This is a genomic window from Archangium violaceum, from assembly GCF_016859125.1.
Taxonomy (GTDB): Bacteria; Myxococcota; Myxococcia; order Myxococcales; family Myxococcaceae; genus Archangium; species Archangium violaceum_A.
This window is the reverse complement of sequence record NZ_CP069338.1, coordinates 3657722-3714469: the sequence shown is the minus strand read 5'-3', so window position 1 is coordinate 3714469 and position 56748 is coordinate 3657722. Positions and strand designations below refer to the sequence as shown.

General features: G+C 68.4%; 50 protein-coding genes and 1 pseudogene (2 of these 51 only partly in view). 26 read left to right on the top strand and 25 right to left on the bottom strand.

Going from position 1 to position 56748, the window contains the following annotated elements; genetic code table 11:
• A protein-coding gene (locus JQX13_RS15950; protein WP_239014776.1) for an ATP-binding protein crosses the window boundary here: on the top strand, positions 1-903 show its 3' end. Its footprint begins 1299 nt before the window's first position; the window shows 903 of its 2202 coding nt (coding positions 1300-2202); the start codon falls outside the window, past its left edge; the stop codon is at positions 901-903.
• Here JQX13_RS15950 and JQX13_RS15945 read toward each other — a convergent pair.
• The 3 genes from JQX13_RS15945 to JQX13_RS15935 form a co-directional block, all read right to left on the bottom strand.
• Positions 860-2806, bottom strand: coding sequence for a transglutaminaseTgpA domain-containing protein (locus JQX13_RS15945; RefSeq protein WP_203409866.1), 1947 nt, complete (start codon positions 2804-2806; stop codon positions 860-862). The genes JQX13_RS15950 and JQX13_RS15945 overlap by 44 nt on opposite strands.
• Complete coding sequence (locus tag JQX13_RS15940; protein WP_203409865.1) at positions 2803-4014, bottom strand: DUF58 domain-containing protein; 1212 nt, start codon at positions 4012-4014, stop codon at positions 2803-2805. Before JQX13_RS15940 ends, JQX13_RS15945 begins: the two co-directional genes overlap by 4 nt.
• A gap of 186 nt (positions 4015-4200) precedes the next feature.
• Entirely contained in the window at positions 4201-6300 is a 2100-nt protein-coding gene (locus JQX13_RS15935) for a PKD domain-containing protein (protein WP_203409864.1), read from the bottom strand.
• 141 nt (positions 6301-6441) lie between these two features.
• On the opposite strand from JQX13_RS15935, the pseudogene JQX13_RS56305 reads away from it, so the two are divergent.
• Positions 6442-6571 (top strand): annotated as a pseudogene (locus JQX13_RS56305) (glutathione S-transferase family protein); the annotation flags it as partial.
• Between the two features lie 110 nt (positions 6572-6681).
• Here JQX13_RS56305 and JQX13_RS15930 read toward each other — a convergent pair.
• Positions 6682-7656, bottom strand: coding sequence for an AAA family ATPase (locus tag JQX13_RS15930; protein ID WP_203412044.1), 975 nt, complete (start codon positions 7654-7656; stop codon positions 6682-6684).
• 76 nt (positions 7657-7732) lie between these two features.
• On the opposite strand from JQX13_RS15930, the gene JQX13_RS15925 reads away from it, so the two are divergent.
• Positions 7733-7867 (top strand): MFS transporter, encoded by a 135-nt coding sequence (locus JQX13_RS15925; RefSeq protein WP_203409863.1) that lies wholly within the window; start codon positions 7733-7735, stop codon positions 7865-7867.
• A gap of 258 nt (positions 7868-8125) precedes the next feature.
• On the opposite strand, the gene JQX13_RS15920 is transcribed toward JQX13_RS15925, so the two are convergent.
• The 4 genes from JQX13_RS15920 to JQX13_RS15905 all read right to left on the bottom strand — a co-directional run bounded on the left by JQX13_RS15920 (position 8126) and on the right by JQX13_RS15905 (position 11176).
• Positions 8126-9121, bottom strand: coding sequence for an inositol monophosphatase family protein (locus JQX13_RS15920; protein WP_203409862.1), 996 nt, complete (start codon positions 9119-9121; stop codon positions 8126-8128).
• A gap of 77 nt (positions 9122-9198) precedes the next feature.
• A complete protein-coding gene (locus tag JQX13_RS15915) occupies positions 9199-10215 on the bottom strand; it encodes an alpha/beta hydrolase (RefSeq protein ID WP_203409861.1) in 1017 nt (338 codons plus the stop codon).
• A gap of 48 nt (positions 10216-10263) precedes the next feature.
• Positions 10264-10725 carry a hypothetical protein gene (locus JQX13_RS15910; RefSeq protein WP_203409860.1) on the bottom strand — a complete coding sequence of 154 codons (462 nt, stop codon included), beginning with the start codon at positions 10723-10725 and terminating at the stop codon, positions 10264-10266.
• A 109-nt stretch (positions 10726-10834) separates the two neighbouring features.
• Positions 10835-11176 carry a helix-turn-helix transcriptional regulator gene (locus JQX13_RS15905; protein WP_239014775.1) on the bottom strand — a complete coding sequence of 114 codons (342 nt, stop codon included), beginning with the start codon at positions 11174-11176 and terminating at the stop codon, positions 10835-10837.
• A 372-nt stretch (positions 11177-11548) separates the two neighbouring features.
• On the opposite strand from JQX13_RS15905, the gene JQX13_RS15900 reads away from it, so the two are divergent.
• Positions 11549-12046 carry a hypothetical protein gene (locus JQX13_RS15900; protein ID WP_203409858.1) on the top strand — a complete coding sequence of 166 codons (498 nt, stop codon included), beginning with the start codon at positions 11549-11551 and terminating at the stop codon, positions 12044-12046.
• Between the two features lie 12 nt (positions 12047-12058).
• Here the strand turns inward: JQX13_RS15900 and JQX13_RS15895 are convergent, their stop codons facing one another.
• Both JQX13_RS15895 and JQX13_RS15890 read right to left on the bottom strand, forming a co-directional pair.
• On the bottom strand, positions 12059-12574 hold the full coding sequence (locus tag JQX13_RS15895) for a hypothetical protein (protein ID WP_203409857.1): 516 nt from the start codon (positions 12572-12574) through the stop codon (positions 12059-12061).
• A 17-nt stretch (positions 12575-12591) separates the two neighbouring features.
• On the bottom strand, positions 12592-13080 hold the full coding sequence (locus tag JQX13_RS15890) for a 3D domain-containing protein (RefSeq protein ID WP_203409856.1): 489 nt from the start codon (positions 13078-13080) through the stop codon (positions 12592-12594).
• Between the two features lie 334 nt (positions 13081-13414).
• Between JQX13_RS15890 and JQX13_RS15885 the strand changes: the two genes are divergently transcribed.
• The 9 genes from JQX13_RS15885 to JQX13_RS15845 all read left to right on the top strand — a co-directional run bounded on the left by JQX13_RS15885 (position 13415) and on the right by JQX13_RS15845 (position 23389).
• Positions 13415-15568, top strand: coding sequence for a type VI secretion system Vgr family protein (locus JQX13_RS15885; RefSeq protein WP_203409855.1), 2154 nt, complete (start codon positions 13415-13417; stop codon positions 15566-15568).
• A 12-nt stretch (positions 15569-15580) separates the two neighbouring features.
• On the top strand, positions 15581-15982 hold the full coding sequence (locus JQX13_RS15880) for a PAAR domain-containing protein (protein ID WP_203409854.1): 402 nt from the start codon (positions 15581-15583) through the stop codon (positions 15980-15982).
• Complete coding sequence (locus tag JQX13_RS15875; protein WP_203409853.1) at positions 15979-16839, top strand: DUF4123 domain-containing protein; 861 nt, start codon at positions 15979-15981, stop codon at positions 16837-16839. Before JQX13_RS15880 ends, JQX13_RS15875 begins: the two co-directional genes overlap by 4 nt.
• Before the next feature lie 4 nt (positions 16840-16843).
• Complete coding sequence (locus tag JQX13_RS15870) at positions 16844-20017, top strand: type VI secretion system Vgr family protein (RefSeq protein WP_203409852.1); 3174 nt, start codon at positions 16844-16846, stop codon at positions 20015-20017.
• Positions 20018-20109: 92 nt separating this feature from the next.
• Positions 20110-20859: an ankyrin repeat domain-containing protein gene (locus JQX13_RS15865; protein ID WP_203409851.1), complete on the top strand. Its 750-nt coding sequence runs from the start codon at positions 20110-20112 to the stop codon at positions 20857-20859.
• A 36-nt stretch (positions 20860-20895) separates the two neighbouring features.
• On the top strand, positions 20896-21279 hold the full coding sequence (locus tag JQX13_RS15860; RefSeq protein ID WP_203409850.1) for a hypothetical protein: 384 nt from the start codon (positions 20896-20898) through the stop codon (positions 21277-21279).
• Positions 21280-21296: 17 nt separating this feature from the next.
• Positions 21297-22208: a hypothetical protein gene (locus JQX13_RS15855; protein ID WP_203409849.1), complete on the top strand. Its 912-nt coding sequence runs from the start codon at positions 21297-21299 to the stop codon at positions 22206-22208.
• Positions 22209-22220: 12 nt separating this feature from the next.
• Positions 22221-22739: an SMI1/KNR4 family protein gene (locus JQX13_RS15850; RefSeq protein WP_203409848.1), complete on the top strand. Its 519-nt coding sequence runs from the start codon at positions 22221-22223 to the stop codon at positions 22737-22739.
• 35 nt (positions 22740-22774) lie between these two features.
• The gene (locus JQX13_RS15845) at positions 22775-23389 is read left to right on the top strand and encodes a hypothetical protein (protein WP_203409847.1); all 615 of its coding nucleotides are present in this window, start codon (positions 22775-22777) and stop codon (positions 23387-23389) included.
• Between the two features lie 63 nt (positions 23390-23452).
• Here JQX13_RS15845 and JQX13_RS15840 read toward each other — a convergent pair whose 3' ends face one another.
• The 4 genes from JQX13_RS15840 to JQX13_RS15825 form a co-directional block, all read right to left on the bottom strand.
• A complete protein-coding gene (locus JQX13_RS15840) occupies positions 23453-24934 on the bottom strand; it encodes a methyl-accepting chemotaxis protein (RefSeq protein ID WP_203409846.1) in 1482 nt (493 codons plus the stop codon).
• 125 nt (positions 24935-25059) lie between these two features.
• On the bottom strand, positions 25060-25905 hold the full coding sequence (locus tag JQX13_RS15835; RefSeq protein WP_203409845.1) for an aldo/keto reductase: 846 nt from the start codon (positions 25903-25905) through the stop codon (positions 25060-25062).
• Between the two features lie 123 nt (positions 25906-26028).
• A complete protein-coding gene (locus JQX13_RS15830; RefSeq protein ID WP_203409844.1) occupies positions 26029-26751 on the bottom strand; it encodes a L,D-transpeptidase family protein in 723 nt (240 codons plus the stop codon).
• A gap of 38 nt (positions 26752-26789) precedes the next feature.
• Positions 26790-27086, bottom strand: a complete 297-nt coding sequence (locus tag JQX13_RS15825) for a hypothetical protein (RefSeq protein ID WP_203409843.1) — start codon at positions 27084-27086, stop codon at positions 26790-26792.
• 128 nt (positions 27087-27214) lie between these two features.
• Here JQX13_RS15825 and JQX13_RS15820 point away from each other — a divergent pair, with 128 nt between their 5' ends.
• Positions 27215-28318, top strand: a complete 1104-nt coding sequence (locus JQX13_RS15820) for a spore photoproduct lyase family protein (protein ID WP_203409842.1) — start codon at positions 27215-27217, stop codon at positions 28316-28318.
• A 78-nt stretch (positions 28319-28396) separates the two neighbouring features.
• Positions 28397-29431, top strand: a complete 1035-nt coding sequence (locus JQX13_RS15815) for an alpha-hydroxy acid oxidase (protein WP_203409841.1) — start codon at positions 28397-28399, stop codon at positions 29429-29431.
• Between the two features lie 7 nt (positions 29432-29438).
• Here JQX13_RS15815 and JQX13_RS15810 read toward each other — a convergent pair whose 3' ends face one another.
• The 5 genes from JQX13_RS15810 to JQX13_RS15790 all read right to left on the bottom strand — a co-directional run bounded on the left by JQX13_RS15810 (position 29439) and on the right by JQX13_RS15790 (position 33396).
• Positions 29439-30068, bottom strand: a complete 630-nt coding sequence (locus tag JQX13_RS15810; protein ID WP_203409840.1) for a TIGR02265 family protein — start codon at positions 30066-30068, stop codon at positions 29439-29441.
• Between the two features lie 279 nt (positions 30069-30347).
• On the bottom strand, positions 30348-31304 hold the full coding sequence (locus JQX13_RS15805; protein WP_203409839.1) for a DMT family transporter: 957 nt from the start codon (positions 31302-31304) through the stop codon (positions 30348-30350).
• Between the two features lie 63 nt (positions 31305-31367).
• The gene (locus JQX13_RS15800; protein ID WP_203409838.1) at positions 31368-32612 is read right to left on the bottom strand and encodes a hypothetical protein; all 1245 of its coding nucleotides are present in this window, start codon (positions 32610-32612) and stop codon (positions 31368-31370) included.
• A gap of 173 nt (positions 32613-32785) precedes the next feature.
• The gene (locus tag JQX13_RS15795) at positions 32786-33172 is read right to left on the bottom strand and encodes a phage holin family protein (protein WP_203409837.1); all 387 of its coding nucleotides are present in this window, start codon (positions 33170-33172) and stop codon (positions 32786-32788) included.
• Positions 33173-33222: 50 nt separating this feature from the next.
• The gene (locus JQX13_RS15790) at positions 33223-33396 is read right to left on the bottom strand and encodes a hypothetical protein (protein ID WP_203409836.1); all 174 of its coding nucleotides are present in this window, start codon (positions 33394-33396) and stop codon (positions 33223-33225) included.
• 290 nt (positions 33397-33686) lie between these two features.
• Here JQX13_RS15790 and JQX13_RS15785 point away from each other — a divergent pair, with 290 nt between their 5' ends.
• The 3 genes from JQX13_RS15785 (at position 33687) to JQX13_RS15775 (ending at position 37544) form a co-directional block, all read left to right on the top strand.
• Positions 33687-35033 (top strand): chitosanase, encoded by a 1347-nt coding sequence (locus JQX13_RS15785; protein WP_203409835.1) that lies wholly within the window; start codon positions 33687-33689, stop codon positions 35031-35033.
• A 481-nt stretch (positions 35034-35514) separates the two neighbouring features.
• Positions 35515-36108 (top strand): MarR family winged helix-turn-helix transcriptional regulator, encoded by a 594-nt coding sequence (locus tag JQX13_RS15780; RefSeq protein WP_239014774.1) that lies wholly within the window; start codon positions 35515-35517, stop codon positions 36106-36108.
• A gap of 20 nt (positions 36109-36128) precedes the next feature.
• The gene (locus JQX13_RS15775) at positions 36129-37544 is read left to right on the top strand and encodes a cytochrome P450 family protein (protein WP_203409834.1); all 1416 of its coding nucleotides are present in this window, start codon (positions 36129-36131) and stop codon (positions 37542-37544) included.
• On the opposite strand, the gene JQX13_RS15770 is transcribed toward JQX13_RS15775, so the two are convergent.
• Entirely contained in the window at positions 37541-38476 is a 936-nt protein-coding gene (locus JQX13_RS15770; RefSeq protein ID WP_203409833.1) for a LysR family transcriptional regulator, read from the bottom strand. The genes JQX13_RS15775 and JQX13_RS15770 overlap by 4 nt on opposite strands.
• 37 nt (positions 38477-38513) lie before the next feature.
• On the opposite strand from JQX13_RS15770, the gene JQX13_RS15765 reads away from it, so the two are divergent.
• Positions 38514-39413: a protocatechuate 3,4-dioxygenase gene (locus tag JQX13_RS15765; protein ID WP_239014773.1), complete on the top strand. Its 900-nt coding sequence runs from the start codon at positions 38514-38516 to the stop codon at positions 39411-39413.
• A 79-nt stretch (positions 39414-39492) separates the two neighbouring features.
• Here JQX13_RS15765 and JQX13_RS15760 read toward each other — a convergent pair whose 3' ends face one another.
• Positions 39493-40809 carry a DUF418 domain-containing protein gene (locus JQX13_RS15760; RefSeq protein WP_203409832.1) on the bottom strand — a complete coding sequence of 439 codons (1317 nt, stop codon included), beginning with the start codon at positions 40807-40809 and terminating at the stop codon, positions 39493-39495.
• A gap of 153 nt (positions 40810-40962) precedes the next feature.
• Between JQX13_RS15760 and JQX13_RS15755 the strand changes: the two genes are divergently transcribed.
• A complete protein-coding gene (locus JQX13_RS15755) occupies positions 40963-41469 on the top strand; it encodes a DUF1993 domain-containing protein (RefSeq protein WP_203409831.1) in 507 nt (168 codons plus the stop codon).
• Between the two features lie 9 nt (positions 41470-41478).
• Here the strand turns inward: JQX13_RS15755 and JQX13_RS15750 are convergent, their stop codons facing one another.
• A complete protein-coding gene (locus JQX13_RS15750) occupies positions 41479-42534 on the bottom strand; it encodes a hypothetical protein (protein ID WP_203409830.1) in 1056 nt (351 codons plus the stop codon).
• A gap of 222 nt (positions 42535-42756) precedes the next feature.
• Here JQX13_RS15750 and JQX13_RS15745 point away from each other — a divergent pair, with 222 nt between their 5' ends.
• Positions 42757-43722 carry an aldo/keto reductase gene (locus JQX13_RS15745; RefSeq protein ID WP_203409829.1) on the top strand — a complete coding sequence of 322 codons (966 nt, stop codon included), beginning with the start codon at positions 42757-42759 and terminating at the stop codon, positions 43720-43722.
• Between the two features lie 65 nt (positions 43723-43787).
• Here JQX13_RS15745 and JQX13_RS15740 read toward each other — a convergent pair whose 3' ends face one another.
• Positions 43788-44525: a BON domain-containing protein gene (locus JQX13_RS15740; RefSeq protein ID WP_203409828.1), complete on the bottom strand. Its 738-nt coding sequence runs from the start codon at positions 44523-44525 to the stop codon at positions 43788-43790.
• A 474-nt stretch (positions 44526-44999) separates the two neighbouring features.
• On the opposite strand from JQX13_RS15740, the gene JQX13_RS15735 reads away from it, so the two are divergent.
• From JQX13_RS15735 to JQX13_RS15720, 4 genes are all read left to right on the top strand, one after another.
• On the top strand, positions 45000-45962 hold the full coding sequence (locus JQX13_RS15735) for a hypothetical protein (protein WP_203409827.1): 963 nt from the start codon (positions 45000-45002) through the stop codon (positions 45960-45962).
• Between the two features lie 43 nt (positions 45963-46005).
• A complete protein-coding gene (locus JQX13_RS15730; RefSeq protein ID WP_239014772.1) occupies positions 46006-46854 on the top strand; it encodes a hypothetical protein in 849 nt (282 codons plus the stop codon).
• Between the two features lie 86 nt (positions 46855-46940).
• Entirely contained in the window at positions 46941-48962 is a 2022-nt protein-coding gene (locus JQX13_RS54085; protein ID WP_239014771.1) for a PEP/pyruvate-binding domain-containing protein, read from the top strand.
• 275 nt (positions 48963-49237) lie between these two features.
• On the top strand, positions 49238-52477 hold the full coding sequence (locus JQX13_RS15720) for a glycoside hydrolase family 3 protein (protein WP_203409826.1): 3240 nt from the start codon (positions 49238-49240) through the stop codon (positions 52475-52477).
• Between the two features lie 74 nt (positions 52478-52551).
• On the opposite strand, the gene JQX13_RS15715 is transcribed toward JQX13_RS15720, so the two are convergent.
• Positions 52552-52803, bottom strand: coding sequence for a hypothetical protein (locus JQX13_RS15715; RefSeq protein WP_203409825.1), 252 nt, complete (start codon positions 52801-52803; stop codon positions 52552-52554).
• Positions 52804-53254: 451 nt separating this feature from the next.
• On the opposite strand from JQX13_RS15715, the gene JQX13_RS15710 reads away from it, so the two are divergent.
• On the top strand, positions 53255-56212 hold the full coding sequence (locus JQX13_RS15710; protein WP_203409824.1) for an ATP-binding protein: 2958 nt from the start codon (positions 53255-53257) through the stop codon (positions 56210-56212).
• Positions 56213-56219: 7 nt separating this feature from the next.
• Here JQX13_RS15710 and JQX13_RS15705 read toward each other — a convergent pair whose 3' ends face one another.
• Positions 56220-56748 carry the 3' portion of a carboxypeptidase-like regulatory domain-containing protein gene (locus tag JQX13_RS15705; protein ID WP_239014770.1) on the bottom strand. The gene runs 92 nt beyond the window's last position, so the window shows 529 of its 621 coding nt (coding positions 93-621); its start codon lies off the right edge, out of view — the gene reads right to left on this strand; its stop codon occupies positions 56220-56222.

Genomic DNA, 56748 nt, shown 5'->3' with positions numbered 1-56748 from the left:
GAAGGGCTGGAGCTTCGCGTCGAGGAGCGCACCCGCGAGCTCAAGGACGTGCATGCGCAGCTGGTGAAGACGGCGCGGCAGGCGGGCATGGCGGAGATCGCCACCAATGTGCTGCACAACGTGGGCAACGTCCTCAACAGCGTCTACACCTCGGCCCAGGTCGCCAAGGAGCGGATGACGGGCATGAAGCTCGAGCACGTGGGGCGCGTGGCCCACATGCTCCAGGAGCGACAGAGCGACCTCTCCACGTTCCTCACCCAGGACGAGCGCGGGCGCCACCTGATGCCCTTCCTGGACAAGCTGGGGCAGAACCTGGTCGACGAGCGCCAGGAGGTCGTCACCCTGCTCAATGACGTGGGCCGCTACACCGAGCACATCGGCGACATCGTCAAGGTGCAGCAGAACTACGCCCGGACGCCCCGGCTGCACGAGCCCGTGCAACTGGCGGAGCTGGTCGAGGACGCCGTCCGCATCAACTCGGCCGGGCTCACCCGTCACCAGGTGAAGGTGGTGCGGCAGCTCGCGGCCCTTCCCCCCGTGCTGACCGACAAGCACAAGATGCTGATGATCCTCGTCAACCTGGTCAGCAACGCCAAGTACGCCATGGATGATGTGCCACCGGCCGAGCGGCTCCTGACGGTGAAGCTGGAGCACGTTCCGCCCGCCAACAACATCCGCATCGAAATCCATGACAACGGCATGGGCATCGCACCGGAGATGCTCACCCGCATCTTCCAGTATGGCTTCACCACGCGAGAGGAGGGCCACGGCTTCGGCCTGCACTCCAGCGCCCTGGCGGCCCAGGAGCTGGGCGGCGTGCTGACCGTCCACAGCGCCGGAAAGGGGCAGGGAGCCACCTTCATCCTGGAGATTCCCTACCAGCCCGCCCCGGAGAGGAAGTGACCGCCGCGGTGTCGCGAAGCCTCGCGTCGAGCCGCTCCACCAACGCGCCCCAGATGGCCGTGTCACCGGGCTCGCCCCGGTATCGCGCCTCGCGGTAGTGCGCGAGGAACTCCGCCGCCAGGTCCGCCACCGCGTCGCCCCTCGCGGCGCGAAGGCGTGACAGCAGCTCGTCGTCCGTCTCCGAGGGCCGGGGAACCAGCCCCGCCCTCCGCTTCAGCGTCTTCAGGTAGCGCGCGTACAGCGCCGCGAGCCTCACGTCCTTCGTCCCCAATGCCACCGTGCGCCGGGCCTTCGTCCGTCCCTGCCACCGGCTCCGGCGCAGACGCCACAGCACCCCTCCGGCCACCAGCACGGCGAACACCGGCGAGCCCACCACCGTCCGAGCCAGCGCCAGCGGCTGGTAGCGCAGCCCCGCCCCCATCTTCCGCAGCCACGTGCCCACCGCGCCGGTGAGGTTGTCGAGGAACCCCCGCTGCTCCCGTGACAGCCCGAGCGTCTCGTCCCGGCTCCGCCAGGGCGTCGGGTCGAAGGCCACGAAGCGGCCCTCGTCCGCCAGGTACACCTCCACCCAGGCGTGGGCGTCACGCTCGCGGACCAGGGTCGCTCCCGTGAGCGGGTTGCGCTCCTCGGGCGCGAAGCCGCCCACCACGCGCGCCGGGACGTCCAGCGTGCGCAGCAGCGCCGCCATCGCGCTCGCGAAATACGTGCAGTACGCCGCGCGCTTCTCCCGCACCAGCACCGTCAGCGGCTGGCCCTCGCCCCGCAGGTCCACGTTCAGCGAGTACTCGAAATGCTCGTGGAAGTACGCCTCCAGGGCCCGGGCCATCTCGCGCGGCGTGCCCGCCCCGCGCGTGAGCGCCTCCGCGAGTGGGCGCAGCTCCGCCTCCAGGGCCTCCGGCAACGCGGTGAGCGAGTCTCCCCGTGCGGCCTCTGGCGGCAGGAGCTCTTCCGCCCCCATGCGCAGGGCCAGCGTGTTGCCCTCCAGCTCCCGGGCCTTCAGCACCCAACCGCCCTGCACCTCCGGACGGAGGCCCACCACCGCTCGCGTGCCAGCTGGCGCCGGCAACCAGGGGCCCACGGGGGCCAACACCGTCATCGCCAGCAGCCGCTCCGCCTCCGTTCCTCCCGAGGGCAGCTCCAGCCGTGTCTCCGCCAGCGCCTTCGACGTCGTCCACCGCGAGCCATCGAACTCGTCGAACACCCGCGCCCGCAGCCGCGCGGGCGCCTTGCCGGAGAGCACCAGCAATGGGCGCTCAGAGCCACGCGGCAAGCGGACCACCGCGCGGATGTCCACCTCCGACTGGAACTCCGAGCCACCTCCGGTGCCGGTGCCGCTGGTCATCCGGTACACCGCGTCCATCAGCGCGCCCTCGCTCGCCCAGATGGTCCGCACCAGCAGCAGCGACAGGCCCGACATCAGCACCACGAAGACGCCGAAGCCCGCCGCGGCCCGGAGACCGGTACGAGGCAGGCCGCCCTCGAGGAAGGCCACCCCCAGCACGCTCAGCACCAGCGCCCCCAGCACCCACCCCACGCCCTGCATCTCCCGCACGCGCATGCTGAGCGCCACCAGGAGGCACGCGTACGTCCAGGCGAAGTACCGGTTGCCGCCGAGCCCACAGAGCACCGCCAGCCCCACCAGCGCTCCGCACAGCGGACCGAAGATGGAGGGTGGGAAGGGCGCCGTCGGCGGCTCGCTCACCCAGAGCATCGCGGCGCCCACCCCGAGCCCCACGGCGCCCGCCAGGAGCAACCGCGCCGGGGTGTAGTCGATCCGCACGTCCTTCAGCACCGCCCACGCGAGCCCCACCATGACGGGCGCGCACAGCAGCCACCGGCCGTGCGCCACCGCATGCAGCATGAGCGCCGCGAAGACGGGCATCAGCTCGACGAGCCGTCTCATGACAACTCCACCACCTCTTCGGGAGCGAGCCCCGCGGGCTTGCGGTCCGGCCTCACCGAGAGCACCCGCACCGCCACCCCGTGCGCCTTGAGCCGCTCGACCAGCGCCGCGCGCGAGGGCTCCCAGTCCATCACCACGAAGATGACCGCGGACAGGTGGCTCGCCTCGGGCAGCAGCGCCGCCTCCAGCGCGTCCAGGTCCAGCCGCTCGCCCGACTCGATGGCCGCGAGGATTTCGAGGATGTGCTCGAAGTGCGCGAGCGCCCGGCCCGCCTGGAAGTGGAACACCTGGGGGCCCGCGGCGAACAGATCGATGATGTACTCCTGGCGCGCCAGCACGTCCGCCATGCCCGCCGCCAGGGAGAGCGCCTTCTCCAGCAGCGCGTCCTCCTTCGCCGAGCGCGATTGCACGTCCAGCACCAGGGCCAGCCGGACGAAGAACTCCTCCTGGAATTCCTTCACCACCAGCCGACCGGTGCGCGCGAACGAGGGCCAGTGGATGTCCCGGGTGCGATCTCCCTCGTGCCATTCGCGGGTGCCGAAGAACTCGGTGGACTCGCCCACCCGCGAGGCCACCGCGATGCCTCCGGGCTGGTAGTTGCGCCCGTGCGGCACGTCCAGGGACTCGAGCGGCGTGAAGCGCGGATACACGAGCAGACGATCCTTCCCCGGCGAGCGCCTCGGCCACTTCACCAGCGCCGAGGGGAAGAGGCTCGCGGCCTGGAGCGCGCCCAGCTCGTAGACGCCGCGGGTGGAGCACGTGAGGCGCAGCGTCACCTCGGAGTGCTCGCCGGGCGCGAGCGCGTCGATGATGGGCGGCTCGCCCACCCTGCGCAGCTCGGGAGGCAGGCCGCGCTCCTCCACGGCGATGTGGCGCACGGTGCGCCGGCCGGTGTTCTCCACGCGCACGCGGTAGGTGAGCGTGTCGCCCGCGGAGACGGGAGGAGGGAGCAGGCGCGTGAGCGAGACGCGAGGCCGGAAGGGAAGGCCCACCACGGCGGCGGCGGCGAGCGCGGAGACGGAGAAGGAGAAGAAGAGGATGAGCGGCGCGACGAGTCCGCCCAGCAGCAGGAAGCCCGCGGCGAGGGCCGACCACAGCACCACGCGCCCCACGGGGGTGAGCAGCCCGTGGTAGCGGTCCTGGAGGAAGCGGATGAACCCGTGCTCCTCGGGCGGCATCAGGAAGGACCAGCGACGACGGCGGGCCATGCGCGGCGTTTTCCTTGGAGCGAGGAGGTGGACGGAACGGGAGCCGGCTCGCATTGGAGCAGACCGTCACGTTCCGTTCCAGGCGCGCCCGTGGAAGGACCGGTGGATTCTTGACTGGCCGGAGCGGCTCCCGCGCCCCGCGCCAGTCGTCGAAGCCGCTGACGGCCTCGCCCAGCGGGTGGAGGGCTACGGAGCGGCTCGGACGAGCACCGTCTGGTCCGCGAAATCGGTGACGCCGTGGTTGTCCGTCACGAGGAGGCGGAACTTGTAGGTCCCGGCGGTCGTCAGGCCGCTCGCGGTCATCTTGGAGCTGGAGGCATTCGTCAGGGTGGGAGCGGCGGCGCCGGAGGGACGGCTCAGCGCAATCCAGTTCCACTTGGAGATGGAGCCATCCGGGTCCGTGCCACCGCCCGTCACCGTCGCCGACGAGGTCGGCAGGGTGATGGTCACCGTCGGGCCCGTCGTCGCGGTCGGCTCCAGGAACGTCGCGGGCTCGCTCGCGTTGCCGCGGCGCTGGGCGAACAACCAGGTGTAGAGCCGGTTGTCATTGTACGTCATATCCCAGACATTGTGCCCGGCGCCCGCGTACAGGGTCATGAGGGCCTTCTTCGGCCCGGCCCCGCACTTCACGTCCATGAGGTTCTTGAACGTCAACGTGCCGTTGTAGCTGACCGTGGTGTCGCCGGTGCCATGCCGCAGCCAGCTGGGCAGGCCTTGCAGGTCGCAGATGTGGCGGCCATCGGCGTCTGGAATGGGATTGCCCGCGGTATCGAACGCCTTCTGCGCCGCCGGCACGGAGTTGGTGTCCGCGCAGAGGGGAACGACGGCCGCCAGCTCCGTGGAGTGGTTCACCGCGAACTGGATGCTACGCATGCCACCGCCGCTCAACCCGGTCACGTAGATGCGGTCCGGGTCGATGCGGTAGCTGGCCAGCACGTCCTTCCACAGCCGGTCGAGGCGGTCCTGGGAGAACCAGCAGTTGCCGGAGGTCACGCCAATCTCCCGGCAGTGTGGAGACACCACGATGGCCGGGAAGGTGGAGGCGAACGCCGTGTCATTCTTCAGCCGGCGCGACAGGCCCTCCGGCGAGGCCGACATGCCCGTGTGGTCCGCGGTGAGCTGCGTCCCACCAATTCCATGCAGGGAGATGATGAGGGGGAACTTCGCCAGGGGGGCCTGGTTGTACTGGGTGGGCAGGAACTGCAGGAAGTCGTAGGACGGAGAGCGCCTCACGGACTGCGTGCCCGCGGTGCAGGACGGAGCCGGGGCCCGCGCCTCGGTGGAGGGCTCGCCCAGGACGGAGAACGTCCGTAGCCGGCAATGCGTCTTGTTCGTGCAGACGAAGCGCACCCTGCTGGTGACCAGCGGCGTGGAGAGGGGGAGTGTCCGGCTGAGCGTTCCCGCCGGGTTGCCGGTGACGACCGTCTCCGGCACCGTCTTCCAGCAGCCCTGCTCGTAGTGCTGGATTTCGAAGTTGGCCGGAGCGCTCCCGGTGGTCGTCCCCAGCTCGAGCTGGAACTGCTGGATGGCGTAGAACCCCTGGAGGTCCACCTCCACATAGACGTACGGGCGGACATAGCCGCTGTACCAGCCCGTGGAGGGATCGCCGTCCGTCACGAAGGACGCCACGGAGCTCGCGTCGTACTCCGTGATGGAGGACGCGGGCTTGCCGAGCGCCACATCCACCGCCTGGAGGAGCGACCCGGTATCCACGCTCGCGGCGGCGTCCTCGCGCGCAACGGCCGTGTCGGGCTCCAGCCCGGTTCCGGTCGGCTCGTCCGGAGCCTCCACCTGCGAGCCAGCGCGGATGTGGAGGTTGAAGGTGCCGCAGGAGCGCCCCTGGCCATGGACGAAGATGCGCACCGTCTGCCCGGCCTCGAGCGCGAGCCTCACCGAGGACTCGCCAGGGTCGCTCTCCGATTCGTCGCTGCAGCCCAGGGACGTGCCGTCCTCGCGCCGCACCTCCAGCACGGGGGCGAAGCGGGAGCCGGACGTGGAGAAGGTGAAGGTGTCAGCGGCTGGAGCCCGCCAGAAGTAGGAGAGGCCCGGCGCTCCGTCGTCCACCGCGCCGCACGTGGGCCGGAGGCCGCTGGTGAGCCGGCACGTGTCATCCGAGTCCACAACCGTGCCCAGCAGCGAGCCCAGCGCTTCGCCCAGAGGCGCGGCCTCCGCCTCTTCGAGGGAGGGCGTGTCTTCCGCGCCTACCTCCGCCTCGCAGCCACTCATCACCAGTCCAAGCGTCACGAGACCGGCCAATGCCGCGCGAGCGCTGGGGAAAATCGCCATGGGAATCCTCCTTGGGTTTTACTCGAATGGCTCACTATACGCATCTTTCAAGGATTTCGAATCCTGCCCTTTGTGCTCGCTGGTGCGAGCTACCGTTCCAGACCACCGCCCACGAGGCAGGGCCCATCCAGGAGTGCGCCGATGAAGCGCTACTTCGTGCCCAGGACCCGTGCCACCCGTCCCCGTTGGCTGCTGGAGGAGCTCGGGGTGCCGTACGAACTGGTCGCCGGTCTATCTGGCGGTGCACCCGTTCGGCGACGTCCCCGCGCTGGTGGTGAGAAAGGCCGTCCTGGCGTGAGCCGAGGCGGAGGCGCCAGCGTTGGCTTCGAGGCTCCGACCGATGAGCCTCGGTGTCTTCGAAGAAGAAATGGCCCGCGTTGGTTACCGCGGCACCGGCACGGTGCCGACGAGGTCCTTCGTGAGCGCTCGCTTATCCGCTCCCGCGTAGCGCGCCCGCGAGTCCAGCACCAGTCGGTGCGCCAGCACCGGCACCGCCAGCGTCTTCAGGTCCTCGGGCAGCACGTAGTCCCGCCCCTGCATCAGCGCCCTCGCCCTCGCCATCCTCCCGTACAGCAGCGCCCCGCGCGTCGACACGCCCAGCCGGATGCTCGCGTGTCCGCGCGTCGCCTGCACGATTCGCAGGAGATAGTCCGCCACCGACTCCTCCAGCTTCACCTCCTGCACCCGCTGCTGCAGCTGCGCCACCTCCTCCACCGTGCACACCGCCGCCATCCCCTCCAGCGGCGGCGGCCCCGAGCGCGTCATCAGCAGCGTCCGCTCCTCCCCCTCCGGCAGGTACCCCAGCGAGAGCTGCACCGCGAACCGGTCCAGCGAGGCCTCCGGCAGCGGGTACGTGCCGTGGAAGTCCACCGGGTTCTGCGTCGCGATGCACAGGAACGGTGGCGCCAGCACGTGCGTCTGCCCGTCCACCGTCACCTGTCCCTCGCTCAGCGCCTCCAGCAGCGCCGACTGCGTGCGCGGCGAGGCCCGGTTGATTTCGTCCGCGATCAGCACGTTGGCGAACAGCGGCCCCGCCCGGAAGCGGAACGTGCCCTCCTGCGGGTTGAAGATGGACGCTCCGACGATGTCCGTGGGCAGCAGGTCCGGCGTGAACTGCACCCGCTTGAAGCTACCGCCGATGCTCAACGCCAGCGCCTTCGCCAGGGTCGTCTTCCCCGTGCCCGGCACATCCTCCAGCAGCACGTGCCCTCCCGCCGCCACCGAGCACAGCACCAACTCCAGCGCCTCGCGCTTGCCCCGGATGACGCGCTCCAGGTTGTCGACCAGCCGGGACACCAGCGCACGCACCGGAGCCGCACGCTCGGTGACGGGGACCTTCACGGGAGAAGAGGACATTTCGGACACGGAGCGTAGCAGCCTCACCCGCCCCCGCGCGAAGCCACCTCGTCACGAGTAGGCTCCGCGCCACTCCATGGCCTCCTCCGCCTCCGTCTACGCCGCCAGCGTCCTGCCCGCCTTCCTGCTCTCCCCCTTGGCGGGCCCCCTCGCGGACCGCGTGGACCGCGAGCACCTCATGGTCGCCGTGGACCTCGGGGGCGGCGCGTAGTGGGTGCTGTCCACCCATGGCCTCCAGGTCTCCACTCCGGACAACCTGCGCGGGCGCGTGCTCGGCATCGACTTCGGGCTCGCCACGCTCGTCATCGGCGTGTCCTCGCTCGCCGCCGGAGCCGCGGCCGAGGGCGTGGGCCTCGCCCGTGCCTCCTGGGCACTCGCCGGGGCGTCACTCCTCCATGGCTCCTGGTGGTTGTGGTGGACGCGACCTGTGGCGTGGCCTCGCGGACGTGCTCACCGACTCCCGCCCGCGTCAGTCGGGTTGAGACAGGAAGCCCCACTGCGCCCCGGCCACCCGCCCCATCGCCTCGACGATGTGCATGTGGATGCGTCCATTGCTGGCGATGAGCCCCAGGGTGCCGTGCAGCTCCGAGCCCTGCGCGAAGTCCACCGCATGGCCATCCAGCCGGGTCACCTGCCCTCCGGCCGCCTTCACCAGCGCCGCGCCCGCGACGTGGTCCCAGACCTTGTGCGGGTTCTTCCGGATGTCCCGAGGCCCTCGGATGAACAGGTCCGCCGCCCCCGCCGCCACCAACGCGTACTTGAGCATCCCGTCGTAGCGCTTGATGCGCCGCGCATCGACGCCCGCCGCCGCGTACACCCGGTCCGCGATCTCCCGCGAGCGCCGGCCCATGACATAGCTCTCCACGACGCGGATGCTCGCCGGATCCTCGCGATCGGAGACGCGGAGCGCGCGGGGCTCGCCTCCAGCGAGCGACTCCGCCCAGACCCCTCCCCCGTCCGTGTAGAAGAGCGTTCCCCCCTCGTCCAGCGGCGACACCGGCGCGCCGATGATGCCGTCCAACGGCGCGCCCTCCACCAGCGTCCCCACGCAGATCGCATACGTCCTGCGGTGGATGAAGCCCTCCGTCCCGTCGATGGGATCGATGACCCACGTCCGGTCCGCCTTCACGCCCCGGCCGTGACCCAGCCAGCGGACGAAGTCCTCCTCGCGTACCTGCTCGCCCAGCAGCTGGCCCACCAGGCGCACCGCCTGATCCCGCTCCGCCAGCGGCAAGGTGAGGAAGGCCTCGACTCCCTCCTCGGCGATGACACCGTCCTCGGGGAAGTTGCGGCGGAGGGCGCGGCACACCAGGGCCTGCGCGCCATAGTCCGCGATGGTGACGGGGCTCGCGTCGCTCTTGCGGCTGACACCCGCCTGGGAGTCCTGCACCCGGCGGCACAGCTCACACGCGAGCCGTACCGCGTCGATGATGGGTTGTAGCTCTCGCTCGCCCTGCTGTTCCATGGAAGAGCCAGCTCCTTCGCTCAGGAGGGAAGTCCTCGCAAGGGACTCTAGTCATGGCCCGTCCGGCCCGCCCCTGTTCACCCGGCCGCTTTGACGGGAGCGGAAGCCGCCGCGCCCTCCTTCGCCATCCGCACCAGGGCCGCGATGGAGCGCGCGTGGGCCTCGCGGGCCGTGGGCGTCATCCCGCGCATGGAGCTCGGCACGTGCGGCAGCTCCGCGCAGACGTCCAGCTCGACGGGGACACCCGCGGCCCGGGCGCGCTCGGCGAGCTGGCACACCTCGTCCCGGAAGAGCTCGACGCCGCCCACCTGGAGGTAGAGCGGCGGCAGCCCCCGCAGCGACGCGTGCAGCGGCGACACGCGCGGGTCCTTCAGCTCCAGCGCTCCGGCATAGAAACGCGCCCACGTGAGCAGCTGCGGCCGGTTGAGGTAGTCATAGGCGGCGTTCTCCTCGTGGCTCCGCGACTCGCAGGCCAGGTCCACCCAGGGCGAGAGAAGCACCGCCCCCACGGGCATCGGCTCGCCGGCCTCCGCCAGCGCCACGAGCAGCGCCACCGCCAGCCCACCGCCCGCGGAGTCCCCGGCCAGCACCACGCGCGAGGGCTCCACGCCCGTGCTCCGCAGCCAGCGCCAGACGGCGAGCGCGTCCTCCAGGGCGGCCGGGTAGGGATGCTCGGGCGCCAGGCGGTAGTCCGGCACGAGCACCCGCATTCCGGAGTCCCTCGCCAGCTCGCCGCAGAAGGCCTGGTACTGCTTCGCCGAGCCCACCACGTACGCGCCACCGTGGAGGAAGAGAATCACCTTCTCACCCGAGCCCTTCACGGGCGTCACCCAGGAGGCCGGCACACCGCCAGCGTCCACGCGCGTATGGGTGACGACGTCGGAGGACGGGCCCGAGGAGGCCGTCTTCTCCAGGAAGCCGCGCAGTCCCCGGGTGGACGCCGCATCCGGCATGAGCGGGACGCTGCCCATGCAGGCGACGGTGGTTTCGAAGGCATACGTCCAGCCGGGACGCAGGGCGCCATGACGAACACGGCGCACCAGGGTGCGGGCCACGGCCTTGCAGAGGCCGGGAAGGAGTTGGAGGGCGTTCATGGCCGCAGCCTACCCGACCCCGGCGCCAGGACGCCCTCCCTCCGAGCATCACTGCGCCGAGGCGGCCACGGGCGCCACGTTGCCGGTGGCGGGAGGCATCCACGCCGGGCGCTCCGCGGTGGAACCATCCGGGACGCAGATGTACTCCACCGTCCGCGACGACAGCAGGAAGGGCACGAGCGCGGCCCCCGCCGACGCGCAGTAGGCGCGCGCCTCGGCATCGGCGCCGCCGCACGCCAGCGAGCCGGCGATGCCACCCGCCACGCCCAGGCCCGCGTTGATGAGCCAGTCGGTGGCGCTCATCCTGCTCTCCACCGAGGCCAGGCCGTTCGGGCACTCCCGCCCCGCCGGACCCGAGAGGTTCGCGAGACCCGCCACGGTGAACCACTGCCGGTCCGTATATTCCGGCCCCGCGGGCACACGACCACTGACGACGCGCGTGTTGTAGCAAGCGGCCTGGCTCGCCATGACTGCAACCGCGGCCACGATGGACAAAGAACGCTTCTGCACGATGTTCCCCTCTCCCTGTTGTCGATGAGTGACGGATGAGCAACGGGCACGAGCCCGTCGAGTCCGCGCACGGACGAGGGGTAACTTCGAATATTCACTGCGGGTATTTTCACTCCCGGGGCATGGGGTGGAGCGTATCGGCGAGCCGGTGCAGCAGCCGCAGCTCGGAGGCATTGAGCCCGCGCACGGCGCTGATCAACCGGCGCATGTCCGAGTCCAGCTCCAATTCCAGCTCCGGGTCCGGGGACTCGCGGGTCTCCAGCCCCAGCAGCTCGTCGGGGAGGATCTCCAACGCCAGGCAGATGCGCCGCAGCGTCGGGACGCTCGGGAGCATCTCGCCCCGCTCGATGCGGCCATACACCTCGAGTTGCACGCCCACCCGGCGTGCCACCTCGGCCTGGGTGAGTGCCGCGCGCATGCGGGCGGCATGGGCCGCGGCCGCGAGGGTCATCGCCAAAGGGCGTTCACGTCTGACATGAGCCAAGGGCCTGGGCATGACGAGGGCCTCCAGAGAGGACCCTACCTTACGAACTTATGAAGTCCTGTCAATGCCCACTACCAATTCGAGCGGTTGACCCGTGACTTCCCCCTCTGGAGGTATGGTGACGGGTCGACCAGCTCCGGGCGGAGGCGGAAAGACAGACACGCGAGCCCGACGCAGCGCGTGAGCCTCACAGTGCCGCCGGAATCTTCGTGTCAGGGTACGCGCGAGGCCTTCGAGTGTGTGCCTTGGGACGTGACACCCGAGGGCAATACGACTTGGGGGGGTGTTCGCACGCGACCCGCGCCGTTATGTTTCTGCTCCTGATACGGAGGCCTCCCCATGCCCAAGGAACACATCGACACGCAGAACCTCCAGGTCCGCGACATCCCTCCGCGGCACGAAAGCCTCCAGCCCTCCGACGACCACGTGACGCTCGTGGTGACGCAGGCCTTCGGGCCCGAGGGTCACAACCTGGTGGGCTTCTCGGACGTGACGTTCAACGGCCATCCCGCCGTCAGCCTGCTCATCCGCACACCGGATGGACGCGAGGGCCTCGTGCACCTGTCCCCCATCCACGGAGACAAGCGCAAGGCAGGCTTCACCGACATCGCTCCGGGCACCCGCTGCACCCTGTTGTGCCCCATCACGAAGCGGCCGCTCGACAAGCTCGGCCCCGTCGACGATGGCACCGGCGCCAGCTACTACGCCCTCTACCTCACGCCCAAGCTCGCCAAGGGCCACGCCGTCGCCGTCACGGACCTGTGGGACCACTTCCACTCCCGCATCGTCGACGACGAGGCCGTCATCTCCTACTGGGCCCAGACGCACGAGGTGTAGCGCGGCGCCTCTTCACTGCCCGTCCACGCGGTCCGTGAAGGGGGCGGCCTGGAGCAGCCCGCGGGCCCTCACGTCCACGGCGTAGTGGATGCCGTAGTGGGGTTGGGTCCACTGGTCGAAGACGAGGATGTCCGAGGCGAGCCACACCAGCCCCGAGAAGGGCCGCTGGTCGGTGAAGGTCGGCCCCTGGAGCTCGTACACCTCTCCCCGTGGGACGGAGCGGACCAGCACCCTGCAGACCGGCTCGCAGGTGGCGAACGCCTGGAACGAGCCCTCCAGGCTACTCGCGCGCTCATCCAGCTCGCTGTCGGCGGGGAGCCCGGGCACCCTCACCAGCGCGAAGCCCTCGTTGGGCGTCTCCGTGACCCAGGACTGGCTCACATCGACCGCGTGTCGGTGGGGATCCACGAGCGTCACGCGAGCCGCCATCCCTCCAGCGGGGCTCTCGCGAGGGGCCGTCCGGCACCCCCCCCCCGCCAGCGCCACCAGCAGGGCCACTCCAACCGGGCGTCGCGCGGCATGCATCATGGAAAAGCTCCCCGCACCTACTTGAGGATACGGACCCGGGACTTCTTCCTGCCGTAGGCCCGCCCCTCGCTCATGGTCGTGGCGCCCAGGAAGATGTCGATGTGCTTCCCGTTGATGGCGCCCCCGGTATCCCAGGCCAGGAACTTCTTGCCCGGATAGGCCTCGATCTCCAGCCGGCTTCCGAGCGGAATGACGTGGGGATCCACCGCCACCGACTCCCACTTCACCGGGTTCTTCCACTTGCCCCCCTTCCCCTTCGTGAACCAGGTGTTGCGACCCTTGGGCCCCCCCTTGTTCCAGTTGATGGTGATGTACTCGCCCGCCTCGGTCAGCCCCGTCCCCTGGAAGAGGACTCCCGTCTTCTCCTTGAACAGGAAGCCCTCCCGGTACTCCCCCTCGAGCCCGTTGGCCGTGACCTTCTTGTCATTGGCGAACACCGGGTCCGTCTCGGTGATGATGATGTAGTGGGTGATGACGAAGCCATCCATCCAGTCGTCGTTTCCCATGCGCGTGGCTCCTCTGGCCAACCCGGGCCCGTCCGCCAGCCTAGCGCAGGCGCACCAGCCCCCACAGTTCGCTCGAGACCGACGCGGTGGAGTGAGCGCCTCGGTGGAGAAGGCACACCGGGGCCACGGCACACCCACCCGCACACCAGGAAGAAACGCCGGATTCTTGAATTCCAAGAACCTGATGAAGCTTGCTCCGTCAGGGGATATTGGCTACACAACACCACCGGTTTTGAGAGCTGAGAAGAAAATCCCGCTCTCATGTTCGTCACACTGGCTCGGGGGGCGGCCCTGAGGTCGAGCCGGTCCGCTCTACACGGAATGGAGTTGCGCCATGGTTGCTCGGGCACTCGTGCACCTGCTGGGGGAAACTCCTCTATTCCTGTTCGACATCCAGGGCCTGGGAGAGCAGCTGCGGGTGGTCCGCTTCTCCGGCTCGGAGGGGCTGTCGAGCCTGTTCGAGTTCCAGGTGGAGATCGCCTGCGAGAACCAGGACCTCGACTTCACCCAGGTGGTAGGCAAGCCGGGGGTGCTGACGCTCAATGGTGAGCTGGCGCCCCGGTACGTGAACGGCATCGTCAGCCGCTTCGAGCAGGTGAACGAGCTGCCGCGCTTCGCCATCTACCGGGCCACGGTGGTGCCCCTGGCGTGGCGGCTCCAGCACCGCCACGACTGCCGCATCTTCCAGAAGCTCGACACCCCCGCCATCCTCAAGAAGGTCTTCGAGACGGCTGGCGTCCCCGCCGACAAGGTGCGCTTCTCCCTCATGGGCTCCTACGAGCCCCGCGACTACTGCGTGCAGTACCGCGAGTCCGACTGGGCCTTCGCCAGCCGCCTCATGGAGGAGGACGGCATCTTCTATTTCTTCGAGCACCACGAGGACAAACACATCCTGGTGCTCGGCGACAAGGAGTCCGCCCTCAAGCCCATCGACGGCGTGGAGCTGCTGCCCTTCCGCCGCTCCACGGGCAACGTGGTGGAGGAAGACCACGTGGCGCGCTTCCGCCGCATGCAGGAGGTGCGCTCGGGACGGGCGAGCCTGCGCGACTTCAACTTCAAGAAGCCCGGGCTGCCCATGGAGGCCAAACACGAGGCCGAGGTGGATGCGGACCTGGAGGTGTATGACTATCCGGGCGAGTACCAGGATCCCAGCCGCGGCTCCTCGGCCAAGGGCGCGACGATCGCCCGGTTGCGGCTGGAGGCCTGGCAGGCCTCGAGGCTCGAGGGGCGAGGGGAGAGCGATTGCGAGCGTCTGGCTCCGGGGCGGCTCTTCACGCTCATGGAGCACTCCCGGGCGGACTACAACGGCCGCTACCTGCTCACGCACGTGAGCCATGAAGGCACCCAACCCCAGGTGATGGACGAGGAGTCCGAGCAGGGGGATTTCAGCTACTCCAACCACTTCACGTGCATCCCGGAGAAGGTGCCGTACCGCCCCCCGCGGGTGACCCCCAGGCCGTATGTCCGGGGCGTGCAGACGGCGGTGGTGGTGGGGCCCTCGGGGGAAGAAATCCACGTGGACGAGTGGGGCCGCGTGAAGGTCCAGTTCCACTGGGACCGCCAGGGCAAGCTCGACGAGAACAGCTCCTGCTGGGTTCGCGTGAGCCAGCTCTGGGCCGGTGAGGGCTGGGGAGCCATGTTCATCCCGCGCATCGGCCAGGAGGTCATCGTCGACTTCATCGAGGGCGACCCGGACCGGCCGCTCATCATCGGGCGCGTGTACAACGGCGCCAACCTCGTCCCCTACGAGCTGCCCGCGCACAAGACCAAGAGCACCATCAAGTCCAACTCCTCGCAGGGGGGGAACGGCTACAACGAGCTGCGCTTCGAGGACGAGAAGAAGAAGGAGCAGATCTTCATGCACGCCGAGCGGAACATGGACGTGCACGTGAAGAACGACTCGTTCGAGAACATCCTGCACGACCGGCACCAGACGATCGGCAGCCAGGGGAAGAACGGAAAGGTCGGCGACCAGAACGAGCTGGTGTTCCGGGACAAGAGCCTGACGGTCCACCGCCACAGCCAGGAGCACGTGGGCGGGGACCTGAAGCTGATGGTGGGTGGAATCGACGGCGCGGGCGACGTGGACATCGTCATCAAGTCCAACCGCATGGAGCTGGTGCACAAGGACAGCCACCTGCACGTCAAGCAGAACCTCAATGAGAAGGTGGACGGCGTGCACTCGCTGCAGATCGACAAGGATCTGCACGTGAAGGTGGCTGGGTTGCACGCGTTGGAGTCGGGCAAGGAGCTCCACCTCAAGTCCGACAAGATCGTCATCGAGGCGACGAGCGGCATCACCATCAAGGGGCCCGGCGGCTTCATCACCATCGACGCGAGCGGCATCGCCATCAAGGGCACGCTGGTGCAGATCAACACCGGAGGCGCGGCGCTCTCCGGAAGCGGTGTCAGCCCCATCGCCCCCACGGACGCGGTGGAGGCCACGCCCACCGTGCCAACCCCCGCGGACGACGGCAGCGTTCCCTGAGAGGAGACCCCCATGCCTCCCGCCGCACGAATCACGGATGTGCATGTCTGCCCCAAGGTGGAGCCGGGCCCCGTTCCCCACGTGGGCGGCCCGACGACCTCGGGAGAGAGCACCGTCCTCATCGGCTACCAGCCCGCGGCGCGGGTCGGTGACTCGCTCCTGTGCACGGGCCCGGGCGTATCGGACTCCATCTCCCAGGGCGAGTCCTCCGTCATCATCGGTGGCAAGCCCGCGGCCCGCCTCGGAGACCCGACCTCCCACGGAGGCGTCATCGTGGCCGGTTGCCCGACGGTGGTCATCGGCTCGTCCGCGCAGGGGCAGACCATCACCATCGCCGCGCGGGATGGCGTCCCCTTCTGCGAGGAGTGCGAGAAGCGAAGGAAGCAGCAGGAGGCCGAGGCGCAGGGCCAATGAGCACGGAAGCCAGGCGCCACGCCATCCTCCAGGTTCGCTGGGGACCCATGGCCTACCACAAGGCCATCATCGAGCCCGGAAAGGTGCTCCGGGTGGGGCGGGGCTCCTCCGCGGGGCTGGTGGTGCCGCACGACCCGGAGCTGGCGGAAGAGCATTTCGAGATCGCCTGGAGCGGCAGACGGGGCTGGATGTATGACCTGAAGAGCCCCTCGGGAGTCCTGCTGGATGGCGAGCGGGTGGAGGACGGCGAGGTCCTCAACGGGAGCTGGCTGCGCGCGGGGCAGACGGACTTCTCGGTCTACCTCGAGCGGACCACCCCTCCGCGTGAGCCCGAGCAGCCGGATCCGCCCGAAATGGTCCCCGCCAAGGCCCGGGCCCTGGAGGTGCTGCGCGAGCAACAGGCCCCGCTGTATGCCATTGTCGACGCGGCGCGCTCCGAGCGCATCCTCGAGCTGTTGCACGAGTCGGTGGAGGAATGCCACTCCCTGTACGAGGGACCCCAGGGCGTGGCGTTGGCGGACGTGGCGCCCTTCCTGGTGAGCCTGCCCCGGAAGGACTCGTGGCTGCTGGAAGCGCTCGTGCAGGAGGGGTGGACGGACGCCTGGGGCGTCTACTTCACCACCGCGGTCCCCCTGCTCCAGGTCCGGCGGCATCTCCGGAAGTTCCTCATGGTGGAGGCGGAGGACGTCGAGGGCAGGCTCTACTTCCGCTTCTATGATCCCCGCGTCCTGAGCGTCTTCCTCCCGACGAGCCCCCCGGAGGCGAAGAAGGAGTTCTTCGGGGACATCGAGCGCTTCATCCTCAGCGGCTCGAACGGGACGCTCATGGAATTCCCCTCCAATCCGAGAATGGGCTGACACCATGGTTGCTCGCGCACACGTTCACCAGATAGGCGGGTCTCCTGTCTTCCTGTTCGACATCGGAGGCTTCGACGCGCCGATGCGGGTGGTCCGCTTCTCCGGCGCGGAGGGGCTGTCGAGCCTGTTCGAGTTCCAGGTGGAGCTCGCCTGCGAGAACCAGGGCATCGACTTCGCGCAGGTGGTGGGCAAGTCGGCGCTGCTGGCGATCCGGGGAGAGGCGGGGTTTCGCCATCTCAATGGAATCATCAGCCGCTTCGAGCAGGTGAACGAGCTGCCGCGCTTCGCCATCTACCGGGCCACGGTGGTGCCCCTGGTGTGGCGGCTCCAGCACCGCCACGACTGCCGCATCTTCCAGAAGCTCGACACCCCCGCCATCCTCAAGAAGGTCTTCGAGGCAGCCGGCGTCCCCGCCGACAAGGTGCGCTTCTCCCTCATGGGCTCCTACGAGCCCCGCGACTACTGCGTGCAGTACCGCGAGTCCGATTGGGCCTTCGCCAGCCGCCTCATGGAGGAGGACGGCATCTTCTATTTCTTCGAGCACCACGAGGACAAACACATCCTGGTGCTCGGCGACAAGGAGTCCGCCTTCAAGCCCATTGATGGCGCGCAGCAGCTGCCCTTCCGCCGCTCCACCGGTGGCGTGGTGTTGGAAGACCACGTGGCGCGCTTCCGCCGCGTGCAGGAGGTACGGCCAGGACGGACGAGCCTGCGCGACTTCAACTACAAGAAGCCCGGGCTGCCCATGGAGGCCAAACACGAGGCCGAGGTGGATGCGGACCTGGAGGTGTATGACTATCCGGGCGAGTACCTGGACCCCGGCCGTGGCTCCTCGGCCAAGGGCGCGACGATCGCCCGGCTGAGGCTGGAAGCCTGGCAGGCCTCGAGGGTGCAGGGGCAGGGACAGAGTGATTGCGAGCGACTGGTGCCGGGGCGGCTCTTCACGCTCGCGGAGCACTCGCGTGGGGACTACAACGGCCGCTACCTGCTCACGCACGTGAGCCACGCGGGCAGCCAGCCCCAGACGCTGGACGAGGAGTCCGACTCAGGGGATTTCAGCTACTCCAACCACTTCACGTGCATCCCGGAGAAGGTGCCGTACCGCCCCCCGCGGGTGACCCCCAGGCCGCATGTCCGGGGTGGACAGACGGCGGTGGTGGTGGGGCCCTCGGGGGAAGAAATCCACGTGGACGAGTGGGGCCGCGTGAAGGTCCAGTTCCACTGGGACCGCCAGGGCAAGCTCGACGAGAACAGCTCCTGCTGGGTTCGCGTGAGCCAGCTCTGGGCCGGTGAGCAGTGGGGACGGATGTTCATCCCGCGCATCGGCCAGGAGGTCATCGTCGACTTCATCGAGGGCGATCCGGATCGGCCCATCATCACCGGCCGGCTGTACAACGGCGCCAACCTCGTCCCCTACGAGCTGCCCGCGGAAAAGACCAAGAGCACCATCAAATCCAACTCCTCACTGGGAGGCGACGGCTACAACGAGCTGCGCTTCGAGGACGAGAAGAACAAGGAGCAGTTCTTCATGCACGCCGAGCGGAACATGGACGTGCACGTGAAGAACGACTCGTTCGAGAACATCCTGCACGACCGGCATCAGACGATTGGCAGCCAGGGGAAGAACGGGAAGGCCGGCGACCAGAACGAGCTGGTGTTCCGGGACAAGAGCCTGACGGTGCACCGCCACAGCCAGGAGCACGTGGGCGGGAATCTGAAGCGGCTGGTGGGTGGAATCGACGGCGCGGGCGACGTGGACATCGTCATCAAATCCAACCGCACGGAGTTGGTGCACAAGGACAGCCACCTGCACGTGAAGGAGTGCCTCGTCGAGAAGGTGGACGGCACCCAGTCCCTGCAGGTGGGCAAGGACCAGCACACCTCGGTGGGTCAGGTGACCGCGGTGGAGACGGGCAAGGAGGTCCACCTCAAGTCCAACAAGATCGTCATCGAGGCGGCGACCGGAATCACCGTCCAGGGGCCCGGTGGCTTCATCACCATCGACGCGAGCGGTATCGCCATCAAGGGCACGATGGTGTTGATCAACAGCGGTGGCTCGGCGCTCTCCGGAAGTGGGGTGAGCCCCACCGCCCCCAAGGACGCGGTGGAGGCCGTCCCCACCGTGCCGGCCCTGGCGGACGATGGAAAGGTCCGGCCGCCCAGCGGTCTCGCGGTGGCCCAGGGCGGCTCGGAGCTCGCCCCCGTCGCGCCGATGAAACTGGCGGCGACCATGCTGCCCCTGTCGGTCCTCCAGGCCCGCGAGCCCACCGTCACGTGCGTGCAGCTGGCCAACCAGATCGACGAGATGGATCAGGCCACCGTCCGCGCCGGACTCGCGGCGGACGTGTACAACCGGTACGACCCGAGCCGCGCGCCCGATGCACCCATCCCCCCTCCCCCGCCCGGATTCACCCGCCCCAGCGATGATCCGGAGCAGCTGCGGGCGCTCTTCAAGGGCCGCCTCTCCGACCAGCAGCTCAAGGACCTGACGCAGCCCGAGGGCTCCAGCTACCGCGCCGCCATCTACCAGGACCAGAGCGGGAAGACCTACCTCACGTTCCGCGGCACCGAGAACAAGGAGGGCTTCAAGGACTGGAAGGAGAACCTCCTCCAGGGCTCCGGCATGGAGAGCCAGCACTACGAGAAGGCCAAGAAGCTGGCCGAGCGCCTGGATCTCGCCGTCGGACCCGGCAATCTCGAGATCATCGGACACTCGAAGGGTGGAGGCATGGCGGCCGCCGCGGGTGTCGTCACCGGCGCCAGGACGACGACCTTCAACCCGGCCGGCGTCCATCCGAAGACGGTGGGTGGCGCGAACCTGGCGAACGCGGCTGCCAACATCAACGCCTACGTCGTGGAAGGCGAGGTCCTCAACTGGGTCCAGGACAACCGGGCGGTGATCCAGGGAGGGGCCGTCGTCGCGGGCACGAAGCTGGGAGGCCCCGTTGGCGGAATGGTGGCCGCGATGCTCGTCGACGGAACGCTGCCCCAGGCCACCGGCCGGCGCGTGAACATCCTACCGAGCAAGGACTTCAAGTCCGCCTGGTATGACCCCGTCCTGTACCGGGTGGATCTCCATGGCATGGACCAGGTGAAGAAGAGCCTCGAAGAACACCGGGAGACCCTGCAGAACGCGTACGTCGCCAACGGGTGCGAGGCCCAGCTTGGAAAGCGGTAGAGGGGTGACCCATGATGCGCCGATGGCCGTGGCTGGCTTGGGCCGCCATGCTCTCATTGTTGGGTGGGTGTTCGAAACAGGGAGGAGCGACAGTGTCTGGGCCAGATAGCTATTTCGATAAGCCCGCCGACAAGCAGATGGCGCGGGCGGTCGCCGAAGGGGATGTCCCGACCATCGAGCGGCTGCTCGAGACGGGCGAGGTGGAGCCGCTGACCGTGGGCCGCGATGCCACGAGCTGGCTGAGCATCGCCGTCGCCGCGCGCCAGAAGAAGTCGCTCGATACGCTGCTCGAGCACGGCGCCCTGGGAGATCCCAAGGGGAAGATCGCCGGCCAGGCCCTGTACGCCGCCACGCTGCTCGATGACCTGTATTGGCTCGAGCGCCTCCACGCCGCGGGCGCGGACCTCAACAACTACGGCGGTGGAGATCTCCTGCTCGAGGTCGCGGTGGATACCCGCAACAGGAAGACCCTGGACTTCTACCTCGAGCATGGAGCCAGACTCGACATGCCCTCGAGTGTCGGCGGCTCCGTGGCGCTGTCCACGGCGCAGGCCAGGCGTTTCGACCTGGTGAACGAGTTCCTCGACCGAGGCGCCTCGCCCTGGGTCATGGACTCGTTCGGGACGACCCTGGGCTTCACGGCGGAAAGAGCGGGGAGCGTCCCCGCCTGGGACCACCGCAGCCCGATGAACAAGGAGCGGTTGCTACTGCTGGAGCGGCTCCACGCGATCGGCTTTCCCAAGCCCGCGCCCACCCCCGACGAGGGGCATGCCCTGCGCGAAGCCGGCAAGTGGCCGCCGCCCAACGCGCCGAAGACGGCTCCACGGCCCCAGAGGCCCTGAGGACCACCCTTCGAGAAGGAGTGTGACGAGAACCCCATGCTCAAGGTGGCCCAGGCACAACTGCACAGCATGGTGCTGAACCAGCGCGAGCTACTGGTCCGGGATATCGAAGAGCATCTCGCGGAGTATCGCCCCGACATCGTGCTCATTCATCCACGCCCCTACCTCCTCCAGTTGATCAATGACAGCATCGATCTCGCCTCACGGTTCAGGATCGATGATGTCTTTTCGATGCGCCTCTTCGTCAGGCTTCGCTGGGACATCGCACCTGGGTTCTACAGACAACCGCAGATCGCCCGCGTCCTGTCATGGGGGGAACGCACGGCCGAAGACCGGTTCAAGGAGCTCGCGACCGAGCGCTATGCCCAGGCCTGGGAAGACGCGCAGAAGTTCAACGCTCCACATGAGTGGAGCACATAGCACGGGGGGCTCGACGCATGACCGAGGCCTACAATGATGCCCTCTCCGAACAGTTGCGCCAGAATGTCTGGGAACGTTTCAAGAGCGAAGCCGCGAACATGTCCGCGCTCGAGAAGGCCTCCGTTTCCGCGGACATCATCGGTATCTTCGATCCAACCCCCACGAGCGATGCCGTGGGCTTCGTGCTTTCCGCGGCCCAGGGCGATGCCCTGGGGGCACTTCTGTCCCTAGGGGGAATGGTGCCCTATGTAGGCGATGCCCTGGCCAAACCCATCAAGATCGCCAAGTACGCCCCCCGGACGGCCAAGGCATTGGAGGCGATGCTGAAGGCGGGCGACAACCTCGCGAAGGCGAGTGCTCAAGCCTTGAAGCAAAGGGGCCTCAGCCTCGAGCAGGTGGCCGCTGCGCGCAAGAAGGCCCTGGAGCGTGTTCAGCAGGCCATGCAGGATGCCAAGAAGAAGACCCCTGGCTGCGAGGACTGCAAGAAGCTCAAGGGAGACAAAGGCGAGAATCGCCGTCGCCACATGCCCAAGAGCGGCGAGAACGGCAGATGGCGTACCCCCGATGGCAAGCAACCGGCGGACGGAAATGGAATCTTCGAGTTCACCGAGCCCAAGAAGCTACCTGACGGGACCGAGGTCAAGCAGCTCGAGTTCCGGGATGGAGCACCGAACTTCGACAAGTATGTCGAAGGTGGAAAACACAACCTCTGGGAGGTCAGCGGAGACGCGAAAATCGATGGCGATCGACTCAAGGCCATGATGCGTGAGAACAACCCGGCGTGGGAGCCCCCGTCCAGCAAGGACTATGTCCTGCACCATTTCGAGAGTGGTGAGGTGGGCTACGTCCCTCGCGCCCTCCATGATGTGCAAGCGGGAGGGGTCGCGCATACGGGCGGAAACTCGATGGTGAACAACGAACTCTTCTGAAGCAAGGTCAGTATGTTCCAGATACCAGAAGCCATGCAGTCCCATTGGAACAAGCGCGGCTATCCCAAGGCAACGGCCGCTGACATCACCCGGCTCGAAGCCAGATTCGGTTTGTCTCTTCCAGCTCCCTATGTGGAGTTCGTGACCCGGTTTGGCTTCGTCGTCTTCGACGACGTTCCGGGGATGCGCTGCCTGTTCGATTACACCATCGCCTTTCCCGACCGGAAGGAGCTCCGCCAGGGCGATATCGCGTTCCTGTTCGAACCCGACAGGATCATCAAGGCCCACCACATCTGCACCACGAAGCAAGCCGAGGATGAGGAGGACGAGGACTTTCCCAAGTTCCCCGCGAACTTCCTGCCGGTAGGCAACGACGCGGGGCAGGGAATGCTCCTGCTGGAGATGGGAGAACACCCAGGCCGCATCTGGTACTGGACTGCAAAGGAATGGGCTTGGGGTACGGAGGACAATACCTGGTTGGGTTTCGTCGCCGAGGATTTCCAGGCATTCATCGATGGGCTCCGGTCATGAGCCGGTACAACGAAGCACGGACATGAGCTGACCTCATGGTACACGTCTACGAGAAGCTCCAGGCGGTCGAATTCGACCGCCTGCCCGGACGAGTCCAGAAGGCCTATCTGGCGCCGCCTGTCCTCTCGGCGCCCGTCGCGCCGCTCGGAGAGGGATTCCAGCTGTCATTGCCCACGAGCCTCGATCTTCCCGCTCCGCGGGCCCTGGTTCCCAAGCTGGGAATCAAGAGCTGGCGTGACGCAGGGGCGCTGGGAGTCATCTACGAAGGCGTGAACATCCGTGAGGTGGTGGAGCGGTTGCTCAAATGCCCCACCAGGCCCCAACGCCTCGCCGCGCGCGCCTGGCTCGAGACCGGTCTGCCCTTGCGGCTACACCTGTCACCGTACGTGGACTATTCCGAGGTCAGCGAGGTGCGATTCCTCGCCAACCCAAGGGAATGCCGCCGCCTCAGCTCCTGTCTGCGCGGCCAGTCGGCACAGAGCTTCGCGGCGGCCCTGCCCCAGCTGACAGCCTTCGCCGAAGAGCTCGCCACGCACCTGCCGCAGCGCAGCCACCTGCTCGAGATCGCCTATCTTTCCCCCGGCGAGTTCTGGCTCGTGGAGGTGAACCCCGGCTTGACGCCGCAAGACCTCGCCATCCTCGAACGTTGAGACGAGGGGTGATGAACCCGGTGGCCCATCACCGCCCCGATACCCGACAACCGAACCTGGGAATCAGGGCTTCGCGGTCCGCTCCTCCTCGGGCAGGAGCTTGCGCAGCTCCTCCGCCATCTTCCCGAGCTGCAGCGCCGTGGCCGCCACGTCCGTGCCCATCTGCGCGTACGTGTCCACCAGCTCCAGCAACGTCGCGCAGCCCTGGGAGATGTGCGTCGTCTGCTCCGCCTGACGCTCCGCCTCTCCCGAGCTCTTCTCCATCAGCTTCTGGTTCTGCAACACGATTTCGCGGATGGAGCGCAGCGTCGTGCGCGCCGACTCCAGCACCGGGGTGAAGCGCTCCGTCGTCTCGCGGATGTGCCCCACCGCCTGCAGCGTGTCCGTCATCTGCCGCGTCACCCCGCCCACCACCTCGCCAATCCGCGCCGAGCTGCGCCCCGACTCCTCGGCCAGCTTGCCCACTTCCTTCGCCACCACAGCGAAGCCCCGCCCGTGGTCCCCCGCTCGCGCCGCTTCGATTCCCGCGTTGAGCGCCAGCATGTTCGTCGCCGCCGCCATCTCCTGGATGGTCTCCACGAAGCCGTGGATGCGCTCGGAGCTCTCCTCCAGCTTCTGCACGCTCTGCGCGCTGCGCCCCACCGCCTGGCCAATCGCCGACAGGCTCGTCTCCATCCCGCTGATGAGCGTGTCCACCTCGCCCGTGTAGCGCTGCGCCTCCTCGGCCTGCGTGGCGCTCGCCCGCGAGTGCCGGAACAGCGCCCCCGCCGCGCTCGCCATCTGCTCGCTCGCCGTGGCGATCCGCAGCGCCGCCGTGCGCACGTGCGACGCCTGCTGCGACATCTCCGCGATGGTCGACGAGAGCACCTGCGCCGAGCCCGCCAGCGTCCGCCCCGTCTCCACCACCTTGCCCCGCGACGCCTCCAGCTCGCGCAGCGCGCGCAGCATGTCCCGCCTCAAGTGGAACTGCCGCCGGTGCCCGCTGTGCAACGCCTCCAGCAGGAAGCCCACCGCCAACGTCCCCAGCAGCAGGGTGATGTCCATCATCACCATGCTCGCCAGCGACGCGCTCGACAGCCACGCGTCGAACACCAGGTGCGCCAACGCCAGCAGCCCGTAGAAGCCGAAGCGCGCCCACCGGCCCACCGGCAGCACCGACGGCCCCGTGAGCACGTTCAGGAACACCATCACCGCGTGGTAGCCCGAGCCCGCCGTCCCAATCTGGTAGAAGGTCCACTCGTTGCCGATGGCGTACAGCGCCGTGGCCCAGAACATCACCCTGGGCAGCGCCGTCAGGCTCAACAGCCCCCGCGACGTCCACACCACCAGCGGCACCAGCATCCAGGGCAGCCGCGCCAGCGCGAGCTCGCCCAGGTGCATCTCGCCCCCCTTCACCGCCATCACGTACAGCAGGTCCAAGCCAAACAGCACCGGCGAGGCCACCAGCGCGATGATCGCCAACTGGCGCAGCCGGACCGGCCCGCGCGTCAACAGGTGCTCGTGGTAGTTCTCCTGGACTGCGGGAGAGCGGAGGAAGATGTCCATGTGCGCGACCACGGCCCAGGGGACCCGCCCCCAGCCCGTCCGCGCACGGTATCAGACACCGCGCATCCCCCAATGATGGCGTTGGCCCGCCCGCCTGCTTCCCCCGGACTCGCAGTCACCTCTCCCTACACGACGGGCAGATCCCGCTGCGCCGGACCCGGGGGAAAGGCGGCGTCCAGCCGGGCCAGCTCCTCCGCCGTCAGCCGCATCCGGGCCGCCGCCGCGTTGTCTCGGGTGTGCGCCTCGTGGCTGGCCTTGGGGATGGTGAAGAGCGGGCGCTTCCTCGACAGGAAGGCGAGCGCCACCTGACGCGGCGTGGCCCCGTGCGCCCGCGCCACCTCCGCAAGCACCCGCCCGTCCGCGCTGTCGGGCTCCGGGAAGTCGCCGCTGCCGAACGGGCTGTAGCCCACCAGCGCCACCCCGTGCCGCTCGCACCACGGCAGCACCCGGTGCTCGATGTACCGCTCCCTCAAGTGGTAGAGCACCTGGTTGCACGCGATGCGTCCCGGCCCGGCGATGGCCAGCGCCTCCTCCAGGTCGTCCACGTCGAAGTTGCTCACCCCCCAGGAGCGGATCTTCCCATCCGTCCGCAGCCGCTCGAAGGCGCGCAGGGTGTCCTCCAGCGGGTGCGGCCCCGGCCAGTGCAGCAGGTAGCAGTCCAGCCAATCCGTCCCCAGCCGCTTCAAGCTGCGCTCGCAGGCCTGGAGGGTGCCCTCGTAGGTGGCGTTGTTGGGCATCACCTTGGACACCAGGAACACCTCGTGGCGCCGCCCGGCGAGCGCCTCGGCCACCAGTTCCTCCACCTCGCCGTAGCCGTACAGCTCCGCCGTGTCCACGTGCGTCAACCCCAGGTCCAACCCCACCTGGAGCGCCCGGATGGCACCCGCCCGGTCATCCTCTTCCATCTGCCAGGTGCCCTGCCCGAGCACCGGCACCGCTACCCCCGTGGAACCGAAGACGTGCTTCTCCATGTGTCTCCCTCGCGCACCCAGGCTCGCAGGTCATTCCTCCGCCCGGTATGCCGGCCTGGCTCCCGGCGTTCCCTGGCCCACACTCGCCCTTCAAGAGAGCCAACCCCTACTACCCCCCAACCGTTACCGCCCGGGTTTGACGGAATAGGTGCCCGTCCTCGGGTCCACGGACACCCGGGGCGGACGCCGCGTCTCCTCGAAGAGGCGCCAGCCCGGCTCCAGAGCGCGCCAGAAGGCGAGGAGCTCCGGCGTGGCCCTCGGGTGCTTCTCCAGCGCGGCCAGGCCCCGCGCGTCCAGCCGGCTGGGGAAGATGTGGATGGGCACGTCCCGCTTCATCCGCGCCCGCGCCTCCCACACCATCAGGTACAGCTCCTCGATGGGACCGTCCTGGAGGGCGATGCAGCCGATGCTCACGCAGTCGCCATGGATGTAGATGTTACCGCCCAGCGGCGGCGGGCCCCGCTTCTGGTCCGCGGCGTTCGGGTAGCTCACGCGCAGGGACAGGTGGAACTGGCTGCGCGGGTTGAACCGGTCCAGCGTGTAGAAGCCCTCGGGGACCTGTGCATCCCCCTCGCGCCGCTTGGGGCCCACGTCCCCCGAGGCCGCGCAGAAGGGGAACGTCCTCACCTTGCGCAGGGGCCGGCCCCTCTCGCCCGCCCAGACCTCCAGCTCCCGCTCCTGCTTGAAGGCCCGGACATAGAGCTCGCCGGGCGGCCAGGAGACACCCGCCGCCGCGAAGGTGTCCGCCACCACGCGCTCCTTCGCCCGGCGCGCCTCCGCCACCCTGTCCTGTGCCCGGACCGTGAACGCCGCCAGCAATCCCCAGAGGAAGAGCAGTCTCGTCATGCCCCCGTGGACGCCCCGGCGCCCTTCGCCGTTCCCTCTCACCGGCCTCCCGAGCGACCCGCGCCCGTGGTGGTGAACCAGGCCGGCCCGGCCACGTCCTCCCGATCCACACGCGAGGGACGGAAGGGAGACTCGTTGCCCGAGGACTCCTCCCTCATCCCGCCCGCCTCCATGCCGCCCGTCTCCAGGACGATGTGCAACAGCCCCGCCAGCAGCCCCAACAGGGCCGTGGCCGCCAGCGTCAGCTTCACCTTCCGCCGCCACGTCTGGATGGGCTCGCGGTGGTAGCGCGTCATGCCCCGGCGGAGCCGCTCCTTCTGGAGATCGATGACCATTCCTGGCTCGTTGGAGGGCATGCGTGCGTCCGTGGGTTCGTCGACATTCTAGCCCATGCCCTACCGTCCGGAACAAGCGCGGGGACCCCGGAACACGATGGCTCCTGGCGCATCCAAACCCACTCCTGATGAACCTCGACCTGTTTCCCCCAGAAGCACCGGCCTCCGGTCCACTTGACCGGCTGCTGAAGGTGTCCCGCATCTACCTGGAGCCCGACGTCGAGCGCTTCACGCGCGGTCGCGACATCCTCGCGCGCTTCCCCGACGCCGAGCGCGTGGAGGTGCGCTCCCACTGGAACATCCCCGGCCTCTTCGGCAACGAGGGCAACGCCGAGGCGTGGAACCGCATCAAGGGCAGCACCCTCGTACTGGGTGTGAAGAAGTCCATGAGCTTCGAGGCGAATGGACGCAGCGCCGACTTCATCCCCCCCTCGGCGGCCAACGGCTGCGTCATGAGCTGCGCCTACTGCTACGTGCCGCGACACAAGGGGTACGCCAACCCCGTCACCGTCTTCGTCAACATCGAGCAGCTAACGGCCGCCATCCGCCGCCACGCCGGGAAGCTCGGGCCCAAGACGGAGCCCAACACGGTGGACCCGCGCTACTGGGTGTATGACATCGGCTGCAACAGCGACTGCTCGGCCGACGCGGGCCTCAGTGACAACGTGAGGGACCTGGTGCGGCTCTTCACCACGCTGCCCAACGCCATGGGCTCGTTCGCCACCAAGCTGGTGAACCGCGAGCTGCTCGCGTACGCGCCCCGGGGCAAGACGCGCATCCGCTTCAGCCTCATGCCACACACGAAGGCGAAGCTGCTCGACGTGCGCACCAGCCCCATCGCCGAGCGCATCGCCGCCATCGACGACTTCGTGGCCGCCGGCTACGAGGTGCACCTCAACTTCTCGCCCGTGGTCGTCACCGACGGCTGGCAGGCCGAGTACGACGCGCTCTTCCAGCAGGTGGATGACGGCATCGGCGACAAGGCGAAGGAGCAGCTCGCCGCCGAGGTCATCTTCCTCACCCACAACGAGCGCCTGCACGAGGTGAACCTGCGCTGGCACCCCAAGGCCGAGGAGCTGCTGTGGCGGCCGGACCTCCAGGAGGCCAAGGTGTCCCAGGGCGGCGGCGCCAACGTGCGCTACCGCACGGGCTTCAAGGGCAGGCTCGTCGAGGAGTTCAAGCAGCTGCTCGCCCGGCGCATGCCGTACTGCCGCGTGCGCTATGCGTTCTGAGGGACGCTGTCGGGCCCCCCATCCCCTCACCCCGGCCCTCTCCCAGGGGGAGAGGGGGTGTAGGTAAGCTCCCGGGCCATGCTCTACGAAGCGCTGGAGGCCCAGGCCCGCGAGCGGCTCCCACAGGTCGTGTTCGACTACTTCGCCGGCGGCTCCGGCGATGAGGCCACCCTCGCCGACAACTCCGCCGCCTGGGCCCGCCTCCGCCTCCGTCCTCGCGTCCTGCGCGACGTGTCCTCCGTCGACACCTCCACCGAGCTCCTGGGCTCGATGCTCTCCTCCCCCGTCCTCGTCGCCCCCACCGCCTTCCACTCGCTCGCCCACCCCGACGCCGAGCTCGCCACCGCCCAGGGCACCCGTGAGGCAGGCTCCCTCCTCGTCCTCTCCTCGCGCTCCTCGCGCCGCATCGAGGACGTCGCCTCCCTCGCCGGGCCCTGGTGGTTCCAGGTCTACGTCTTCCGGGACCGCGGCCTCACCCGCTCCCTCGTTCAACGCGCCGCCGCCGCCGGAGCCCGCGCCCTCGTCCTCACCGCCGACACCCCCTACGTCGGCCGCAAGCGCCGCAACCGCGGTGACTCCTCCCTCCCCCTCGCCGACGAGGACTTCCTCGCCAACCTCGAGGGCCTCGCCCACCGCGCGCTCGCCGAGCAGGCCCCCGACGTCACCTTCGCCGACATCTCCCGCCTGCGCGAGGACTCCGGCCTGCCCGTGCTCGTCAAGGGTGTGCTGCGCGCCGATGACGCTCTCGAGTGCCTCCACCACGGCGCCTCCGGCCTCATCGTCTCCAACCACGGCGGGCGGCAGCTCGACGGCGCCCTCGCCACCGCCGACGCACTCCCCGAGGTCGTCTCCGCCACCGCCGGCCGCGCTCCCGTGCTCGTCGATGGCGGCGTGCGCTCCGGACGCGACGTGCTGCGCGCCCTGGCCCTCGGGGCCCGCGCCGTGCTCCTCGGCAGGCCCGTGTTGTGGGGACTGGCCACCGGTGGCGCCGGCGGCGTGCGTCAGGTGCTCGAGGCGCTGCGCGAGGACACCGCCCACACGCTCGCGCTCGCCGGCCTGTCCCGCGTCTCCTCCGTGGGCCCGGACGTGCTCGCCCCGCCCCGCGCGCCCTGAGCGCGCTTCACGGCTCCCAGGACACGTCGTACTCGCTGGACAGCGAGCCCGTCAGCCTCCCGGTGATGCACAGCGAGCGCGCCCCCGCCTTCTTCAGGTGCGCTTCCAGCGAGCCCTCCACATACGAGCGCGGCAGGAAGTCCCGCTCGAAGATGATGCGGCAGCGCGTGTGCCCCAACCACACCACCGAGAGCCCACCGCCCGTCGGCATCATCAGCTTGTAGGCCATGGGCAGGTTCTCCAGCACCCGCCGCGGCGTGCCCGTGAAGAGCACATGGATGGTGTTGCCCAACAGGCTCCCCAGGAACGCCGACGTCACCAGGTTCCCCAACATCCGCATCGCCCCGTCGAAGCCTCCGGCCGACCCGCCCAGCAGCCACGCCGCCCGCCTCAGCACCCGCAGGAAGTCCTTCGTCGGGTAGGCGAAGAAGTCCACGAAGGCGCGCGCCCCACCGCACTCCTCCAGGCAGACCGCCATCGCCGCCACGCCCTTCATCGCCAGGACGGCCTCCTGGGTGCTGCGGAAGAACACACCCCGCATGGTGTCCTCGGGCCCGGCCAGCGACAGCCTGAGCTCCAGCTCCCGCTCTCCCTCCGACGACATCACCGTGTGCCACTCTCCGCTGATCCCGCTCATCCCGTGCGCCCTCCCCATGCGGGTATCGCTCGACCCGCCCGTGCACCGGGGAAATCGGCTCCTGCGCGAATATTCCAGGAAATCCTGACACAACAGGGGCCCCAGGTAAAACGGCTCTCCGTGTGAGGAGACCCAGACCCTGAGACCCAATCCCCTCCCGCTCGGCCACAGGGCGGACGACCGAGCAGGGGGGCGCCCGCACATCCCACGCACGCCGTCACACAATCGTGACCATCTCGTGACATTTCAGTTGAATGGTCAACAGCTCTGCTCGGAGTCTCAGGCCGTCGGGGCGGAGCGGGCGCCTGGGGCGCGGGGAGAAGGGTCCTCGGGCGGATTGGGCGGGGAGGGCGAGAGGTTGGCCAGGGCCGCGCCGGAGAGGATGAGCGCGCCGCCCAACAGCAGGGAGGCATCCACGTGCTCGCCGAGCATCACCACGCCCAGCAGCACGGCCACGAGCGTGTCCAGCAGCGGCATGGCGCCGATGACGGCGAGCGGCACGCGCGACAGCAGCCAGAAGAGGAGCTGGTACGTGAGGGCCGTGGCGCCCACCGCCAGGTAGACGATGGCCAGCACGGCGCGAGGCGTCCAGTGGCCGGGCAGGTGGGACTCGAAGGCGAGGGAGGCGGCCAGCAGCAGCACGGAGCTGCTCAGCGTCTGCACGCATACGGAGAGGCTCGTGGGCACGTGCGCCAGCGAGCGCCGCACGAGCACATTGGCCACGGAGATGGAGAAGGTGGCCAGCAGCGAGAGCACGCACCCGGCCACCACCAGCCCGGAGAGGCTGAGCCCGCGCAGGTGCTCGTACTGGAGCGCGAGGATGCCGGCGAGCCCCAACCCCGCGGAGACGAGCTTGAGCGGGGTGAGCGGCTGATCCGGCAGCAGCAGGCGCCCCACCAGCAGCAACCACACCGCGTAGGTGGAGAAGAGCAGCGCGGACCAGCTCGACGGAATCCACTGCTGCGCGATGAAGAGCAGCCCGTACGGCAGGGCGATCTGCAACACCCCCACGCCCATCAGCATCCACGTGGTGCGCGCATCCGGCCGCGAGCGGCGCAGGCCACTGAAGGGCAGCAGCACCAGCCCCGCCAGCAACATGCGCGCGCCGGCGAAGCGCAGCGGGGGCAGATCCTGCAGCCCCACCTTCACCACGGCCCAGGTGGAGCCCCACAGGACGAAGCAGGCGGTATAGGCGAGCAGCAGACGGGCGCGAGACGCCGCGGGTAGGGACGACATGGGGCGCGCCACTACCATGCGCGCCGCCCCATCGCCACGCACCTCGGGTTCAGGGCCCGCGTTTCACGGCGTCCCGCTCACACTCACCCGCTCCTGCACCATCTGCATGCTGCCCATGGGTATCGTCACCTTCTCCGCCATGCCCTGGGCGTCCACGGAGAGGGTCATCTTGAGGGCGCCAATCTCCGCCGTCAGCTCGCGCGCACCGGCCTCCTTGCGCAGCACCTGGGGGATCGGCGCGGCCGGGCTGGCCGAGGGGCTGTAGACTTGAAGCGTCAGCTCCTTCTTCTTGCCCGAGAGCAGCTGCTCCCGCACCACGCGCGAGGAGCCCAGCTCACCGAGCAGCTCGTCGGGAGCGGTGAAGTTGCCACTGAGGTCCCTGCCATTGTGCTTGCCCTCGTAGTGGTACTCGCGGCCCTTCACCTGCTCCAGCGACATCTGGATGTCGAGCTCCCCGTTGGTGGCCCGGGCGTGGTCACGCGCCACCAGCCTGCCGTCCTTGTCGGACAGCTCCGTGGAGACGGTGTCCTGCACGGTCATCTCCTTCTGCGAGCGAGGGAAGAGGAAGCTCACCTCGAGCTCGGTGAGTCTCCCGCCGCCGGACGCATCGCGCGTGACACGCTTCTCGAAGCCCACCGGGTGGCCCTCCACGCGAATGACACTGAATTCGAAGTAGCGCGGGGCCTGCGGCCTCTCGGCGGCGCTCTTGAGCGACCCGGCCAGCCCACTGGAAATCCGCTGGAAGCTCTCCGAGTAGCCCATCTCGTCGTGCGTGCACACCAGCGGCACCTGATCATGGGTGTACACCATCATCTTGGCCAGGCCCGCCGCCTTGCCCCGCGGCGTGTCCGTCAGGTACAGCGCCTCCGCGAACACGGCCGGGCTGTCCCCGATGAGCCGCACGTCCGTGGTGCGCGCGCGCTGGATGTCCGTGCGCTGCCCCGCCATCTGCAACAACCGGTAGATGGCGCCGCCCGCGTCCAGCGGCTCCGAGTACACGAAGCACGTCATGGGGCTGCGCGTCCCGAGCGGCACGCTGAGCACGAGCACGCCCTGCTGCTCCTGGAAGGTGGGCGCGGCCTCGGCCTCCACCTCGGCGGTGAAGGAGCCATCCGGCGCGGACACCTGCTGCTTCGCGAGCGGCGCCAGCTCGCGCGTGGAGAGAGCCTCCAGGTCCGCCCTGGGCTCGGACGTGCTGGCCGGCTGGGCCGCGGGGGCGCCTTCAGCCGGGGCCTCCGTCTTGGAGGTAGAAGCCGTGGTGGCACAGCCAGTCAGCAGGCCCAGCAGCAGGGTCGTGCGCAACCGCATCGTCGATATCTCCGGAGCATGTCGGCGGGAGCCTTCATGGTCCCGACTCGCGCGGAACCCTAGCGGCCCGGCTCGGGGTGGTGCCAGTCGCCCGAGGCCCCCTCCTCCCCGCCCGGAGTGAAGCAGGCCGCTCGGCGTGCAGCCCACGCGGAAATGCACACGCGCCCGGGAATTCAGTGCCGCGCGAGCTCGATGTGCTGGCGGATCTCCTCCAGGTCCATCGACAGGCGCTCCTTCGTATGGCGCAGGGGCTCCTTGGGCAGCTTCGTCCAGCCGATGGCCGCGAAGAGGGCCGCGAGCACCAGGGCCCCCCCCGCGCCGATGAGCGCCCCCGCCCACAGAGGAAGCGCCAGCGCCGCCGCTCCCGCCACGAAGAGCATCGCCAGCGCCACCAGCGCGAAGGCCGCCCCTCCCCCGAGGAACACGCCCGAGATGCGCGCCGCGCGGACCTCCTGCGCGAGCTCCACCTTCGCGTGCAGCAGCTCCGCTTTCGCCAACAACCGTGCCTCGCTCATGGCCCGGCGGACGAGCTCGTTCGTCGACAGACCCTTCTCGGGCATCCTCCAGCTCTCCACGGCCTACCTCCTCTCGACCGCCGCGCGGCCTCGGCTCACGTCGCCCTCCGCCTCCACGCGGAGGCGAAGTCGAGGATGGCCAGCACCACCATGCCGATGGCCACCCCGAAGGTCAGCCAGAGGAACCAGCCCACCACGCCTCCCTGCGCCAGGGCCACCACCCACAGGCCCAGCAGCCCCAATCCCATCAGCAGGTAGAGAACCGGCATGGCTCAGCGTCCTCCCGAAACCCATTCCGTCCTCTCGAACGTGTGGCCCTGAACGATTCCCGGCAAGGCAGGGCAGCCGCACCGAGCCCGCCTGTCTGCGCAAGCACGGGAGGCCCGGGCCCTCCGGCCTGAATGGCTGATTGCCCTCCCAGGGAGCCCCCCCCGAGAACTGGTATCATTGCAAAATCAGTAAAACTCGACTATCCGGCCAGCAACGTCCATGTCTGCGTCTGGAGGGACGTCCCATCCGCACCGGCGGATGGCCACCGCGAAACGAGAGGGATTCCTGTATGAGCAATCGTCGATACGAAGCGCTGCGCAAGGGATACCGGCACCTGGCACTCGTTGGGACGGCCGCCACGCTCGTCGCATGTGGGGCGGGAAACAATGCATTCGAGACCCAATCGGACTCGATGCGGCAGGAGCTCGCCACCTGTTCGTATACGATTACGACGAACACCTACGATGGTCCGAACTATTGGGGGACGATCGTCTTCAAGAACACGGGCACGAGCGCCATGACGAGCCCGAAGATCGCCTTCAACGTCCCCAGCGGTGTGGTCTGTGACTACGACCACGAGGGCTGGACGCACACCCAGAGCGGCACGACCTGCACGTACTCGAGGACGTCGAGCCTGACGGTGGGCGTGAACGCCTCGTACACGTTCTACTACTCCACGACGTCCAACTCGTCGTTCACCGCGACCAACGTGCAGATCAGCGACCCCAGCTGCGGCACGGGCGGCAATGACGGTGGCACGGACGGCGGGACGGGAGGCAGCGACGGCGGGATGACGGCCAACCAGAAGAAGGTGGCCGAGGCCATCACGAGCATCTGGGAGAACGACACCCCCGTCATCGACTACGCCTACTCCGAGAACATCCACGACGGCCGAGGCTACACGAATGGCCGCGCGGGCTTCTGCACCGGCACGGGTGACGCCATCCAGGTCATCGAGTGCTACGTGAATCTCCGCAGCGCCAGCAATGGCAACCTGATGGCCAAGTACATGCCGGGGCTCATCACCATCAACAACCGCTTCCTCTCGACGGGCCAATCCCAGGCATCGACGTCCGAGCTGGACGTCATCGGCAATTGGACGGCGGATTGGGCCGCGAGCTACAACAACACCACCACCCGGGCGGACTTCAAGAGCTGCCAGGACCAGGTGAATGACCGCCTGTACTACTCGCCCATGCTCGCCACCGCGAAGAAGTGGGGGCTGACCACGGCGCTCACGAAGGCCGCGCTGTACGACGCGTTCATCAACCACGGCGAGTATGGCGCCAGGGAATTCATCCGCGCGGCCAACACCGCCCTCGGCAACTCCGGACAGGTCGCGCCGGTGATTGGCTATAACGGCATCACCGAGAGCGCCTGGCTGCAGAAGTTCCTCGAGAAGCGCCGCGACACGCTCGCCGCCGACTCGACGTGGATCGAGGCCATCGACCGCGTCGCCATCTACGAGAAGCTGCGCCGCCGGGGCAACTGGGACCTGTCCACCGCCGTCCGGAACGATGTCCGCGCCCGGGACTGCTGGGGCTCGTCCTACCCGTTCAGCGGCTACACCGTGCGCCAGATCAACCCGGATGGCACCTGGAGCACGCCGAGCTCGTACTCGTACTCGTGTAACTGAGACGGCTCGCCCCCCGGGCACCACGGCCTCTGGGGTGAAGGAGCTCCCGCGTTCACGCGCGGGAGCTCACACGGCCTCGCCCCCCACCGCCATCGTGCCCTCTCTCCTCTCTCCATTGGCCAAGGGCCATTGAGGTGGAATCCGACGACCCGTCGTGGCCGTGAGCACTCCAGAGCGCCGGTGTGAGTTGGCCGGCATGGCCAGCAACATGTCGTGCATCGACATCACCGCCACCACTTGCTGGCTGGTCGGCCGGGTGACGTCCGGCCTCACCGAGGCACGCCGCATCCGGCTCTTCCTCTCCTGAGCCTACCTGGTAGGCACAAGCCCCACTGTCTGCCCCACGTGGGCTCAGCTCCCGACCGCCTGGAGTGGAAAGCGCGATGGGGACTGGAATGGCTTTTCAATATCGTTTACCTGGCATACCGTTATTGAAGATAACGAATCCGGCGACGCGGTCCGCGCGTCAGGAACGGGACGGATGACCAGGAGCAACCCATCCTTCGACCATGCGCTGCGAGTGCTGCGGCTCATCCCCCGCCTCAATCGATGGGCCGTGGCGAGCGTGCAGGCGAACCAGCTGGGTGGAGAGCTGAGCCTGCGCCAGCTCACCGTGCTCTACGCCATCCGCGAGGGAGTCTCCTCGCCCAGGCATCTGGCGCGGCGGCTACGGGTCACTCCGGCCGTCATCACCGGACTGCTCGATCGCCTCGAGCGACACGGCTACGTGCGCCGCGAGGCAGATCCGGATGACCGGCGGCGGCTCCGCATGGTGCTGACCGAGGCCGGACTGACGGTGGGACAGCGGGTCCAACAGGCGCTGGCCAACGACCTGGCCGCTCAATTCGCGAGCGCCTCCCCCACGGAGCTGAAGGAGCTGGGCCGTGCGCTGGACCTCGTGGAGCGAGCGCTGATCGCGCTGGAGAACCGCACGCCCACGTCCCTGGAGTGTGACGAGGACGAGGAAGACACGAGGGACCCGCCCCCCGACGAGCGGAGCCCCGCGGTGCCGCGAGCCAAACGCGCCAAGACGGCGCAACGACGTGAGCCCCCCGCGAAGAGCGGCGGGAAGTGACACGAAGGACGGAGGACGCAATGACGACGAACCGAGTGGAAGCACAGAAGGAACCCGTGACGGCGGCACCGGAGCCGGGTGGCAGCTGCCCCATGAAGGCCCTCCGGGAGGCCCCGGCCGTGGACTCCGTGCTCCTGGACAGGGAGAGCCCCGAGTTCATGGCCAGGGCCCACGCCATCTATGCCGAGCTGCGGGACACGGCGCCCGTGGTGCGCTGCCCCTTCGGCCGCGGCCTCGCGGACGGAGCTCACCCGGTGGGCTCACAGGCTCGCGCCTCTGGCAAGGTACCTGGCCGCGACAGGCTCTTCGTGACCCGGTACGACGAGACGGTGGCCGCGCTGCTCGATGACCGGCTCTCGTCCGACTTCCGCTCGGCGATGACGCCGGAGCAGCGCGCGCGGGTGGAGTCGTCCATGCCGGAGGAGTTCCGGCCCGTCGCGTACAGCATCCTGATGCTCGACCCGCCCGACCACACGCGGCTGCGCAAGCTGGTCCAACCCAACTTCACCGCTCGCGCCATGGAGATGCTCCGGCCGCGCATCCAGAAGCTCGTCAATGACCTGCTCGACACCGCCGAGCGCAAGGCGGCCGAGCGCGGTGAGGCCGTGTCGGAGCGCCGGATGGACTTCGTCGAGTCCTTCGCGTATCCGCTGCCCGTCACGGTCATCAGCGACATGCTAGGCATCCCGATGGAGGATCGCGAGCAGGTCCATGGATGGGCGGAGATGCTCCTGAAGACCGACCGACAGGAGGCCATGGCGGATCAGAAGGTGAGGGGCAGCCTGCGGGCGTTCTCTCAGTATCTGGAAGGTCTGTTCGAGCGGAAGCGGCGTGAGCCGGCCGAGGACATGATCAGCCAGATGGTCCACGTCCAGGAGGACGGCGACACCCTCAGCCACCAGGAGATGGTGTCGATGGTGTTCATCCTGTTCTTCGCCGGGCACCTGACGACCGTCAACCTGATTGGCAACGGCGTCGTCGCGCTGCTCACCCACCCCGAGCAGCACGCCCTCTTCATGGCGAACCCCGCTGGCCTGGCCAAGGGGCTCGTCGAGGAGACGCTGCGCTACTGGGGACCGGTCGACTACATCAGCACGCCCCGCATCGCCCAGGCGGACCTCGAGCTGGGAGGGACGCACATCCCCAAGGGCGAGAACCTGTCGTTGGGTCTCGCCTCGGCCAATCGGGACCCGGCGCGCTTCGCCAATCCGGACGTGTTCGACATCACCCGGCCCGACGCCCACCGCAACATCGCCTTCGGCAAGGGCATCCACGTCTGCATCGGGGCGCCGCTGGCCCGCCTCGAGGCACAGATCGCCTTCGAGCTCCTCTTCCAGCGCTTCCCGAAGCTGCGGCTGGCCGTCCCCGCCGAGGAGATGAAGTGGGGCAGCGTCGCCAGCATGCGAGGCTTCAACCGGATTCCCGTCCTGTTCTAGGAGCCCCATGGCCCACGGTCCTGCTTCTGGAGCGCGTGGGCCATGAAGTCGCGGAACGCGCGGACCCTGGCGGGGAGCAACGGAGTGGCCGGATGCAGCAGGTACAAGGAGATCCTGATCGGACTGCCCTGATCGGACAACAGCCGCACCAGCCGCCCTTGCGAGAGATCCGCTTCGACCAGGGCCAGGGGCAGGATGGCGATCCCCACCCCCTCCAACGCCAGGGAGCGGAGGAACGCGCCATCCTGCACCACGACACTCGGCGTGAGGCGAACGGCGCTCGGCCCGCTCTCGCGACGCATCGTCAGGACGCGATGCGCCGGGAGCTCCGCCAGGCGGCGCGGACGGCCTTCTCGCTCGAGGTACGCCGGTGAGGCGACGAAGCCCATCTGCGCATCGAGCAGCCGAAGCGCGACCAGCGAGGAGTCTCGAAGGGACGAGGCCACGCGAAGAGCGATGTCCAGCTGGTTCGCATCGAAATCGAGCTCCCGGTCGGTCAGGAGCAGTTCCAGCGAGATGTCCCGGTGGGCCTCACAGAACCGCGCGAGCACCGGAGCGAGCACCGTATGGGCGAAGTCCGGCGGAGCGGTGACACGGAGCCGCCCGCGCGGGTGTCCCTGTGCTTCCTTGAGCGCATCCGTTGCGTCCTCGATCAGCTCGAGCGCACGTCCAACACGCTGCCGGTACAGGACCCCCTCCTCCGTGGGCCGCACGAGCCGGGGGCTGCGACGAACGAGGGGAACACCCAGGGCCGACTCCAAGCGGGAGAGCCTTCGGCTCACGGAGCCCTTGGTCTCACCCAGCTGCTTCGCCGCGGCGGTGATCGAGCCGTGGTCCACGACCAGACAGAAGGCACGCAGGTCCCACAGGTCGTCTGGCGTCGTTGCTGAAATGGCAACCTCGGGTTTCGTTTTCGATGTCTTGTTGCCCATTCGGGCACAGGGTACCTGACTGAGCAGGAGACCCCTCATGAGCACGACGACGAAGAACAACATGACGCGCCGGGAGGTTCTCGGCGGACTCGGCCTGACATTGGCGGCGGTGCCAGTCAGTCAGCTCCTCCTCGCCTGCGGTGACAAGGACCCGGGGCCTGGAGGAACGGGCTGGGCGACCGGGGGCACCGCCGCGATGACCGGCGCCAGCGCCTATCCCAACCCGTTCGCCTCCGATTCGGGCACGGCGTGCAAGCTGACGTGCGAGCAGATCCTGGGTCCCTGCTATGGGAACACGCTGGTCCGCAAGGACATCAGCGAGGGCCATGATGGGCTGCCCGTGCGCCTCGCGCTCCGCGTGCTGGATGAGTCCTGCAAGCCCGTCCCGGGCGCGACCGTCGACATCTGGCATGCCGGGCCGGTGGGGGTCTACTCGGGCGACGACCAGCACCCGTTCTGCAATCCCGACAACCAGGAGGCCCGCGCCGCGCGGTGGTTCCGCGGTGTGCAGACGACGGATGCCGACGGCCGGGTGGACTTCGATACCTGCTTCCCTGGCTGGTACTCGGGCCGGGCCATCCACATCCACTTCACGATCAAGATCGCCGGCACCGAGTCCGTGACGTCCCAGCTCTACTTCGAGGACTCGCTCAACGACGACATCATTGGCACCCAGCCGCTCTACAACACGCGCGGCCAGCGCGACACGCGCAACACGGCCGACACGGTCGTGGCGCAGGAGCGGATGAGCGACTTCATCCTCCAGACCCAGAAGATGCCGGATGGCGCGCTGCTGGCCTGGAAGACCCTCATCGTCCGCTCGTCGACCGGCACTCCCCTGTGCGAGGCCCACAGCCAGTTCATGAAGGATTTGATGAACTCCGGCATCGACCCCAACGACCCGGACACCTACCCACCGGGCGCCCCGAATCCCTGAACGCCCGTCGGGCCGGGGCGCGAGGGAGCTCCGGGCCCCCCGTCTCACGCGGAGCCCGGGGCCTTGAGCGCTCCGGACGTCAGCTCGCCGCCGGTGCCTCGGCGCTCCGGGGCGCCAGCCGCATGGGCTGCGCGCGGCCGTAGGTGAGCGAGCGCCACAACCACTCGGCCGGGCCGAAGCGGAAGCGTGACAGCCACCAGTGGCTGAAGGGTATCTGCAGCGCGAAGACGGCCAGGGAAGCCGCCACGCTGTGCGAGGGCGGCATCCGGCCCACGAAGCCCAGCCCCCAGCCGTCGTAGATGCAGAGGCTCACCACCGTCTCCAGCAGGTAGTTGGTGAGCGCCATGCGGCCCACCGGGGCCAGCACCTGCATCACGCGCCGCCACCGCTCGCGCTGGAAGAGCAGGGCGAAGGCGGCCACGTACACCGCGGCCAGGCCCAGGTAGCCCAGTTCCGAGACGGCGGACAGGACGAACATCCAGGAGTCCTTCGCGGGATCCACCAGCCCCGCGATGCGCAGGCGATGCACCACGAGCCCCGTGCCATTGCCCAGCACGCCCAGCACCAGCCCCCAGACGAGCAGCCGCCGGTGCACGGGGCGGTTGCGCTCCACGTCCTGCAGCAACAGGTGCCGCCCCGCGAGCAGGCCCAGCAGGAAGCGGCCCAGGATGACGCTCATCCAGAGCAACCGGCTGGACCGGAAGAACGCGTCCACGTAGTAGCGCGCGTTCGCCGCCTGGGTCGTCCAGAAGGAATCACTGGAGAGCCCCGCCAGGAATCGCGCCCGCAGCTGGTTGTCATGGGCCTCACTGGCCTTCGCCGCCTCGGCCGCCGCCTCCGCGCCTTGGAGCAGGATGGGGCCGAAACGCTGGAGGGCGGGGATCAACAGCGGCACCGCCACCATCAGCACCGCCACCCACACCAGCACCGTCCGGTCCGAGCGCTGGCGGAAGAGAAGCAGCGCGAAGCCCACCACCGCGTAGGTGGAGAGGACGTCACCCACCCAGAGCGCGAAGATGTGCGTCACGCCGATGCCCAGCAGCACCAGCAGCCGCCGCGAGTACACCGGGACGATGGAGGCCCCCCGGGCCTCGGCGCGCGCGAGCTGGATGGAGAAGCCCAACCCGAAGAGGAAGGAGAAGAGGGTGACGAACTTCTGGTTCACGAAGAAGTTGTAGAGGGAGGTGACGACGGTCTCGAGCGGAGGCGCCGCCAGCGCCAGGACCTGCTCGCGCGGCATGAGGACGCGGCCACTGAACCAGGAGAAGCTGTTGGACACGAAGACGCCACACAGCGCGAAGCCGCGCAGCACGTCCAACAGGGCCACCCGCTCGGAGACATCCACGGGGCAGGCGGGAGCGCCGGGGGCGGGCGCGGGAGGAGTGGATTCGGACATGCGTCCAGGAGATCCCCACCTCCACCTCGCGTCAACGCCCCCCGGGTCTCGCTCCCGGTCCGCCCCGATTTCGTTGACGGCCCCGGTCCCGGTCACTACCTAGCGGGCGGCACGTCACGCGTGCCCGTTTCCCAACCCCTCGGAGCGAACACCATGTCCCTGTCCATGTACCAGGCGTCGGTCCCCGTCTTCATCCGCATGCTGGGCAATCTGTCGGCGATCCTCGGCAAGGCCGCCACGTATGCCGAGACGAAGAAGTTCGATCCGAGCGTCCTCGTCAACGCCCGGCTGGCGCCCGACATGCTTCCCCTCTCCGCCCAGGTGCAGATCGCCTGTGATTCCGCGAAGGGCTGTGCCGCCCGCCTGGCGGGGATCGACATCCCCAGCCATCCCGACACCGAAACCAGCCTCACCGAGCTGCAGGCGCGCATCACCAAGACGATCGACTTCCTGAAGAGCGTGAGCGCGGCGCAGATCGACGGCAGCGAGGAGCGCACCGTCACCCTCAAGATGCGCGCCCAGGAGATGCAGGTCCAGGGGCAGCCCTACCTGCTCAACATCGTGCTGCCCAACTTCTACTTCCACATCACCACCGCCTACGCCATCCTGCGGCACAACGGCCTGGACATCGGCAAGGCGGACTTCCTCGGCCGTAGCTGAGCCGGGAGCTCACGGAACGCGGTGCAGCAGGCTGCCCTGCAATCCCACCGCCCAGGCCTCTCCATCCGGCAGGACCCAGAGATCCACCAGCGTGGGTCCTGCCGCCAGGCTCACCTGCTTCCACATCCCTTCCTCCCAGTGCAGCAGGGTGCGCGAGGAACCGCTTCCCCCGACGGCCCACATCTGTCCGGCCCCCGTCCCCGAGATGGCGCGCAGGGGCCCCACGTCCTCCCCCTCGAGAGCCACCTCTTCCCACCGGACTCCATCCCAGTGGGAAATCTCTCCGGCGAGGTTCACCCCCCACACATCATTGGCGGCAACGCCCCACAGGCGCAGGGGAACGGAGAACGTCGACGTGCCGGTGGCGCGCTCCCTCCATGTCTCCCCATTCCAGTGCAGCAGCCGGGTAAGGGTGCCGGCCCACACATCCGTCGCGCTACTTCCCCAGACGCTCTCGAACCGGCCCACCTCCGCGTGCACCGCATGGTTCCACCGCGTCCCATCCCAGTGCGACACCACGCCCTCGGCCTCGTCGGACCTGCCCACCGCCCACACGTCGGTGGCGCTCGAGCCCCACAGCGCGAGCAGGCTGCCCCGGCATATGTCCAGCGTACAGAACGGCTCCTCCGGAAACCCGACGTACTGCCAGGCCTTCCCATCGAAGTGGAGGATGACGCCCGCCGCTCCCACCGCCCACACGTCCTGTGCGCTGCTGCCCCAGACATCATTGAGCGTGAAGGTGAAGTCGGCGGGTACGCGTGTCTCCTGGGCCCACTGCTCGCCGTCCCAATGGACGATGAAGCCGGACTCCCCCACCGCCCACACATCCCTCGGCCCACTTCCCCACACGGCGTTCAGCGTCCCCACTCCCGGCACGGACAGGGCGCGCCAGTGGCCGGCCTCTCCCTCCTGCTGTCCCCCATCCCCGGGGCCCGCGTCGGGCCCTCCGGCATCCGGGGTTCCAGAATCCGGAACCTGCACGCCACCATCCGACGCGCCACCTCCCGGCTCGTTCTCGCACGCCGCCAACGCCAACACCGCGATCAGGCACCAGGCCTTCTTCATGACGTCCCTCGCTCCTCGTGTCACCGGGGCTGATGTCGAGGGTCGTCCGGCCCGCTCATATTCCCCCCCTCGCCCGTGACGACGCGGAACTTGGCACCATCCGGGGAAGGTGTTCAAGGACATGCGCGCCATGCAGGCGAGCAGCCAGCCATCCGGAAGGGACCGCTTCCCAGACAAGTCCCGCGTCCCCAGCGTGTCAGGGTGGACCTGCGGGAGACAACCATGGAGGACGCGGAGAAGCGCGGAGAGATGCCGTACCGGACGCTGGGGCGCACCGGGGAGAAGGTGTCGGCCATCGGCATCGGGGGCTGGCACATCGGACTGCCCAAGGTGGACGAGAAGCTGGCCATCCGCATCGTGCGGGACGCCATCGATCGCGGCATCAACTTCATGGACAACTGCTGGGACTACAACGAGGGCCTCAGCGAACTGCGCATGGGCAAGGCGCTCCGGGATGGCTACCGGCAGAAGGTCTTCCTGATGACGAAGCTCGACGGCCGCACGAAGAAGGAAGCCACCCGGCAACTGGAGCACTCGCTGGAGCGGTTGCAGACGGACTGCATCGACCTCGTGCAGCACCATGAAATCCTCCGCTACGAGGACCCCGACCGCATCTTCGCCGAGGACGGCGCGCACGCCGCGCTGCTGGAAGCCCGGAAGGCAGGCAAGCTGCGTTACATCGGCTTCACCGGGCACAAGGATCCACGCATCCACCTGTACATGCTGGAGGTGGCTCGGGAGAACGGCTTCACGTTCGACGCGGTGCAGATGCCCCTGAACCTGATGGACGCGCACTTCCGCAGCTTCTCCAAGCTCGTCCTGCCCGAGCTCGTCAAGGACGGCATTGGCGTGCTCGCGATGAAGACGCTCGCCAACGGCTCCATCCTCCAGTCGAAGACGGTGACGGCCATCGAGTGTCTGCACTACGCGCTCCACCTGCCCACCTCGGTGGTCATCACGGGCGTGGACAGCCTGGCCATCCTCGACCAGGCCTTCGAGGCGGCACGCACCTTCAAGCCCCTCTCGGAGGCGGAGCTGCAGGCGCTGCTGGCCAGGACGCGCGAGGCCGCCATGCGGGGCAGATACGAGCCCTTCAAGACCTCGTCCATCTACGACGGGACCGCGGCCAACCCGAAGTGGCTCGGCGGGGAGCCCCCGGAGCTGCAGGCGTTGATGATGCAGGAGTGAGGCGTCCCCGGCGGGAACACGGCGGCCCCCCGCGCCATCGCGGGGAGCCCGCCATGCGGCTCGCGCTACGAGCGGACGACCTTCGTCACCGAGGTGGAGGAGCCCCCGGTGTTGGTGTTGAACTGCTCGGCGGTGCCCACCTTGAGTTGGTTGTGCACGTCCTTCACGCCGAGGACATCCTCGATGATGTCCTCGATGATGCGCTTGTCGCGGCGCTCCTCGACCAGGCCGGTCAGCGTGACTTCTCCGTTCTTCACCTGCACCTCCACGTGCTCGGCGTTCACCCACCCGTGCATGAGCCGGTCGTAGACGTCCTCGCGGATGCGGTCATCCGAGCGCGTGTACGCCTTGGGCGCCTTGCCCAGCTTGCGCAGTCCCTCGCGGAACCGGTCGCCGAGCCGCTCGATCGGGCCGCGCTCGTTGTGGTCGCGGCGGCCGTAGAGGCCCTCGTTCCTGTCGCGCACCCCGTAGCTCCCGTAGCCCCGGTCGTACCCGAGGTCGCGCTCGGAGTACCCGCCTCCGTAGTTGCTCGGGGAGTTGTAGTAGCCCGGAGGGTTGTAGCTGCCCTGATTGTAATTGCCCTGATTGTAATTGCCCTGGAGGTTGTAGCCGCGGTCCTGGCCGTAATCCTCGAACCCGCGGCCGCTGCCCGAGTACCCCTGGCCGCCCTGCCACGGACCGCGCTCCTGCCGCGGCCCCATGTCACTGCCCCGGAAGCCTTCGTCGAAGTCCCGATCCCGGCCTGCCCAGCGCTCCCGGTCATCTCCCAGGTATCGACGCGTCTCGTAGTCCCTGTTCGCCATGACGTGTGTCTCCTCGTGGTTGCGCGTACGTGTCACGTGACGGTGACGTTTCCCGTTGCAGATGCATCTCGGTGTCACGTGTAACCCGCGATGCCCGAAGGCGTTGCGGGTCCAGGGCAAACTGGGCCGTCATCGCCGGGCGGCAAAGGGTGTCCACGCGCGCCTCGGCAGGCCGGTCGCTGCACGGACACCGGCCCACGGGAAGAACGGGCTCGGAGAATAAAATCAGGAGCTCACCAAGACTGCGTGGGCCCACGCAGACATGCCGGGCGAGCGCGGGGCCCGGCGACGAGCACCGTCCGGTGGCCCACAGGTCATCGGCCTCGGGGAGCAGCACGGCGGAGCAGGTGGCGTGTCGCTCCGTCAACGAGTGTCCCCGCGAGCATGGGGAAGTGCACGAAACCGGCGCGGGCTGACTCCCTCCGGGCCGGCCCCGGTCGAATCGTTCGCGCCGAATGGTCTGGGGGGAATGCATTGAAGACACGTGATTACGCCGGGTACCTGCTCCTGTTCTCGGTGTGGGGAGTTGGCTGCGGCTCCACGTCTCCAGCGCCTTCGAACGAGAACCCGCACGAGGACACGAATACCTCCGAGCTCCGCTACGCTCCCTGCGACGCGAGTCAGCGGGCCGGGCAATTCACCGTCGAGCTCGGAGCGGACTACACGGCGGTCCAGGGGCGCGTGTTCAGCGGTGTCGTTCCGGCCCATGTGAGACGGGTGGAGGCCGAGGAAGGCGGATGCCGCCTCCTGCGTGGCCGCACGCTCTTCTGTGAGCCGGCCTGCGGCGCATCACGGACGTGTGGCGAAGGTGGCGTCTGCATCCCCTACCCAACCGCCCGGAACGTGGGCTCCGTGAGTCTCCAGGGATTGAAGGCGGAGCTCTCCCTGACGCCGAACTCCGGGAGGTTCTATTCCAGCGGCTCGGCGTCGCTGCCCCACCCGGGCTTCGACGAAGGTGCCCGCATCCAACTCGTGGCCGGTGGCGCGGAGGTGGAGGCCTTCACGCTGCGCGGCCAGGGAGTCGGCGCCCTCTCCGTCCCCGAGGGGCCCATCACCCTCGAGCGCGGCAGGCCGGTCACGGTGTCGTGGACACCCTCCTCGTCTCCCGGGGCGGCTCGCATCCACATCCTCGTGGATCTCGCGCATCACGGTGGCATCGCCGCCTCGCTCGAATGTGACGGAGTCGCGGACACCGGGAGCTTCACCCTCCCCTCGGGACTCATCTCACGGTTGCTCGACGTGGGAGTCGCCGGCTTTCCCAAGCTCACGATCAGTCGGCGCTCCGCGGACTCGGCGGCCACCAGCGCCGGGTGTGTGGACCTGCTCGTCCTGTCCCAGGTGGACCGGGAGATCCGCATCCCCGGACTCGTGTCGTGCGGCGACGACCAGGACTGTCCGGAGGGCAAGACCTGCCGGCCGGACCTGACCTGCCAATGAAGCAGACGGCGCAGAAGGCGCAGAAGGCAAGGAGTCTTCCACCATGCGAAACACATACATCCTTTCCGCCGTGGCCCTGTTCACCCTCGGGCTCCACGGCATGGCCTGCCTTCCGAACGGCGCGGATTCGGGATGGGATACGAACCCCGGCGAGGAGGGAACCGGAGGAGACGAAGACACGGGAGGTACGCCGCCGAAGCCAGGGGAGCCGCCGCGGTTCAGCTTCTTCGTGACCAGCCTCGAGGCCATGCGCGAGCTCTCGGGCAGCCAGAAGGGCTTTGGTGGCGATCTCCGCTTCGGCGAGGCGACGGGTCTGGAAGGGGCGGACAAGATCTGCCGTACCATCGCCGAGAAGGCCATGCCCGGCGCGGGACAGAAGGTCTGGCGCGCATTCCTGAGTGCGTCGACAGGCGGCCCCGACGGCGGCCCCGTCCACGCCATCGATCGCATTGGCGAGGGGCCCTGGTACGACCGCAATGGCCGGCTCGTGGCCCAGGACAAGGCGGGGCTCCTGAACGAAGCGCGTCCGCGGAGTCACTCGCGGATCAAGAACGATCTGCCCAACGAGCGGGGTGAGCCCAACCACCAGGGCGTCGACAACCACGACATCCTGACGGGCTCGGACAAGCAGGGGCGCTTCCAGGGCGGCGGCATGGGCGGCACGTGCAACGACTGGACGAGCGCCCTCGGCTCCACGGGGAGGCCCTACTGCGGCCACTCCTGGCCTCGCCGGGCTGGCTCCTCCAGGGGCGCTCACTGGCTCTCGGATCATCAGGTTCCGGGCTGTGCCCCTGGCGTCAGCCTCGTCGAGAACGGTTCCGGGAGCGGGACGAACACCGTGGGCGGCGCCGGTGGTTACGGCGCCATCTATTGCTTCGCGCTGACTCCCTAGTCCTCATTCACAGTCAGCAACACAGGCGGGAATACCCTCACCCTCGCCCTCTCCCAGAGGGAGAGGGGACATACACGGAGATCTCCATGCGCTCGCACTCGTTCATCTGGGTGATCACCTCGCTCGTCCTCTCGTGCTCGTCGAGACCGTCAGCCCCCGAGGAGCAGGTGCCGGAAGCGGCCTGTGAGCTGGTGGAGGAGGCCTCGGCCCCCGAGTTCCTGAAGCACATCGGATGTCAGGGGGACTTCCATGCCCTCGCGTCGGAGCCGCTCGACACGCGCATCCCGGGTGCCCGCTCGGTGAAGGTCGTGTTGGATGGGTTCGACGGTGACGCACTCTACTTCCAGAACAGCCGGAAGTACCCCATCCATTACGCGTTCGTCTCCTCGCACCTCTCCGGCCACGGGCTGCCGCTGGTCGGCTCGCTGGCGGACTTCAACCAGACCGAATACTACGCGCCGGACCGCCGCTTCCTCCTCGGCACCGTCACGTATTACGAAGGGCCCGGCGTCTGGGCACTGGAGCTCGCCCCCTACGACACCGCCTCCGCGGAGATGCTGACCCGGCTCCACGAGGCCGTTCGCGACGCCGGCTACTTCGGCTCCGAGCTGATCTTCCACCCCACCTCGCAAGCGCTCGAAGCCGAGGCGAAGAACCTGCCGCCCGCCATCCGGGTCATGACGACGGACGCGCTCTACGCGGCCACCGACTATCAGCCGCTCAACCTCGCCACCTCGGTCGGGCGGCTGCGCTTCGTCAAGGCGGATGAGCTGAAGACGACCTATCTCGCGTACCGGGACATCGTCGTGTTGGATCGCCTGCCCAATGACATCTCGACCGTCGTCGGCATCATCACCGAGGAGTTCCAGACGCCGCTGTCGCACGTGAACGTGCTGTCGCAGAACCGCCAGACGCCCAACATGGGGCTGCGCCAGGCCATGAGCCACCCCCAGCTCCGAGCGCTCGAGGGCAGATGGGTCCGGCTCACCGTCGGCGCGTTCAGCTGGAGCATCGAGGAGGTGACGAGCGCCGAGGCCGATGCGTACTGGGAAGCGCACAAGCCGGTGCCCGTGGTGCTCCCCGCGGCGGACCTGTCGGTGAGGGATCTGCGCGACATCCAGGACGTCGTGGTCGAGGGCCAGGGTCCGCTGCGCGAGGCCATCAAGGCCGCGGTCCCCGCGTTCGGAGGCAAGGCCGCGCACTACTCCGTCCTGGCCAGGACGGAGGGGCTCCCCGTGCGAAAGGCCTTCGCGATCCCCGCCTTCTATTACGTGCAATTCATGGAGGAGAACGGGTTCTTCGCCCGGGTGGATGCGCTGCTCGCCGAGCCCTCCTTCAAGGAGAAGCCCGAGATTCGCGACGCGCGCCTGAAGGAGCTCCGCGCCGACATGAAGAAGGCACCGGTGAACGCCGGGCTCCAGGCACTGCTGAAGGCGAAGCTGGCGGCGGACTACCCGGGGCTGACCATGCGGTTCCGCACCAGCACGAACAGCGAGGACCTGGAGGGCTTTCCGTGCGCGGGCTGCTACGAGTCACACACGGGAGACCCCAGCGACTGGGAGGACGTCCTCGAGGCCATCCGGAAGACCTGGGCCAGCGTCTGGTTGTTCCGCACGTTCGAGGAGCGCGAATACAACGGCATCCCCCACGAGTCCGTCGTGATGGCGCTGCTCGTGCACCACAACTTCCCGGACGAGGAAGCCAATGGCGTGGCGCTCACGGCGAACCCCTTCGACCCCTCCGGCCTGCAGCCCGGGTTCTATGTGAACGTCCAGACTGGCGGAGACGCCGAGGTGGTGCACCCACCGCCGGGAATCACGAGCGACCAGTTCATCTACGAGTTCCACCAACCCGGCCTCCCCCTCACGTACCTGTCCCACTCCAACCTGGTGGAGGCCGGCCACACGGTGCTGACGTCCGCCCAGGTCTTCGAGCTCGGCAAGGCCCTCACCCTCATCCACGAGCGCTTCTCGCCCGCCTACGGGCCCCTGGCGGGCCACACCGGCTGGTACGCCATGGATGTCGAGTTCAAGTTCGACGGCGAGCCCGGCGAGCCGCCGAAGCTGTCCGTCAAACAGGCGCGTCCGCACCCCGGCAGGGGGAGATGATCCGACGCGATGACACACCGCGTAGAGATGACGCGGTGCACCGCTCCCTCTCCACGCATCGGACTGAAGCATGGTGAACACAAGTGCCACCCGTGCCGGGTTCCCGTGCCGTCGTCTTGCGTGACATTGTTTTTACTTCTACGTTCGCCGCGCGTTGACGCCGGGGCGTGAACCCCAGCCCCAATCATCCGAGCTCACTCCGCTCGTCGTGGACCGGGGAAATACCCCCTCTTCCGTCCACGGAGTCAGCGCACCTCAGATACCAGGAGATGGACATGGAACGGTTGTTCTCCCGGCGGAAGAGCGCATCCTGCGCGGCCCTTCTGCTGTTGACGCTGACATCCTGCAAGCCCGACCCGGAGCCCACGCCTCCCCCCACCGAACAGCCCCCCACGGAGCAGCCTCCCACCGAGCAGCCCGATGACTGGCCGCGCATCCAGAGCGCCATCCCCCGGGACGAGGCCATCGAGGCCAGGGTCGAGGCCCTGCTCTCCACCATGTCCCTCGAGGAGAAGGTCGGGCAGATCACCCAGGTGGAGATCGCCCACGTCACGCCCGCGGAGGTGAAGCAGTACCACCTCGGCTCCGTGCTCAACGGCGGCGGCTCCTGGCCCAACGGCAACAAGGGCTCCACCGTGGAGGAGTGGAACGCGCTCGCGGACCAGCTCTGGGAGGCCTCCATGGACCCGGCCAACCCCCACCAGATTCCCATCATCTGGGGCGTGGACGCGGTGCACGGGCACAACAACGTGAAGGGCGCCACCATCTTCCCGCACAACATCGGTCTGGGTGCCGCGAACGACCCGGAGCTGGTGAAGCGCATTGGCGAGGTGACGGCGCGCGAAGTGGCCCGCACGGGTCTGGACTGGGCCTTCGGGCCCACGCTCGCCGTCGTCCGGGATGACCGCTGGGGCCGCACCTACGAGGGCTACTCGGAGGATCCGGCCATCGTCGAGGCCTTCGGCGGGAAGATCGTCGAGGGCCTCCAGGGCCAGCTCGCCAAGGACGCGAAGGCGAACGAGAAGGTCATCGCCTCGGCCAAGCACTACCTGGGTGACGGCGGAACCAAGGAAGGCAAGGACCAGGGCATCACCCAGGTCACCGAGAAGGACCTGCGCAACATCCACGGCCGCGGCTATTTCACGGCGCTCGCGGCCGGTGCCCAGACGGTCATGGCGTCCTTCAGCAGCTGGCAGGACGCGGCCCAGGGAGAGGGCGCCAAGGCCCACAAGATGCACGGCAACAAGTACCTGCTGACGGACGTGTTGAAGACCAAGATGGGCTTCGACGGCTTCGTCATCTCCGACTGGAACGGCATCGGGCAGATCACCCGGGAGAACAGTGACTCGCCCCGGGACTGCACCAACGGCGACTGCCCGCAGGCCATCAACGCCGGCGTCGACATGGTGATGGTGCCCTACCGCCAGGACTGGAAGCCGTTCATCGAGAACACCATCAAGTCGGTCCAGAGCGGTGAGATTCCCCAGGCGCGCCTCGACGACGCCGTCCGCCGCATCCTCCGCGTGAAGTTCCGCATGGGCCTCTTCGAGAAGCCCAAGCCCTCCGCGCGCAATGCCTCGCACGAGATTGGCACCGAGGAGAACCGGGCCGTCGCCCGCGAGGCCGTCCGCAAGTCGCTCGTGCTCCTCAAGAACAACGGCTCCACCCTGCCCCTGGCCCGCACGGCCAGGGTGCTCGTGGCCGGCAAGAGCGCCGACAACCTCGCCAACCAGTCCGGCGGCTGGACCATCACCTGGCAGGGCACCGACATCACGAACGCGGACATCGGCGGCGGCACCACCGTCTGGAAGGCCGTCCAGAAGATCGTCCCCACCGCCACGCTCGACACCAGCGCGGACGGCGCCCTGGCGGATTCGTCCTATGACGTCGCCGTGGTGGTGATTGGCGAGACGCCCTACGCCGAGGGTCAGGGAGACATTGGCAAGAACAAGACCCTGGAGCTCGCCCGGCTGCGCCCGGAGGACCTCACGCTCATCAACGCCCTCAAGGCCAAGGGCGTGAAGAAGATCGTGACGGTGCTCTTCTCCGGCCGCCCGCTCTACGCCAACAAGGAGCTCAACGCGTCGGATGCGTTCGTCGCGGCCTGGCTGCCCGGCACCGAGGGTGATGGCATCACCGACGTGCTCTTCCGCAAGGAGGATGGCTCGGTCAACTACGACTTCCACGGCAAGCTGTCCTACTCGTGGCCCAAGAGCCCCTGCCAGGTGTCGATCAACAAGGGCGATGAGGGCTACGCGCCCCTCTTCCCCTACGGCCATGGCCTGACCTATGCGCAGCCCCAGGAGCTGGGCGCTCTCGAGGAGACGACCCAGACCCACGGCTGCGGTACGACGCCGGGCGGCGGCGGCACCACCACCGAGCCGCTGGTCCTCTTCGAGCGTGGCAACCAGGACAACTGGGTGATGCGCATGGGCGCGCCGTCCAACTGGGGCGGCATCGACGTGCAGCAGAACACCAGCGCCACCACCAGCCTGGCCGCCAATGAGATCAAGGCCACCCCGGTGGATGACGCGGGCGGCCTCCAGTGGGCGGCCATGAACGTCGTCTGGAGCGGCACGGGGCAGCTCTACACGCAGAACCAGAATGGCAACGTGGGCCGTGACCTCTCGGCCTACCTCAACTCCAATGGCGCGCTGGTCTTCTCCGTGAAGGTGAACGCCGCGCCGACCGCCCCGGTCAACCTCTCCATGCACTGCGTGTACCCGTGCCTCGGGGAGATCAACTTCACCCAGACCCTCACGCAGCTCGAGGGCAAGGGCTGGACCGAGCTCGCCGTTCCGCTGCAGTGCATGGCGGACACGGGCCTGGACTTCACCAACGTGAACTCGCCCTTCCTGCTCTACACCTCGGGCACGTTGGATCTGACGCTCGCCAACATCCGCTGGGAGCCCAACAAGGCCGGCAACGTGTCCTGCACGGGCGGCGAGCCGCCCCCGGCGCCCATCGCCATCACCGAGGACAAGGACGCCTACGTCAACGGCATCTCCGACACCTCGTTCTTCGCCACCCCCAATGGGTGGACGGCCGGCACGACGGGCACCGTGACGGTGGACCCCGCGTTCGACGTCGGCGGTGAGAAGGTCATCGACGTCTCGATGAGCGGCCTCAAGGAGGGTGGCGGCAACGGCGGCTTCGCCTTCGGGCTCAAGGAGCCGAACCTGATGGACGTCTCCGCGATCGCCGCCACCGGTGGCGTGGAGTTCGAGCTGAACATCCTCGACTACGGCGAGACCACCCAGGACTTCTGGGTGAAGATCGTCTGCGACCGCAAGGCGGACTCCTGCGCCACCGGCGACCTGAAGACCCTCATCGGCCGTCCCACGCCCGGGACCTGGACGATGGTGAAGATTCCGTTCTCCAGCCCCAGCTACCAGTCGAGCTGGAACACGGCCCGGGTCAGCTCCGTCCTGGAGATGCTGCCCGCCTGGGGTGACCAGGGCGGCAACATCCACTTCCAGCTGCGCAACATCCGCATCAAGAAGCAGCTCGACTAGTCACGAGCGAAGGCCCGGCCGATCGCGTTGATCCGGCCGGGCTCACGGAGGCGATGGGACGGGCTCCCCCCGGCTCATCGCCTCCGCTGCTTTCGACGGATGGCCCGGGCTACGGGTTGGAGATCGCATCCGCCACCGTTGGACGCGCCCATATCCCCCAGGTCATCGGCCACGGTCACCATGTCGGTGAAGGTGACGAGGCCAGGCTGGTAGTCGCCATTCGACGAGGTGGCGATCTGATTGATGATCGAGGGGAAGGCACTCTGGAAGGCATTGAGGGACGACCCCATGCTGCCCGTGGTGTCGACGACGAAGACCACGTCCATGGGACCGCACTCACAGGGGTCGACACCTTCGGCGGCCTGCGCCGAGGGCGCCATCAGCCCCGCCTGTCACCCGGCGAATCCATCTGCATCAACAAGGGCGTGTTCTATGGCTTCAGGCATGGCAGGCCAGCAAGCCAGCGAAGCATCCGCCGGTCGTGATGGACGAGGCCCGCGGGTGCCCCTCTCGAAAGCCCCGGCCACCAGGGCTGGCAGGGGACCTCCCCAAACTCCGGATGGCGGACACCGGGCCGAGTCCCATCCTTGATGCTGGAGGGAGGTGTCAGGTGGGCGCTTCGGCATGCAGCCCGCGGGAGCTCGAGCTCGACAACGTCCTCATGGCCGGCGTGAAGGGCACGGTGGACGTCCATCTGTCCTTCTCCCCCCTGGCCGAGCAGAAGAGCGGGAGGTGCCGTAGCCTCCAGGCTCACCGGGCCTGGGGAGGGCTCCCTGCATGAACAACGAGCCTTCCGACGAGCTCTTCGCCCGGAGTGGAGAGAGGGGTGCGCTCCTCCGGAACATGGACTGGGCGCGGACGCCGCTCGGTCCCGTGAGCCAATGGCCGCGCCTCCTTCGCACCGCTGTCAGCATCTGCCTCAGCCAACGCTTCCCGACCCTCGTCTTATGGGGGCCAGCGTTCGTGCTGATCTACAACCATGGGTACACCTCCATTCTTGGAATGAAGCACCCCTGGGCCATGGGCAGACCCTTCGGCGAGGTCTGGCCGGAGGTCTGGAGCAGTCTGGAACCGCTGCTCCTGGAGGTGGTCGCCACGGGAGTGGCCTCGTGGTCGGAAGACATGCCGCTCCATATCCATCGCAGGGGGTTCCTGGAGGAGACCTACTTTACCTTCTCGTTCGCGCCCCTGAGTGACTACGGAGGGAAGGTCAGCGGAATCTTCTGCTCGGGAAACGAGACCACGGAATACGTCATCGCCGAGCGCCGGCTGCGGACCTTGCGAGAGCTGGGAGAAGCCGCGCTGGGGGCGAAGACCGTGGGGGAGGCATGTGCCGCGATCGCTCGCTCGCTGAGCCACAACACCGCGGACATCACCTTCTCGGCGCTCTATCTGACGGCGAAGGAGCGGACACACGCGCGGCTCATGAGCACCTCGGGCATCCTCGAGGGCCAGGCCCTGAGCCCCGAAGTCATCTCGTTGAGTGACGAGAACGCACTCTGGCCCCTGGCGAAGGTCGCGCGCGGTGGCGCCGTGGAGATCGTCGCGGAGTTGCCGCCACGGCTCGGCGAGCTGCCGGGAGGAGCCTGGCCCGAGCCCACGCGGACCGCGCTCGTGCTGCCCATCGTTCGCACGAGGGAGGAGCACCCCCATGGCTTTTTGGTCGCTGGCTTGAGTCCACGCCGGCCCCTCGACGAGCGCTATCGGACTTTCTTCGAGCTCGCCGCGGGGCAGATCGCCGTCGCGGTGGCGAGTGCCCGCTCCTACGAGGAGGAGCGCCGGCGCGCCGAGTCCTTGATGGAGCTGGATCGGGCCAAGACGGCCTTCTTCAGCAATGTGTCACATGAGTTCCGTACCCCTCTGACGCTGATGCTCGGGCCGCTCGAGGACGCGCGAGCCTCTCCGGAGAAGGTGCTTCGAGGCGAGGCCCTCGAGGTCGTCATTCGCAACAGCGAGCGCCTGCTGCGGCTCGTGAACAGCCTCCTCGACTTCTCGCGCATCGAGGCGGGACGCGCCGATGTGCATTACGAGCCCACCGCGCTCGACACCCTGACGGCGGAACTGGTCAGCAGTTTCCGGTCCGCCACGGAGCAGGCCGGGCTGAGGCTCGTCGTGGACTGCCCGCCCCTGCCCGAGCCGCTCTACGTCGACCGGGACATGTGGGAAATGATCGTCCTCAACCTGGTGTCCAATGCCTTCAAGTTCACCTTCGAGGGAAGCATCACCGTGAGGCTGCGTGCGACGGAGCGGCACGCCGTGCTCGAGGTGGAAGACACGGGGGCGGGTATTCCAGCGGACGAGCTGCCCCACCTCTTCGAGCGGTTCCACCGTGTGCGAGGAGCGCGTTCCCGCTCCTTCGAAGGGAGCGGCATCGGGCTGGCGCTCGTGCAGGAGTTGGTCAAGCTCCACGGTGGGACGATCGCGGTCGAGAGTCAGGTGGGCCGAGGCACCCGCTTCACGGTGTCCATCCCGCGTGGCTCGGCACATCTCCCGAAGGAGAAGCTCCAGGTGGGGCCGAAGCAGGAGTCCACCGCGACAGGCGCCGGGCCCTACGTTCAGGAGGCGCTCCGGTGGCTACCCGAAGGCACGGAGGAGGAGCCTCGGCCCTCCTCCAGGGTGGAGAACCCCTCCGGCCGGGTGCTCATCGTCGACGACAACGCGGACATGCGCGACTACCTGCAGCGTGTCCTCGCTCCCTTCTTCCAGGTCCAGAGGGCGGTGGATGGGCTCACCGCGCTCGAGGCCGCGAACAGCCAGCGTCCGGACGTCATCGTCACCGACGTGATGATGCCGGGCCTGGACGGGCTGGGGCTGGTCCAACGGCTCCGCGAAGACCCGGGCCTCCGCACCATCCCCATCCTCCTGCTGTCCGCCCAGGCCGGTCCCGAAGCCGCCGTGGGCGGACTCGACGCGGGAGCGGATGACTACCTCGTGAAGCCATTCTCCGCCCGGGAGCTGATCGCGCGGGTGCGCTCCAACCTCGAGCTCTCGAGAATGCGCCGGGAGCTCTTCCGCCGCGAGGCGCTCGAGGCCGGCCTCCGGGAAGCCGTTCACGCCCGGGACGAATTCCTCTCCGTGGCCAGCCACGAGCTGAAGACGCCCCTGACCCGCTTCCGCCTCCAAATGGAGCTCGTGGGGCGCGGCCTGAGCGAGGAGAGCCGGGCGCGCGTCGGGGCGCGACTCGAAACGGCCGCCCAGACCGTTCAGGGATTGGCCTCGCTGGTCGAGACGCTCCTGGATGTGTCGAGGATCAACACCGGCCAGCTCCACCTGCACTTGTGCGAAGTGGATTTGAGGGAGCTCGTGACCGAGGCGGTCGAGGCCGTGCGGGACGAGGCCTCGCGTGCCGGCAGCACCCTCTCCTTCCAGGGGGAGGCCGCCGTCATCGTGACATGTGACCGCCCGCGCATCCGCCAGGTCATCCAGAACCTGCTATCCAACGCCGTGAAGTTTGGAATGGGCAGGCCCGTGGAGGTGAGCCTCGGAACGCAGGGGGGCACAGCCAGGGTGACGGTGGCCGACCATGGCATCGGCATCGCTCCGCTAGACCGCTCCCGCATCTTCGAGCGCTTCGAGCGCGCGGTCTCCTCACGCCATTACGGCGGGTTCGGCCTGGGGTTGTGGATCGCCCGGCAGGTGGTGGAGGAGCACTCCGGGCACATCACGGTCACCCCTACGCCCGGCGGCGGAGCCACCTTCACCCTCGAGTTGCCGCTCGACACGGGGCCAGCCTGATGCCCGTTCAGGCAGTCGCCTTCTCGGACGGACTGCCCGGCTGCCAGGCGCTGTCCTCGAGCTCGGGGAAGGTCACCTTGCATTCCCCGGGGACGACGTAGTTCTCGCGGGCCTCGCCGCTCGAGTTCAGCCGTCCCTCCCGGACAGCGCCATCCGGCAACTCGACACGGTAGCGCGCGCCCGGCACGGGATTGCCTTCATCGTCCACCAGCCGGATGAGGATGAAGGTCCGCTCGGGCTCGGGCTCGGGCTCGGGCTCAAGCTCCGCGAACCTGGGCTGGGGCCTCACTCGCGCGACCGGCCAGGCCTGCGGCAGGGGGTGCTTGATTTCGAAAGCCACCAGTTCGCCAAACAGGAAGGCGTCCTGGAGGCGCTCCTTGATCCGCTGATCGTACCGGGTGCGCTCCTGCACGGTGAGACCCAGAGGGAGCGTTCCTCCGAGGGACTCGTAGATTTCGTGCAGGGTCCGTGAGGGGCCCGACGTCAGCCATCCCTCCAGCAGGGAGGTGACGAAAACCCCCGGTACCTGTTGGCCG

Coding starts and splice junctions, on each gene's coding strand:
- JQX13_RS15930 (WP_203412044.1), bottom strand. CDS start 7,656: ATGTCCTCTTCTCCCGTGAAGGTCCCCGTCACCGAGCGTGCGGCTCCG.
- JQX13_RS15940 (WP_203409865.1), bottom strand. CDS start 4,014: ATGGCCCGCCGTCGTCGCTGGTCCTTCCTGATGCCGCCCGAGGAGCAC.
- JQX13_RS15790 (WP_203409836.1), bottom strand. CDS start 33,396: ATGCCGGTTCTCTACCTGCTGATGGGATTGGGGCTGCTGGGCCTGTGG.
- JQX13_RS15890 (WP_203409856.1), bottom strand. CDS start 13,080: ATGGGAAACGACGACTGGATGGATGGCTTCGTCATCACCCACTACATC.
- JQX13_RS15835 (WP_203409845.1), bottom strand. CDS start 25,905: ATGGAGAAGCACGTCTTCGGTTCCACGGGGGTAGCGGTGCCGGTGCTC.
- JQX13_RS15900 (WP_203409858.1), top strand. CDS start 11,549: ATGCCCAAGGAACACATCGACACGCAGAACCTCCAGGTCCGCGACATC.
- JQX13_RS15740 (WP_203409828.1), bottom strand. CDS start 44,525: ATGGCGAACAGGGACTACGAGACGCGTCGATACCTGGGAGATGACCGG.
- JQX13_RS15745 (WP_203409829.1), top strand. CDS start 42,757: ATGGAGGACGCGGAGAAGCGCGGAGAGATGCCGTACCGGACGCTGGGG.
- JQX13_RS15850 (WP_203409848.1), top strand. CDS start 22,221: ATGTTCCAGATACCAGAAGCCATGCAGTCCCATTGGAACAAGCGCGGC.
- JQX13_RS15780 (WP_239014774.1), top strand. CDS start 35,515: ATGACCAGGAGCAACCCATCCTTCGACCATGCGCTGCGAGTGCTGCGG.
- JQX13_RS15830 (WP_203409844.1), bottom strand. CDS start 26,751: ATGACGAGACTGCTCTTCCTCTGGGGATTGCTGGCGGCGTTCACGGTC.
- JQX13_RS15815 (WP_203409841.1), top strand. CDS start 28,397: ATGCTCTACGAAGCGCTGGAGGCCCAGGCCCGCGAGCGGCTCCCACAG.
- JQX13_RS15925 (WP_203409863.1), top strand. CDS start 7,733: ATGGCCTCCTCCGCCTCCGTCTACGCCGCCAGCGTCCTGCCCGCCTTC.
- JQX13_RS15800 (WP_203409838.1), bottom strand. CDS start 32,612: ATGCGGTTGCGCACGACCCTGCTGCTGGGCCTGCTGACTGGCTGTGCC.
- JQX13_RS15715 (WP_203409825.1), bottom strand. CDS start 52,803: ATGGACGTGGTCTTCGTCGTCGACACCACGGGCAGCATGGGGTCGTCC.
- JQX13_RS54085 (WP_239014771.1), top strand. CDS start 46,941: ATGCGCTCGCACTCGTTCATCTGGGTGATCACCTCGCTCGTCCTCTCG.
- JQX13_RS15770 (WP_203409833.1), bottom strand. CDS start 38,476: ATGGGCAACAAGACATCGAAAACGAAACCCGAGGTTGCCATTTCAGCA.
- JQX13_RS15760 (WP_203409832.1), bottom strand. CDS start 40,809: ATGTCCGAATCCACTCCTCCCGCGCCCGCCCCCGGCGCTCCCGCCTGC.
- JQX13_RS15795 (WP_203409837.1), bottom strand. CDS start 33,172: ATGCCCGAGAAGGGTCTGTCGACGAACGAGCTCGTCCGCCGGGCCATG.
- JQX13_RS15755 (WP_203409831.1), top strand. CDS start 40,963: ATGTCCCTGTCCATGTACCAGGCGTCGGTCCCCGTCTTCATCCGCATG.
- JQX13_RS15880 (WP_203409854.1), top strand. CDS start 15,581: ATGCCTCCCGCCGCACGAATCACGGATGTGCATGTCTGCCCCAAGGTG.
- JQX13_RS15840 (WP_203409846.1), bottom strand. CDS start 24,934: ATGGACATCTTCCTCCGCTCTCCCGCAGTCCAGGAGAACTACCACGAG.
- JQX13_RS15870 (WP_203409852.1), top strand. CDS start 16,844: ATGGTTGCTCGCGCACACGTTCACCAGATAGGCGGGTCTCCTGTCTTC.
- JQX13_RS15855 (WP_203409849.1), top strand. CDS start 21,297: ATGACCGAGGCCTACAATGATGCCCTCTCCGAACAGTTGCGCCAGAAT.
- JQX13_RS15810 (WP_203409840.1), bottom strand. CDS start 30,068: ATGAGCGGGATCAGCGGAGAGTGGCACACGGTGATGTCGTCGGAGGGA.
- JQX13_RS15765 (WP_239014773.1), top strand. CDS start 38,514: ATGAGCACGACGACGAAGAACAACATGACGCGCCGGGAGGTTCTCGGC.
- JQX13_RS15915 (WP_203409861.1), bottom strand. CDS start 10,215: ATGAACGCCCTCCAACTCCTTCCCGGCCTCTGCAAGGCCGTGGCCCGC.
- JQX13_RS15860 (WP_203409850.1), top strand. CDS start 20,896: ATGCTCAAGGTGGCCCAGGCACAACTGCACAGCATGGTGCTGAACCAG.
- JQX13_RS15710 (WP_203409824.1), top strand. CDS start 53,255: ATGAACAACGAGCCTTCCGACGAGCTCTTCGCCCGGAGTGGAGAGAGG.
- JQX13_RS15785 (WP_203409835.1), top strand. CDS start 33,687: ATGAGCAATCGTCGATACGAAGCGCTGCGCAAGGGATACCGGCACCTG.
- JQX13_RS15825 (WP_203409843.1), bottom strand. CDS start 27,086: ATGGTCATCGATCTCCAGAAGGAGCGGCTCCGCCGGGGCATGACGCGC.
- JQX13_RS15935 (WP_203409864.1), bottom strand. CDS start 6,300: ATGGCGATTTTCCCCAGCGCTCGCGCGGCATTGGCCGGTCTCGTGACG.
- JQX13_RS15885 (WP_203409855.1), top strand. CDS start 13,415: ATGGTTGCTCGGGCACTCGTGCACCTGCTGGGGGAAACTCCTCTATTC.
- JQX13_RS15945 (WP_203409866.1), bottom strand. CDS start 2,806: ATGAGACGGCTCGTCGAGCTGATGCCCGTCTTCGCGGCGCTCATGCTG.
- JQX13_RS15895 (WP_203409857.1), bottom strand. CDS start 12,574: ATGATGCATGCCGCGCGACGCCCGGTTGGAGTGGCCCTGCTGGTGGCG.
- JQX13_RS15920 (WP_203409862.1), bottom strand. CDS start 9,121: ATGGAACAGCAGGGCGAGCGAGAGCTACAACCCATCATCGACGCGGTA.
- JQX13_RS15845 (WP_203409847.1), top strand. CDS start 22,775: ATGGTACACGTCTACGAGAAGCTCCAGGCGGTCGAATTCGACCGCCTG.
- JQX13_RS15720 (WP_203409826.1), top strand. CDS start 49,238: ATGGAACGGTTGTTCTCCCGGCGGAAGAGCGCATCCTGCGCGGCCCTT.
- JQX13_RS15905 (WP_239014775.1), bottom strand. CDS start 11,176: ATGACCCTCGCGGCCGCGGCCCATGCCGCCCGCATGCGCGCGGCACTC.
- JQX13_RS15805 (WP_203409839.1), bottom strand. CDS start 31,304: ATGTCGTCCCTACCCGCGGCGTCTCGCGCCCGTCTGCTGCTCGCCTAT.
- JQX13_RS15875 (WP_203409853.1), top strand. CDS start 15,979: ATGAGCACGGAAGCCAGGCGCCACGCCATCCTCCAGGTTCGCTGGGGA.
- JQX13_RS15820 (WP_203409842.1), top strand. CDS start 27,215: ATGAACCTCGACCTGTTTCCCCCAGAAGCACCGGCCTCCGGTCCACTT.
- JQX13_RS15730 (WP_239014772.1), top strand. CDS start 46,006: ATGCGAAACACATACATCCTTTCCGCCGTGGCCCTGTTCACCCTCGGG.
- JQX13_RS15750 (WP_203409830.1), bottom strand. CDS start 42,534: ATGAAGAAGGCCTGGTGCCTGATCGCGGTGTTGGCGTTGGCGGCGTGC.
- JQX13_RS15775 (WP_203409834.1), top strand. CDS start 36,129: ATGACGACGAACCGAGTGGAAGCACAGAAGGAACCCGTGACGGCGGCA.